37 protein-coding genes and 2 pseudogenes are annotated in these 43,666 nt (G+C 69.0%); 25 read left to right on the top strand and 14 right to left on the bottom strand.

The window, feature by feature from the left end:
* A pseudogene (locus HOV91_RS25680) lies at positions 1 to 639 on the bottom strand (hypothetical protein); the annotation flags it as partial.
* Between the two features lie 481 nt (positions 640 to 1,120).
* On the opposite strand from HOV91_RS25680, the gene infA reads away from it, so the two are divergent.
* From infA to truA, 8 genes are all read left to right on the top strand, one after another.
* On the top strand, positions 1,121 to 1,342 hold the full coding sequence (infA, locus tag HOV91_RS25675) for a translation initiation factor IF-1 (RefSeq protein WP_003418601.1): 222 nt from the start codon (positions 1,121 to 1,123) through the stop codon (positions 1,340 to 1,342).
* A gap of 150 nt (positions 1,343 to 1,492) precedes the next feature.
* Positions 1,493 to 1,606, top strand: coding sequence for a 50S ribosomal protein L36 (gene rpmJ / locus HOV91_RS25670; RefSeq protein WP_011207363.1), 114 nt, complete (start codon positions 1,493 to 1,495; stop codon positions 1,604 to 1,606).
* A 247-nt stretch (positions 1,607 to 1,853) separates the two neighbouring features.
* Complete coding sequence (gene rpsM / locus HOV91_RS25665) at positions 1,854 to 2,225, top strand: 30S ribosomal protein S13 (RefSeq protein ID WP_039795645.1); 372 nt, start codon at positions 1,854 to 1,856, stop codon at positions 2,223 to 2,225.
* A gap of 9 nt (positions 2,226 to 2,234) precedes the next feature.
* Positions 2,235 to 2,648 (top strand): 30S ribosomal protein S11, encoded by a 414-nt coding sequence (gene rpsK / locus HOV91_RS25660; protein WP_039795647.1) that lies wholly within the window; start codon positions 2,235 to 2,237, stop codon positions 2,646 to 2,648.
* A 20-nt stretch (positions 2,649 to 2,668) separates the two neighbouring features.
* Positions 2,669 to 3,274 carry a 30S ribosomal protein S4 gene (gene rpsD, locus HOV91_RS25655; protein WP_043719990.1) on the top strand — a complete coding sequence of 202 codons (606 nt, stop codon included), beginning with the start codon at positions 2,669 to 2,671 and terminating at the stop codon, positions 3,272 to 3,274.
* A 106-nt stretch (positions 3,275 to 3,380) separates the two neighbouring features.
* Positions 3,381 to 4,439 (top strand): DNA-directed RNA polymerase subunit alpha, encoded by a 1,059-nt coding sequence (locus HOV91_RS25650; protein ID WP_039796155.1) that lies wholly within the window; start codon positions 3,381 to 3,383, stop codon positions 4,437 to 4,439.
* Positions 4,440 to 4,567: 128 nt separating this feature from the next.
* The gene (rplQ, locus tag HOV91_RS25645; RefSeq protein WP_174187963.1) at positions 4,568 to 5,092 is read left to right on the top strand and encodes a 50S ribosomal protein L17; all 525 of its coding nucleotides are present in this window, start codon (positions 4,568 to 4,570) and stop codon (positions 5,090 to 5,092) included.
* Positions 5,093 to 5,189: 97 nt separating this feature from the next.
* A complete protein-coding gene (gene truA, locus HOV91_RS25640) occupies positions 5,190 to 6,059 on the top strand; it encodes a tRNA pseudouridine(38-40) synthase TruA (RefSeq protein WP_174187965.1) in 870 nt (289 codons plus the stop codon).
* A gap of 147 nt (positions 6,060 to 6,206) precedes the next feature.
* On the opposite strand, the pseudogene HOV91_RS40045 reads toward truA, so the two are convergent.
* Positions 6,207 to 6,638 (bottom strand): annotated as a pseudogene (locus HOV91_RS40045) (Hsp20/alpha crystallin family protein); the annotation flags it as partial.
* A 171-nt stretch (positions 6,639 to 6,809) separates the two neighbouring features.
* Here HOV91_RS40045 and HOV91_RS25630 point away from each other — a divergent pair.
* From HOV91_RS25630 to HOV91_RS25610, 5 genes are all read left to right on the top strand, one after another.
* Positions 6,810 to 7,643 carry an LLM class F420-dependent oxidoreductase gene (locus HOV91_RS25630; protein WP_174187962.1) on the top strand — a complete coding sequence of 278 codons (834 nt, stop codon included), beginning with the start codon at positions 6,810 to 6,812 and terminating at the stop codon, positions 7,641 to 7,643.
* Between the two features lie 165 nt (positions 7,644 to 7,808).
* Positions 7,809 to 9,203, top strand: coding sequence for an MFS transporter (locus tag HOV91_RS25625; protein WP_174187961.1), 1,395 nt, complete (start codon positions 7,809 to 7,811; stop codon positions 9,201 to 9,203).
* 46 nt (positions 9,204 to 9,249) lie between these two features.
* Positions 9,250 to 9,909 (top strand): response regulator transcription factor, encoded by a 660-nt coding sequence (locus tag HOV91_RS25620; RefSeq protein ID WP_174187964.1) that lies wholly within the window; start codon positions 9,250 to 9,252, stop codon positions 9,907 to 9,909.
* A gap of 28 nt (positions 9,910 to 9,937) precedes the next feature.
* Positions 9,938 to 11,359: a sensor histidine kinase gene (locus tag HOV91_RS25615; RefSeq protein WP_174187960.1), complete on the top strand. Its 1,422-nt coding sequence runs from the start codon at positions 9,938 to 9,940 to the stop codon at positions 11,357 to 11,359.
* Positions 11,356 to 12,291, top strand: a complete 936-nt coding sequence (locus tag HOV91_RS25610; protein WP_174187959.1) for a TAXI family TRAP transporter solute-binding subunit — start codon at positions 11,356 to 11,358, stop codon at positions 12,289 to 12,291. Before HOV91_RS25615 ends, HOV91_RS25610 begins: the two co-directional genes overlap by 4 nt.
* A 5-nt stretch (positions 12,292 to 12,296) precedes the next feature.
* Here the strand turns inward: HOV91_RS25610 and HOV91_RS25605 are convergent, their stop codons facing one another.
* On the bottom strand, positions 12,297 to 12,620 hold the full coding sequence (locus HOV91_RS25605) for a metal-sensitive transcriptional regulator (RefSeq protein ID WP_043720007.1): 324 nt from the start codon (positions 12,618 to 12,620) through the stop codon (positions 12,297 to 12,299).
* 199 nt (positions 12,621 to 12,819) lie between these two features.
* On the opposite strand from HOV91_RS25605, the gene HOV91_RS25600 reads away from it, so the two are divergent.
* Together HOV91_RS25600 and HOV91_RS40550 are read left to right on the top strand one after the other, a co-directional pair.
* The gene (locus tag HOV91_RS25600) at positions 12,820 to 13,629 is read left to right on the top strand and encodes an S-methyl-5'-thioadenosine phosphorylase (protein ID WP_174187958.1); all 810 of its coding nucleotides are present in this window, start codon (positions 12,820 to 12,822) and stop codon (positions 13,627 to 13,629) included.
* 5 nt (positions 13,630 to 13,634) lie between these two features.
* Positions 13,635 to 13,760 carry an NAD-dependent epimerase/dehydratase family protein gene (locus tag HOV91_RS40550; RefSeq protein WP_281370946.1) on the top strand — a complete coding sequence of 42 codons (126 nt, stop codon included), beginning with the start codon at positions 13,635 to 13,637 and terminating at the stop codon, positions 13,758 to 13,760.
* 4 nt (positions 13,761 to 13,764) lie between these two features.
* Here the strand turns inward: HOV91_RS40550 and HOV91_RS25595 are convergent, their stop codons facing one another.
* Positions 13,765 to 14,607 (bottom strand): NAD(P)H-binding protein, encoded by an 843-nt coding sequence (locus HOV91_RS25595; RefSeq protein WP_174187957.1) that lies wholly within the window; start codon positions 14,605 to 14,607, stop codon positions 13,765 to 13,767.
* Positions 14,608 to 15,325: 718 nt separating this feature from the next.
* Between HOV91_RS25595 and HOV91_RS25590 the strand changes: the two genes are divergently transcribed.
* A complete protein-coding gene (locus tag HOV91_RS25590) occupies positions 15,326 to 15,886 on the top strand; it encodes an NADPH-dependent FMN reductase (RefSeq protein WP_174187956.1) in 561 nt (186 codons plus the stop codon).
* A 3-nt stretch (positions 15,887 to 15,889) separates the two neighbouring features.
* Here the strand turns inward: HOV91_RS25590 and eccE are convergent, their stop codons facing one another.
* Positions 15,890 to 17,533 (bottom strand): type VII secretion protein EccE, encoded by a 1,644-nt coding sequence (eccE, locus tag HOV91_RS25585; protein ID WP_174187955.1) that lies wholly within the window; start codon positions 17,531 to 17,533, stop codon positions 15,890 to 15,892.
* A 349-nt stretch (positions 17,534 to 17,882) separates the two neighbouring features.
* On the opposite strand from eccE, the gene HOV91_RS25580 reads away from it, so the two are divergent.
* Positions 17,883 to 18,119 carry a hypothetical protein gene (locus tag HOV91_RS25580; RefSeq protein ID WP_174187954.1) on the top strand — a complete coding sequence of 79 codons (237 nt, stop codon included), beginning with the start codon at positions 17,883 to 17,885 and terminating at the stop codon, positions 18,117 to 18,119.
* Positions 18,120 to 18,187: 68 nt separating this feature from the next.
* Here HOV91_RS25580 and mycP read toward each other — a convergent pair whose 3' ends face one another.
* Positions 18,188 to 19,588: a type VII secretion-associated serine protease mycosin gene (gene mycP / locus HOV91_RS25575; RefSeq protein WP_246350809.1), complete on the bottom strand. Its 1,401-nt coding sequence runs from the start codon at positions 19,586 to 19,588 to the stop codon at positions 18,188 to 18,190.
* 88 nt (positions 19,589 to 19,676) lie between these two features.
* Complete coding sequence (gene eccD / locus HOV91_RS25570) at positions 19,677 to 21,143, bottom strand: type VII secretion integral membrane protein EccD (RefSeq protein WP_174187952.1); 1,467 nt, start codon at positions 21,141 to 21,143, stop codon at positions 19,677 to 19,679.
* A 170-nt stretch (positions 21,144 to 21,313) separates the two neighbouring features.
* On the opposite strand from eccD, the gene eccCa reads away from it, so the two are divergent.
* Both eccCa and HOV91_RS25560 read left to right on the top strand, forming a co-directional pair.
* Positions 21,314 to 25,348: a type VII secretion protein EccCa gene (gene eccCa, locus HOV91_RS25565; RefSeq protein ID WP_174187951.1), complete on the top strand. Its 4,035-nt coding sequence runs from the start codon at positions 21,314 to 21,316 to the stop codon at positions 25,346 to 25,348.
* Positions 25,348 to 26,787, top strand: coding sequence for a type VII secretion-associated protein (locus tag HOV91_RS25560; protein WP_174187950.1), 1,440 nt, complete (start codon positions 25,348 to 25,350; stop codon positions 26,785 to 26,787). The genes eccCa and HOV91_RS25560 overlap by 1 nt, the downstream gene beginning before the upstream one ends.
* Positions 26,788 to 26,897: 110 nt before the next feature.
* On the opposite strand, the gene HOV91_RS25555 is transcribed toward HOV91_RS25560, so the two are convergent.
* From HOV91_RS25555 to HOV91_RS25530, 6 genes are all read right to left on the bottom strand, one after another.
* Entirely contained in the window at positions 26,898 to 27,200 is a 303-nt protein-coding gene (locus tag HOV91_RS25555) for a WXG100 family type VII secretion target (protein ID WP_174187949.1), read from the bottom strand.
* A gap of 36 nt (positions 27,201 to 27,236) precedes the next feature.
* Positions 27,237 to 27,554 (bottom strand): WXG100 family type VII secretion target, encoded by a 318-nt coding sequence (locus tag HOV91_RS25550; protein WP_043720033.1) that lies wholly within the window; start codon positions 27,552 to 27,554, stop codon positions 27,237 to 27,239.
* Between the two features lie 420 nt (positions 27,555 to 27,974).
* On the bottom strand, positions 27,975 to 29,510 hold the full coding sequence (locus HOV91_RS25545) for a serine/threonine-protein kinase (RefSeq protein WP_174187948.1): 1,536 nt from the start codon (positions 29,508 to 29,510) through the stop codon (positions 27,975 to 27,977).
* A gap of 82 nt (positions 29,511 to 29,592) precedes the next feature.
* Positions 29,593 to 30,822, bottom strand: a complete 1,230-nt coding sequence (locus tag HOV91_RS25540; protein WP_174187947.1) for a DUF7373 family lipoprotein — start codon at positions 30,820 to 30,822, stop codon at positions 29,593 to 29,595.
* Complete coding sequence (locus HOV91_RS25535) at positions 30,819 to 32,018, bottom strand: DUF7373 family lipoprotein (protein WP_174187946.1); 1,200 nt, start codon at positions 32,016 to 32,018, stop codon at positions 30,819 to 30,821. Before HOV91_RS25535 ends, HOV91_RS25540 begins: the two co-directional genes overlap by 4 nt.
* Positions 32,019 to 32,127: 109 nt before the next feature.
* Positions 32,128 to 33,333: a DUF7373 family lipoprotein gene (locus tag HOV91_RS25530; RefSeq protein ID WP_174187945.1), complete on the bottom strand. Its 1,206-nt coding sequence runs from the start codon at positions 33,331 to 33,333 to the stop codon at positions 32,128 to 32,130.
* Between the two features lie 145 nt (positions 33,334 to 33,478).
* Between HOV91_RS25530 and HOV91_RS25525 the strand changes: the two genes are divergently transcribed.
* Positions 33,479 to 34,870 (top strand): FHA domain-containing protein, encoded by a 1,392-nt coding sequence (locus HOV91_RS25525; protein WP_174187944.1) that lies wholly within the window; start codon positions 33,479 to 33,481, stop codon positions 34,868 to 34,870.
* A 60-nt stretch (positions 34,871 to 34,930) separates the two neighbouring features.
* Here HOV91_RS25525 and HOV91_RS25520 read toward each other — a convergent pair whose 3' ends face one another.
* Positions 34,931 to 36,376 carry a neutral zinc metallopeptidase gene (locus tag HOV91_RS25520; protein ID WP_174187943.1) on the bottom strand — a complete coding sequence of 482 codons (1,446 nt, stop codon included), beginning with the start codon at positions 36,374 to 36,376 and terminating at the stop codon, positions 34,931 to 34,933.
* Between the two features lie 108 nt (positions 36,377 to 36,484).
* Here HOV91_RS25520 and HOV91_RS25515 point away from each other — a divergent pair, with 108 nt between their 5' ends.
* From HOV91_RS25515 to glmM, 5 genes are all read left to right on the top strand, one after another.
* Complete coding sequence (locus tag HOV91_RS25515) at positions 36,485 to 38,974, top strand: FHA domain-containing protein (protein ID WP_174187942.1); 2,490 nt, start codon at positions 36,485 to 36,487, stop codon at positions 38,972 to 38,974.
* Positions 38,975 to 39,080: 106 nt separating this feature from the next.
* The gene (locus HOV91_RS25510) at positions 39,081 to 40,751 is read left to right on the top strand and encodes a hypothetical protein (protein ID WP_438822693.1); all 1,671 of its coding nucleotides are present in this window, start codon (positions 39,081 to 39,083) and stop codon (positions 40,749 to 40,751) included.
* 175 nt (positions 40,752 to 40,926) lie between these two features.
* Positions 40,927 to 41,370 (top strand): 50S ribosomal protein L13, encoded by a 444-nt coding sequence (gene rplM, locus HOV91_RS25505; protein WP_040864934.1) that lies wholly within the window; start codon positions 40,927 to 40,929, stop codon positions 41,368 to 41,370.
* Positions 41,367 to 41,876: a 30S ribosomal protein S9 gene (gene rpsI, locus HOV91_RS25500; RefSeq protein WP_174187940.1), complete on the top strand. Its 510-nt coding sequence runs from the start codon at positions 41,367 to 41,369 to the stop codon at positions 41,874 to 41,876. Before rplM ends, rpsI begins: the two co-directional genes overlap by 4 nt.
* Before the next feature lie 215 nt (positions 41,877 to 42,091).
* On the top strand, positions 42,092 to 43,468 hold the full coding sequence (gene glmM, locus HOV91_RS25495) for a phosphoglucosamine mutase (protein ID WP_174187939.1): 1,377 nt from the start codon (positions 42,092 to 42,094) through the stop codon (positions 43,466 to 43,468).
* Positions 43,469 to 43,666: the final 198 nt, after the last annotated feature.

Genomic DNA, 43,666 nt, shown 5'->3' with positions numbered 1-43,666 from the left:
CTGCGGGAGGGCGTTGCGCTGGGGCGGCGTACCCCCCGAGCTGTCCTGCACCGGCGGGGTGCTGTCGGGCCGGGGTTGCTGCCCCCAGGAGTCCGACCGCTGACCAGACGCGGACTCGTTCGATCCGGACGGCTGCGCCCAGGGGTCGTGCGGTTGTTGACCTGGCGTGGGGTTGTTCGGCGCGGACGGCTGTCCCCATGGGTCGTGTGGTTGCTGACCGGGCACGGGGTTGTTCGTCCCCGACGGCTGCGCCCAGGGGTCGTGTGATTGTTGACCGGGCGTGGGGTTGTTCGGCGCGGACGGCTGTCCCCAGGAGCCGTGCGGCTGCTGACCGGGCATGGGCTCGCTCGGCCCGGACTGGGGCGAGGGGTTGGCCTCGCTCTGCCGCTGGACGTCGTCGGTGTGCCCCTCCTGCTTGTCGCGACGCCAGCCCTTGCGGCGCTTCTCGGGGCGCGCGGCTTCCGGGCGGTCCGCTTCGGGGGACCGGTTCTTGAACCGGCCGCGCCTGCGGCTGGGGGATTCGTCGATGAGATCGTCGTGCGGGAGGTTCTGTACCGGCGCCTCGTAACCGCTCTGACCGACTTCGCTCTCGGACAGCCAGGGCGGCAGCATCGGCAGACCGTCGTTACTACGACTCACGACGTCCCCTCGCTGCCGCTCGGCTCCGTCGTGTTCGCACTGCCGCTCGGCTCGGTCCTGGTCCTGGGCGCTCTGCCGGTGACTCGCTCGCTACGCTTACTCACGGCCTCGCCTCCCTGCCGCTCGCCGAGGTCGTGACCAAGGGCGCCGCGCCGGTGCCTCGCTCGCTTCGCCGGCTCACGCATCCCCCTCGATCTGTTCGACCCAAATACCTGGACAGCGGCCAGTTTACGCGACAACCGCCCGCGGTCGTGGCGCAGGACGGGACCCCCGCCACGGGTGGGAAGGCGGCTGCGAAACCGCTGGCGACGCGGGTATACAGGGAGGCATTTTTGCCCGATCCGGTACGGATCGGTAAGCTGGAGCGGCGGTGCACCTACGCGCCGCCTGTTCGTGTGCGAGCGGCCCGCTCCGGCGGCCGGTCAGCCGAGCAGACCAGGCAAACCCAACCAGGTTGAGCGTAACCGGGATCGCGGAGGACATGGCGAAGAAAGACGGGGCCATCGAGGTCGAGGGTCGAGTTGTCGAGCCGCTGCCCAATGCGATGTTCCGGATCGAGCTCGAGAACGGGCACAAGGTTCTCGCGCACATCAGCGGGAAGATGCGGCAGCACTACATTCGCATCCTCCCCGAGGACCGGGTGGTCGTCGAGCTCTCGCCCTACGACCTGTCGCGCGGCCGGATCGTATACCGCTACAAGTGATCGTGCCCCGCACGATCGGGTCGGTTACGGACCCGGCAGTCCCGGTGTGAGCCGGGGCCGAGTCGAAAGACTCACTACAGAGCTTCCCCAGTCGCCGACTGGGGAAAAACTGTGTTCACACCCTTGTGAACCACAACAGATTGGACGGACGTGAAGGTTCAGCCGAGCGTCAAGAAGATCTGCGAGAAGTGCAAGGTGATCCGCCGTCACGGCCGGGTCATGGTGATCTGCGACAACCTGCGCCACAAGCAGCGCCAGGGCTGAGCGGAGGCGAGGGAGACCTCGCTTCACCTGCCCGAGGCTTGCCGAAGGCGCCGCTCGACGCTTCACCAGCCAAGCACCGAACCGCAGTTCGGATTGGCAAGAAGAACTCCCAGCACCAGCCGCACGCTGCGGATATCAGGGTTCGCCCTGGGCGTGTGCGCCTACCACCGGTTCGGAGGCCGGTGCCCCACCAAGACGAGGGGACGGACAGGGAGCAGACCTCCGCAACGATTAAGGAAACTGCCAGATGGCACGTCTCATGGGCGTCGATCTCCCGCGCGAGAAGCGCATGGAGATCGCACTGACCTACATTTTCGGCATTGGCCGTACCCGCTCCAAGGAGATCCTCGAGGCCACCGGCGTCAGCCCGGACCTGCGTTCGAAGGATCTCAGCGACGACGATCTGACGAAGCTGCGTGACTACATCGAGGCTTCGGAGTTCAAGGTCGAGGGTGACCTGCGCCGCGAGGTGCAGGCCGATATTCGCCGCAAGATCGAGATCGGCTGCTACCAGGGCCTGCGCCACCGTCGTGGCCTGCCCGTCCGTGGCCAGCGCACCAAGACCAACGCGCGCACCCGCAAGGGCCCGAAGCGCACCGTCGCCGGCAAGAAGAAGTAGGGATAACCGATGCCTCCGAAGAGTCGGGCCGCGGGCCCGAAGAAGACCCAGAAGTCGCGGCGCAGGGACAAGAAGAACGTCCCGCACGGCAACGCGCACATCAAGAGCACGTTCAACAACACGATCGTGTCGATCACCGACCCGAACGGCAACGTCATCTCCTGGGCGTCGTCGGGCCACGTCGGCTTCAAGGGCTCGCGCAAGTCGACCCCGTTCGCCGCGCAGCTCGCCGCCGAGAACGCCGCCCGCAAGGCGCAGGAACACGGCGTCAAGAAGGTCGACGTGTTCGTGAAGGGCCCCGGTTCGGGCCGCGAGACCGCGATCCGCTCGCTGCAGGCCGCCGGCCTCGAGGTGGGCACGATCTCCGATGTCACCCCGCAGCCGCACAACGGCTGCCGTCCGCCCAAGCGGCGTCGCGTCTAGCGGGAAAGGAATAGCGAACAATGGCTCGTTACACAGGCCCTATCACCCGCAAGTCGCGTCGTCTGCGCGTCGACCTGGTCGGAGGCGACCAGGCGTTCGAGCGGCGCCCCTACCCGCCCGGCCAGCACGGCCGCGCGCGGATCAAGGAGAGCGAGTACCTGCTCCAGCTGCAGGAGAAGCAGAAGGCCCGCTTCTCCTACGGCGTCATGGAGAAGCAGTTCCGCCGGTACTACGAAGAGGCCAACCGCCTCAAGGGCAAGACCGGTGACAACCTGCTGCGTCTGCTCGAGACCCGCCTGGACAACGTGGTGTACCGCGCCGGTCTGGCGCGTACCCGTCGGCAGGCCCGCCAGCTGGTCAGCCACGGCCACTTCCTGGTGAACAACAAGAAGGTGGACGTTCCCAGCTTCCAGGTCACCCAGTACGACATCATCGATGTCAAGGAGAAGTCGCTGGGCACCCTGCCGTTCCAGGTGGCGCGCGAGACCGTCGGCGACCGTCCGGTTCCGGGCTGGCTGCAGGTGATCCCGGGCCGGCTGCGGATCCTGGTCCACCAGTTGCCCGAGCGCGCCCAGATCGATGTGCCGCTGCAGGAACAGCTGATCGTCGAGTACTACTCGAAGTAACACGGCACACGTGCTGCTGGTGCGTGGTCGCTCCGCAAGGGCGGCCACGCACAACCCCTGAGACGAGGCGTCAAATAGCGGGCGCCCAAAAAGGAGGATGATCCTAATGCTGATCTCACAGCGTCCGACGCTGACCGAAGAGGTCGTCGCGGAGAACCGCTCGAAGTTCACCATCGAACCGCTCGAGCCGGGCTTCGGTTACACCCTCGGCAACTCGCTGCGGCGTACCCTGCTGTCCTCGATTCCGGGGGCGGCGGTCACGAGCATCCGCATCGACGGCGTCCTGCACGAGTTCACCACCGTTCCCGGCGTGAAGGAGGATGTCACCGACATCATCCTGAACCTCAAGGGCCTGGTCGTGTCCTCGGAGGAGGACGAGCCGGTCACGATGTACGTGCGCAAGCAGGGCCCGGGCACCGTCACCGCCGGTGACATCGTCCCGCCGAGCGGCGTCGTGGTGCACAACCCGGACATGCACATCGCGACCCTGAACGACAAGGGCAAGCTGGAGATCGAGCTCGTCGTCGAGCGCGGTCGCGGCTACGTCCCCGCCGTGCAGAACAAGGCCTCCGGTGCGGAAATCGGCCGGATCCCGGTGGATTCGATCTACTCGCCGGTGCTCAAGGTGACCTACAAGGTCGAGGCGACCCGCGTCGAGCAGCGCACCGACTTCGACCGGCTCATCCTGGACGTGGAGACCAAGAACTCCATCAGCGCGCGGGACGCGCTCGCTTCGGCGGGCAAGACCCTGGTCGAGCTCTTCGGCCTGGCCCGTGAGCTGAACGTCGAAGCCGAGGGCATCGAGATCGGCCCCTCGCCGGCCGAGGCGGATCACATCGCCTCGTTCGGTCTGCCGATCGAGGACCTGGACCTCACCGTCCGGTCCTACAACTGCCTCAAGCGCGAGGGTGTGCACACCGTGGGCGAGCTGGTCGCCCGCACCGAGTCGGATCTGCTGGACATTCGCAACTTCGGCCAGAAGTCCATCGACGAGGTCAAGGTCAAGCTGCACGCGCTCGGCCTCTCGCTCAAGGACAGCCCGGCGTCGTTCGATCCGTCCAGCGTGGTCGGCTACGACGCGAGCACCGGCACGTGGAGCGACAGCGGCACGTTCAGTGACACCGATGGCGGCGAGCAGGACTACGCCGAGACCGAACAGCTCTAGGCCGCCGGGGTAGGCACCCCGGCGTCGGCCTCGCACCCGCGGCGTGAGCGACGCGCCCGGAGGCGGTAGCGGAGCGTAACCACGCAGGGCGCCGGGAGCGCCGCGAAAAGACACAGGAGAACACCACAATGCCCAAGCCCAAGAAGGGTGCCCGCTTCGGCGGGTCGGCGTCGCACCAGAAGGCGATCTTCGCCAATCTGGCCACGGCGCTCTTCGAGCACGGCCGGATCACCACCACCGAGGCCAAGGCCAAGGCCGTGCGTCCCTACGCGGAGAAGCTGATCACCAAGGCGAAGGCCGGCACTCTGGCCGACCGTCGCGAGGTGCTGAAGGTGATCCGCAACAAGGACATCGTGCACGAACTGTTCGCGCAGATCGGGCCGTCGTTCGAGGGGCGCGAGGGTGGCTACACCCGCATCACCAAGACGCTGCCGCGCAAGGGTGACAACGCGCCGATGGCGATCATCGAGCTGGTCCGGGAGAAGACCGTGACCAACGAGGCCGATCGCGCCCGTCGGGTCGCCGCGTCGAAGAAGGCGGAGGAGGCTCCGGCCGCCGAGGTCGTCGAGGACAAGGCCGAAGCGGCCGACGCCGAGACCGAGGCCGAGGCTCCGGCTGCCGACGAGGCCGCCGAGGACAAGAAGGACGCCTGACGCGCAGCGTCGGAGTTCGCGTACGAGCCCGCCACCCGCACTGGGTCGGCGGGCTCGTTCGTTTCGACCAGAGGATCATGTGACCGTGGAGGAATCGGTGGGATCGAGTGCCGACCGGCCGCGCGAGGACGCGTCGGGAACCGGCGTGTCGCGGGTGCGGCTGGACATCGCCTACGACGGCACGGATTTCCTCGGCTGGGCGCGTCAGCCGGGTCTGCGCACCGTGCAAGGAGTGCTGGAGGACGCGCTGAGCAAGGTGTTCCGCGAGCCGATCCAGCTGACCGTGGCGGGTCGGACGGACGCTGGTGTCCACGCCGAGGCGCAGGTCGCGCATTTCGACACCATCGGCGAACTGGATGCGGGAAAACTGGTGCACCGGATGGCGCGTTTCCTGCCGAAGGACGTGCGCGTCAAGGACGCGCGCTTGGCCGCGCCCGAGTTCGACGCCCGGTTCTCCGCTGTCCGCCGCCACTACGCCTATCGGTTGACCACCGCGCCGTACGGGGCGGAGCCGCTGCAAGCCCGCAGCGTGGTCGCCTGCCGATCCGGCGTCGACGTCGAGGCCATGCGCGCGGCGTCGCGAAGACTGCTGGGATTGCACGATTTCGCCGCCTTCTGCCGCCGCAGGGAGGGCGCTACCACGGTGCGCGAGTTGCAGCGCTTCGACTGGGTGCGCGACGGCGATCTGCTGGTCGCCTACGTCAGCGCCGACGCGTTCTGCTGGTCGATGGTCCGCAGCCTGGTCGGCGCGGTTCTCGCGGTCGGCGAGGGGCGGCGCACCGCGGAATGGGTCGGCGAGTTGTTGCGGGAGACGGAGCGCTCCAGTTCGGTCACCGTCGCGCCCGCACACGGTCTGAGCCTGATCGGCGTCGACTATCCGGCCGAGGGGGAACTGGCCGCGCGCAACGCGCAGACGCGGGAGATGCGGTCGGTACCGGTCTCCGGCGCGGGTTGCTGCGGCGACTGAGCAGACTCCCGGGCTACCCGCACCGGGTGCGGAGTGCGGGTAGCGCGGCCGTCACTTCGACGACTTCGGGTATTGCTGCTGCGACTGGCCGGGCTGCTGGGTTTGTTCCTGCTGCGTCGGCGACAACGGTTCCGACGACCTCGATTGCGCTTCGATCGTCCTCGGTTCCTGGGATGCCCCGGAGATCTGGATGCGGCGCGGCATCGCGCGCTCCGCGATCGGGATCGTCACCGACAGCACGCCGTTGTTATAGGTGGCGCTGATGTTGTCGACGTCGACGTTCTCACCGAGTGACAGTTGGCGCATGAAGGTGCCCGCGAAGCGTTCGGAGGCGATCCACTGGACGCCTTCCTCACTGGGCACGGTGCGCTGCGCGCGCAGGGTGAGCGTGCCGTTGTCGACACTCACGTCGATCGAGCCGGGGTCGACACCGGGCAGGTCCGCGTTCAGGACGTAGTGATCACCCGCTTTGAACAGATCCATCGGCATGAATCGGGGTGCGCGAGCGGTTCCGGCGCTTTCACCGAGCAGTTGGCGGGTGACGGTGTCGATGTCATGGAATGGATCGAATCTGAGCACAGCGATCACCTCCCTCTCGCCAGCGGCTACGCCCGCCACGGCGGCGGACGCCGATAGCTGTGCAATCGCCACGGTAGCGCTCCTGGACCGGGAGGACACCGACCTGGCGGGACGAAGAAGTCGAATATCCGCCATGGAATAGCCGCCGGTGGGGCTGTGTTGGCTCGGGACATGGCATTCGACAGTCTCGGACGGTTCGGAGTGTGGCGGGCGTACAACGGGTTCAGCCCGGACGACGCGCGGGAATTGGAGCAGCTGGGCTACGGCGCGCTGTGGTTGGGGGCCTCGCCCCCAGCCGACCTCGCGGTGGTCGAACCATTGCTCGCGGCCACCGAAACGATCACCGTGGCCACCAGCATCGTGAACATCTGGGCGGCGCCTGCGAAGGAGACGGCCGACTCGTTCCATCGGATCGAGGCGCGCTTCCCCGGCCGGTTCCTGCTGGGCATCGGCGCCGGACATCCCGAGCACACGGGCGAGTACCGCAAGCCCTACGACGCGCTGGTCGAGTATCTCGACGACCTCGACGCCGCAGGTGTGCCCGCCGAGCGCCGCGCGGTGGCCGCGCTCGGCCCGCGCGTGCTGAAGCTGGCCGCCGAGCGGTCCCTCGGCGCGCTGCCCTACTTCGTCCCCGCCGCGCACACCGCGAAGGCTCGCGAGATCGTCGGCCCGGGCGCGCTGCTGGCGACCGAGCACAAGGTGGTGCTGACCGACGACGCCCGGACGGCGCACGCCGTCGCCGACGAGACCGTCGGGTTCTACCTCGGCCTGACCAACTACGTGTCCAACCTGCGCCGTTTCGGTTTCACCGACGCCGACCTCGCCGTCCCGCCCACCGACCGGCTGCTCGACGCCGTCATCGCGTACGGCACACCGGAGCGGATCGCTGCCCGGCTGGCCGAACACTTGGACGCGGGCGCGGGCCATGTCGCGGTGCAAGTGCTCGGCGACAACTACGTTCCGGCGCTGCGCACCCTCGCTCCGCTGCTGACCACGCGCCCCTGACTCGAGCGGGTTTCCTCCGGCCCCCGGCTACCGCCGGGGGCCGGAGCTGTTCGCGGTGATCGTCCTAAGGGACTGTTAGGAAGCGGCGAGAGCCGTTCCGCGTGCTTGTGACTGCCGACACACTGATCTGCGACGACGTGATGAGGCGTCGGAGAAGGAGATCATGTGACTACGACACAGCCCGTGAGCGAACGCCGGGTGGTCGCGAACGTTCTGCGCGGATCCATCGGCAACCTGGTCGAGTGGTACGACTGGTACGTCTACGCCGCGTTCAGCGTCTACTTCGCGAAGACGTTCTTTCCGGAGAACGATCCGACGGCGCAGCTGCTGTCCACCGCCGCCGTGTTCGCGGTCGGCTTCCTGATGCGCCCGATCGGCGGCTGGGCGCTGGGCCGGTACGCCGATCGGTTCGGCCGGCGCTCGGCGCTGACCCTGTCGGTGACCGTGATGGCGGCCGGTTCGCTGATGATCGCGCTGACGCCCGGTTATCAGACCATCGGTCTGGCCGCCCCGGCGCTGCTGCTGGTGGCCCGGTTGCTCCAAGGTCTGTCGGTCGGCGGTGAGTACGCCACCAGCGCGACGTATCTGTCCGAGGTGGCCTCGGCGGGCAAACGCGGGTTCTATTCGAGCTTCCAATACGTGACCCTGGTGGCCGGTCAGCTCGTCGCGCTGGGCGTGCAGATCGTGCTGCAGCAGTTCCTCGACGCCGACCAGATGAACGCCTGGGGCTGGCGGATTCCGTTCGTGATCGGTGCCACCGGTGCCCTGATCGTGATGTGGCTGCGGCGCGGCATGGACGAATCCGAGCAGTTCCGCGCCGAGTCCGGGCGTGCGCAGGAGCGCGACGCGAAAGGCGCGGCCGCCGGTGCGCCGCAGTCGCGCGGATCGCTGCGGATCCTGCTGCAATACCCCCGGGAATGCCTGTTGGTCGTGGGGCTGACGCTGGGCGGCACCGTCGCGTTCTACACCTACACGACCTACATGCAGAAGTTCATGATCAATACCGCAGGCATCTCCAAGTCCACTGTCGCCTGGATCAATTTCATCGCGCTGCTGGTCTTCGTGGTGTTGCAGCCGCTGGCGGGCGCGCTGTCGGACCGGGTTGGCCGTCGCAAGCTGCTGATCTTCTTCGGCGTGGCGGGCACCTTGCTGACCGTGCCCATCATGACGGTGCTCGCGCGCACCACCGATCCGGTCGCCGCGTGGGCTCTGATGATGGCGGCACTGGTGATCATCACGGGCTACACCTCGATCAACGCGATCGTGAAGGCCGAGCTCTTCCCGACGAAGATCCGCGCGCTCGGCGTCGGGCTGCCCTACGCCCTGACCGTCGCCCTCTTCGGCGGCACCGCGGAGACGATCGCGCTGGCGCTGAAGAAGGCGGGCCACGAGTCGCTGTACTTCTGGTACGTCGCCGGATGCATCGCGGTCTCGCTGGTCACCTACTACTTCATGCGGGAGACCTCGGCCTCGTCGACGATCGACGCGGACGAGCTCGCCGCGGTCGCCGATACCGGGACAGCCGAGCCACGGCCGATGGTCACCGTGCGTGAGCACTGACCGCCCGGCGCCCGCGCCGGTCCGTCCCCTGTGGGAGGATCGGCGCGTGCGGCTTGCGGTGGTCGAGGACGACGACGGCGTGGGAGACGCGCTGGTCGAGGCGCTCATCGCCCGCGGTTACCGCGCCGAACGCATGCGCCGCGGCGCTGATCTGCTGATCGCGCACCGCGACTACGACGCGGTGATCCTCGACCTCGGACTGCCCGACGGCGACGGTCTGCAGGTGTTGCGCAGACTGCGCGAGGTGAGTTCGGTCGCGGTGCTGATCCTCACCGCGCGCAGCGACGAGCGCTCGATCGTGCGCGGTCTGCGCGGCGGCGCCGACGACTATCTGGTGAAGCCGCCGCGGATCGCGGAGCTGGTCGCGCGGCTGGAGACGGTGACGAGGCGGGCAGCGGCCGCGGCGCAGCACGCGCCGTCGGTGGTCGTCACCGGGGACGTGCGGGTCGACCTGGGCGCCCGCGTGGTCGAGGTCGCCGGTGCGCCGGTGTCGCTGACACAGAAGGAGTTCGAGCTGGTCGAGGCGCTGGTGGAACGGCCGGGCGCGGCGGTGAGCCGCCAGCAGCTGATGGATCGCATCTGGGGTGACGCCTTCGTCGCGGTGTCGCGTTCGCTGGACGTGCACATGGCCGGTCTGCGGGCGAAGCTGAATCGGCCCGGCCTGATCACCACCATCCGCGGGTACGGATATCGGTGGGGACAGTGAGCACGGCCCTGCGGGCCGGAGGTGTGTCATGCGGCGTCGCTTGCTCGTCGCGCTGACGCTGTTCGCGGCCATCGCGGTGCTGGCTTTCGCGGTGCCGCTGTCGCAGACCATCGCGACCAACCGCACCCAGCAGCTGGTGCTCGCGCGTTCCGGGGACGCCGACCGCTTCGCCACTCTCGCCGACGACGCGGTCAACGCGGGGGACAGCCGCGCGCTGGCCGACGAGGTGCTGCGCTATCACGAGCTGTACGGCGAGAACGTGCTGGTGGTCGACGCGAGGGGCGCGACGGCGGTGAACGCGGGGGCAAACGTGAGCGATCCCGGCATCGCCGCCGCGGTGGTGGCCGCGCGGCGCAATCAACGCCCGCACGCGGTGGACAAGCTGACGCCGTGGGGCGCGCCGACCGTGCTGGTGGCGCGGCCGGTCGGCACCGGTGTGCAGGTTCAGGGAGCCGTGGTGATCGAGGCGTCGACGGCCCGCGCCCGTGGTGACATCGCGCGGGCCTGGGCGGTGATCGTGCTCGGTGGGGTGGCCGCGATGGCGCTGTTCATGCTGCTGGCGGTGACGCTGAGCCGCTGGGTGCTACGGCCCCTTGCGGCGCTGTCGCACGGTGTGGCGGAGTTGACCGCGACGCTGCCGAAGCCGCGGGCCGACACTGTCGCCCCGGTCTCGATCGCGGGCCGGTACGGCGGGCCGCCGGAGATGCGGGCGCTGGCGGAGTCCTTCGACGCGATGGCCGTGGCCGTCGCCGATTCGGCGGACGCGCAGCGCCAGCTGGTCGCCGACGCCGCGCACGCCATGCGCAACCCGCTGGCCGCCTTGACCATCCGGCTCGATTCCCTGGAACCCGCGATCCCGGCGAGTGCGGCGGGCACCTTTCGCAGTGCGGGGGCCGAGGTCGAGCGCCTGACCGCACTGCTCGACGGCCTGCTGAGCCTCGCCGTGGCCGAGACGCCCGCGGCGTTCGACCTCGCGCACACCGCCGCCGACGACAACCGATGCGATGCCGTGCAGGTGGTGGCCGATCGATTCGACGCCTGGTGCACGGCGTTCGGAGCGGCGGGGCAGCGATTGCGGGTGGCGCCCGCCGCCGAGCGCGCCGACGTGGCGGTCCCGGCCGACGTGCTCGCTCAGATGCTCGACGTACCGCTGAGCAACGCCACGCGTTACGCCGGGACGGGCGCGCACACCGACTTGGTCGTCGAGACCGAGCCGGGCTGGGTCACGGTGACCGTCCGCGACGACGGAGCGGGTGTCCGTCCCGACGAGATCGACAAGCTCACCACGCGTTTCTTCCGCGGCTCCGGGGCCGGGACCGGTGGCTCCGGGCTCGGCCTGCCGATCGCCGCGGCGCTGGCGCAGGCGCGCGGCGGCGCTCTCACGGTGGCGGCGGTGCGTCCGCGCGGTCTCGCGGTGGCTGTGCGACTACCTGCGGCGGAGACGAGATGACGGGTCGAGAATCGATCGTCCGACGCGGCGTCGGCCGTCGTGACTTCCTCGCACTGGCCGTCGCCGCTGGGGTCGCGGGCTGCGCTCCCAGCGGCCGGGGTGTGACGGTGCGACTCGCTTCCGGCGAGGTCGGAGGCTTCTACCACGCCTTCGCCGGATTGCTCGGCCTCGCCGCCGCGAACATCGGCGACGTGCGGATCGAGCGGATCACCACCTCCGGCTCACAGGACAACCTGCGGTTGCTCGCCCGCGGCGAGGTCGACGCCGCGCTGGCGCTCGCGGATTCGCTGCCGCACAGCACCGGCCGGGTGTCGGCGCTGGGCCGGGTCTACGAGAACTACCTGCAGCTGGTCGTGCGCGCGGACAGTCCGATCGGCTCTGTCGCGGATCTGCGCGGAACGCGGGTGAGCCTGGGTGCGCAAGGGTCGGGCGCGGCGCTGACCGGCGCCCGGATCCTGCGCGTCGCGGGCCTGGATCCGGCCGTCGACGTGGCGATCGCGCATCGCCCACTGGCGGAGGCGGTGGCCGCCCTCACCGTGGGCGAGGCGGACGCGCTGCTGTGGGCGGGCGGTGTGCCGACCGCGCGGCTCGCGGTGCCGAGCCGGATGCGGCTGGTGGACTTGGGGGAGCTGGCCGCGCCGATGCGGGAGTGGTTCGGCCCGGTGTACGACCGGGTCGCGATCCCCGCGGACGCCTATCCGGGCGGTGTCTCGGTGCACACCATCGGGGTGGCGAACCTATTGCTCGCGGCCGAGACCATGCCCGACGACGTGGCCGCCTCGATCGTCGAACTGCTGGTGTGGCACGCCGACGCACTGGTGCCCACCGAGGCGGCGGGCACCCAGTTCCTCGACGGCCGCTCGCTGATCAGCACCGGTTCGATCCCGCTGCACCCGGGAGCGGCCGCGGTCTACCGCCGCTGGCACGGGTAGCGCCGTCAGGATCGGACCAGGCGGGCGATGGCGTCGGTGGCTTCCTTGATCTTGGCTTCGGCCTCCGGGCCGCCCGCGACGGCCGCGTCCACCACACAGTGGCTGATGTGGTCCTCCAGCAGGCCCATCGCCACCGCTTGCAAGGCCTTGGTCATGGCGGACACCTGGGTGAGGATGTCGATGCAGTACTTCTCCTCCTCGACCATCCGCTGCAGACCGCGCGCTTGGCCCTCGATGCGGCGCAGCCGCTTGAGGTAGTCGTCCTTGGCGGTGATGTAGCCGTGCGTCGCGTGGTCGGCCGCCGTGTGGTCGTGGGGGGAATCCGCCACCGATGTCTCCTCGCTGCCTGCCGGTCCGGGAATCCGGATCAATACCCCCCTAGGGTACAGTGTCCTGCTCGCCTTGTCAGGTCGGTCGGCCCCCGCCTGCCGGGCGGAGCGACCGGCGACCAGCCCGAGCCGTCGGGTGGAAGCAGAGTAACGCCGATCCCGCCGCGCGAGCGAAGCCGCGGGACGAGACAATCGACGTATGAGTGCGCACCCCCGGCCCGCGCTCGCCGTCATCGGCGGCAGCGGCTTCTACGATTTCTTCGACAACGAGGCGACCACCGTCGAGGTGGAGACGCCCTACGGCGCCCCGAGTGCGGGCATCGCGGTCGGAGAGGTGGAGGGCAGGCCGGTGGCGTTCCTGCCACGGCACGGCAAGAACCACGAATTCGCGCCGCACACCCTGCCCTACCGCGCCAATCTGTGGGCCTTGCGCTCGCTGGGCGTGCGCCGGATCTTCGCACCCTGCGCGGTCGGCAGCCTGCGTGCGGACTGGGGCCCCGGCACGGTCGCGGTGCCGGATCAGCTGGTCGACCGGACCTCCGGCCGACCGCAGACCTACTTCGACGGCGGCGGCATCCACGTGTCCTTCGCCGACCCGTACTGCGAAGAACTGCGCGCCGCCGCGATCAAGGCCGAGTCCGACGAGCTGCGCATGATGCACGCGGCCACCATGGTCGTGGTCGAGGGCCCGCGCTTCTCCACCCGTGCCGAGAGCCGGTGGTTCGCCGCGCAGGGCTGGGAACTGGTGAACATGACCGGCCATCCGGAGGCGGTGCTCGCCCGCGAACTCGAAATGTGCTACGCCGCGGTGGCTCTGGTCACCGATCTGGACGCGGGGCTGGAAGAAGGCGAGGGCGTGCACGCCGTCGACGTCTTCGCCGAGTTCAAACGCAACCTCGCCCCGTTCAAAGAGCTCGTCCGCCGGGCGGTGGCCGCGGTGGACAGCACCGAAACCTGCGACCGGTGCCGCGTCCACGCGGGCGTGTCGTTACCGTTCGAACTGCCCTGAGTCCGATGCGGGCGCTGGTCACCGGCGCGGCCGGATTCCTCGGCGGGCACCTGTCACGGGCGCCGGCCGCCGCGGGGCACCAAGTGGCCGGGGCGGACCTGCTGCTCCGTCATCAGGACGGCCGCGTCTGATCGGTCAGCTCGGCGTCGGCGCGAACGCCGCCGCGTGAGCGGTCGCCCACTGCTCGAAGGTGCGCGGCGCTCGCCCGGTCACCTGCTCGACGGTCGGATACAGCGTCGCCTCGTCCAGCTTCCCCTCGACGAAGAAGTCGAGGAACGCATCGACGTACTCGCGCGGCATGGCGGCGGCGAGTTCGGCTTCGGTCTCGGCGTCGCTCAGCTCGTGCGCCACCAGCGGCCGGTTCAGCACCGCGGCGAGCACCGCGACCTGCTCCGCCGGACGCAGCGCCTGCGGGCCGGTGAGTTCGAGCGCCTGCCCCGCCAGCTCGTCACCGGTGAGCGCGGCGGCCGCGACCGCCGCGATATCGGCGGGGTCGATCACGCCCGCCCGGATATCGGGGAACTGCACGCGGACCACGTCACCCGCGGCGAGCTGCGGCAGCCAGCGCAGCGCGTTCGACATGAACTGCCGCGGCCGCAGCAGCGTCCAGCTCGACTCGGAGGCGCGCACCGCGTCCTCGGACAGTGCCATGTAACGGGACACGGCGTTGCCCATGTCGCGCAGCGCGGCCGAACCACCGGAGAGCAGGACTACCCGGCGCACCCCGGCCTTGTGCGCACGGTCCAGCAGATCCGGCATGTCGTCGTAACCAGAGAGCAAGAACAGGCCGTCCACACCGTCGAGTGCGTCGACCAGCGTTTCCGGGCGGTTGAGATCGCCGGTCACGGCCTCAGCGCCGGTCGGGAGCGCGGCCTTGGCGGGGTCGCGCACCAACGCGCGCACCGGCTCGCCCGCCTCGCTCAGCGTCCGCACCAATTCCGCGCCGACATTCCCGGTGGCGCCGGTTACCAGAATCATTTCTACTCCGTGTTGGTTTTTCCAGCGCCTGCGGCGCTGGGTGTTCGCGGCCCCTGTATGGCTCGCGTTTGCGCGGCCGCCGCTTGCTCCTTCGTCGCTTGCGCGGCGGCCGCGCAAACGCGAGCCGGGCCGCGAACGGGCAATGCTCGGTCTCGCTTCGCTCGGAAGACGGGGTGGGGCTGGTGCTGGTTGCTTGTGGGAGGTACACGCGGCCTGTGGTGTTCACCCGTTCAGTTGGGGGGTTCCTGGGGCGTTTATGACGCTGGCTCGGGGGGTGTGGGGTGGTGGCGCGGTGTCGCGAACGGGTGGTGGTTTCTGTCGGCCATAGGGTATCCGGTGTCTTTGAGACCAGGTATTTGTCAGTGTCGGGAAGTGTTGCGCTGGAGTGGTTTCGAGTTTGTCGATGTCGGGCGGTGTGGAGCGTAGGTGTGGATTGCCCTCCCCTGCCGCTCTGCGTGGAAGCTGCCGAACACCCGGTCATGGGTCACCAGCCACACGACGCTGTCCGCCACCCGCCACCACGATCACCCTGGCGGGCCGCCAGCTCGACGTTGGTCACCCGATCCTCGTCGACTCGAACCATCGGGTGCTCATATCCACCGGCGGTGGGCGTCGGAGCGTGTCGACACATCGCGGTGCGGTGCGGTCGACCGGTATTCGCATGGCTCCGCGTGCGGCGGTGCCCGATTGGGGACAGGTCCCGAGTTAGGCTCTCGCGGTGGATACCCCGTTGCGGCTCGAGGTGATCGTGGCCAGTGTGCGGCCGGAGCGGTTCGCGCCGGTGGTCGCGGACTGGTTCCTGCGTACGGTGCGCGCTCGGCCCGAATTCGACACGGGGGTCATCGATCTCGCGCACACCCCGTTGCCGGTCGAGCTCACCGAGAACGAGCACACCGCGGCCTATCGTGCGCGATTGCGGGACGCCGACGCGTTCGTCGTCGTCACCTCCGAGTACAACCACGGCTATCCGGCGTCGCTGAAGACCGCGTTCGACACGGCGAAACACGAGTGGCGCGCGAAACCCATCGGTTTCGTCTCCTACGGGGGCCTGTCCGGGGGCTTGCGGGCGGTGGAGCAACTGCGCCAAGTCGTCGCCGAGATCCACATGGTGTCGGTCCGCGAGACGGTCAGCTTTCACCAGGCCAAGAAGCGTTTCGACGAGGCGGGTAACACCAGCGACGGCGCCGCCATCGATGCGACGGAACGAATGCTGCGCCAAGTCGACTGGTGGGGACGCACTTTGCGAGCCGCGCGGGCCGCGGAGCCGTACCCCGGCTAGTCGCTAGTGGGTCGCCACCGGGCGGCGGCCGCGCGGCTGGCCGATGTAGGTGGCCTCGCTGGGGATCGACACCAGCGTCAGATCGACCTGCGCCGTGCCGGTGCGCAGCACCACGTGGTTGCCGATCGCGCCCGGTTGATGGATGGCCAGATCGGGACGGCTGGCGGGCCAGCCCATCGGATCGCCCGTGACGTAGATCGTGGTGACGCCCGCGTGCGGAGCCGGTGCGAGCACCCCGTCCACCACCGTGGCAGTGAATCCGGCGTCGGACTGGTGGGTTTCGACCGCGATGGTCAGTCGCTCCGGATTTCCGATCGTGGTGACCAGGTTCTCCCATGCCCGCGCCCGGTCGGTGCGGATGAGGATCCGCTCGCCGACCGCGAGCGCGCGGAACACCAACTGCTGCGCCAGGTACAACTCGCCCGCGACGTACACCGTCGAGATGCCCGCACCGACGATGCGGACCGCGACGCCGTTGCCTTCGTCGTCCGATCCGATCAGCTGTCCGCAGCCGGATGAGGGCAGGTGCAGGTCGTCGACCACGTCGATCAGGTGCTCGATCATCGGGACCGTGTCGTCCACACCGGGCACCGCGATGGGCAGGTGAGCCAGCAGCCCGTCGCGGTGGCGGCCGTTCATCGAGATCATGCCCGGCAGCTCGGAGCGTTCCGGCAGTTCCCGCGCGGTCAGCCGCCACGCGGCGCCGATGCTCACCGAGTCGGCCGAACTGCCGGGGCGCAGGCGCACCGCTACGGTGGTGCCCCGGGACGGGGCGACCCACAGTTGGGCGAGCAGATCCGAGTCGAGCCGCTTGGGGTCCACGGCGCTGCCGACGTTCACGCTGTTGCCGATTTCGGCGTAGCGCCAGCGGTGTTCGAGAGCGCGGGGGTCGTAGCCGCTGGTGATCTGCAGGACCGCCTTGCGGATCTCGGGCGCCGTGAGGATGCGGGCGTTGCAGTCGGCGTCCTCGAGCGTGCGCATGATCCGCTGGGTGGCGATGGTGACCGCCCGTGACGCGCCTTCCGCTCCGCCGCCGCGGCGGGCGGTGGCCTCCGGGCAGGCCACCGCGTCGAAGCTGATCGCCAGCCACACCGTGCGGTGCGCGGTGGCGGGCAGCGGGCCGAGCAGCGATTCGTAGATCGCGCCCGCGGGCGTGCCGGAACGGCTGCGGTGCCCGTGGCTGATGATGTCGATGCCGCTGAGCAGGATGTCGTGCTGGTTGAGGCAGTTCGCCAGTTCCGCCAGCGGAAGCAGGTGCGAGGCGTGCACCGTGGTGCGAGCGATCCTGGTCAGTCCGCCGGGCGGGGGCAGCACCTCGACCACCGTCACCACACGGCTGCCGTCCCAGTACAGGCCGAGCGAACGTCCGTCCGTGCCGCGGAAGTCGACGGTGTCGCCGAGCTCGTAGTCCCGATGCGTGAAGTAGCGCCACCACGTGGCGACCCAGTCCAGGAGGGTGCGTTTGGCGACGGGAATCAGCGGGATCAGCGCGACGACCACCGCCACGCCGAACGCGGGAAGTCCGGGCAGACCTGCCACCAGCGCGACCACTGCGGCAATCAGCCCGATGATCTGCGCGACCAACAAGTTCTGCATCGAGATGCGCCCGAGCAGCGGTCGTGGTGCCGCGCCGACCGGTTCCGCCATCGTCGTCCCCCAAGTACCCGATATCGGCCGATTCCCTGCGGCCGAACTGAACAAGAGTCCCCGGGAACTGTACTGCGTTCGGCGATCGTGAGCACTGTTCGGGGGAGAAGCGCGTCGGGGCGCGCGGGAGGAAACCGACCTCCGGCACAGGACTCGCCACGTTGGCCGGGTGAATGGCTGCCGCTTTCCGCTCCGGCGGATCGAGCACGCCTGATGCGCCGGACGTGTGAATGCCGAAACAACCAGTTCGAACGGAAAGAGCGCGTCCCAAATTGGTCGGCGGTAATGCTTCCGGTACCGTCCGAGTCGGCGAGAGGGAGTCTCGCCGCAGATAGGGAGGGATTCGAAAATGAAGCGCACTGCGTACAACTTGGCGATCGGTATCACCGTCGCGATCGTGGCCGGTACTATTGCCGCCTCGACCGCCGCCGCCACTGCCCAACCGATGCGTACCAAGCACGGCATGACCTACAAGGAATGCATGACGACGGGCAAGGATAGCTTCCGGCGGATGTACAACAAGGAAGCGGTCTGCGTGGAAGACGGCTACGGGTACTACAAATTGCAGCCCGCGCACGGACAGTAGCCCGCGGTTCGACGCGTTCCATGGTCAACGGCGCACGGTGCCGTTGACCATGGTTCATCGATAGTCGTTCACGAATCTTCGGTGTGGACGCCGAATCTCCGCCGGATTGGGAATGAAGCGAGGAGCCCCAAGACGAGCAGTGAGGTAACCGCACCACTTCCGATCAGCGCGACATCGCGTGCGCGATTATTCGGCGGCGGTGTCGGCGCGGGTATCGGAAGCTGAATACTCTTGGCCGGAGAAGGTCGCTTGGGTGGCAATGTACCGCTTACCTCTGCGGTCAGCGCTTGCACTGGATCGACAGCGCCGTAACCGATAGCGGGATTCCACCCCTCCGCCGGGGCGTGGGCGGTGGCCTGAATGCGTTTGATGACTTCCAGCGCGCTCAACTCCGGGAAACGCGCTCGCACAAGGGCGGCTACACCGGAAACCAACGGGGTGGCAAAACTGGTGCCCTGGATCGGCCCGAGCTTTCCCTGTTGATTGACGCTGCCGACTTGGACCGCGGTTCCTTTGCTGTTCGCATCGTTGAACAGTGGATCGAGCGAGGTGATGTTCTCGCCGGGCGCCGCCACGCCCAGCCATGGTCCCGGCACGGTGAACGTCGACGGCTGCCCGTTCGCGTTGATGGAACCGACAGCCAGCACGTAATCGTCGTAGCGAGCAGGTGACACGTTCAGATCCACCTTGCTCCATGGGTCCGCGGCGGGGTCGAGAGGATCGATGACCGCGTTGCTGCCGTTACAGCCGTCGGTGCTGTTGGCGGCGTTGTTGCCCGCCGCCACCACGATGACGACATCCTTCTCGATCGCGGCGTATCGAACCGCCGCGCCCAGATCGGTGTCCTCGAAGGGCTCGGAACTCGACTTGCAGGCGACCTCGGAAATATTGATGACGGTGGCGCCCATGTCCGCCGCGCGACGGATCGCCGATGCCATCGTGCGAGTGGTGCCGTAGCCCTGGGGCAGCGCGTCGGGCCCCTTGTCCCGGTTCGCGCCCTCCTTCTGATACAGCCTGCTGGTCTGGCGGATGGTGAGTATCTGCGCCTCCGGCGCGACCCCCGAGAAGCCCTGACCGTCGACCTCCGTCGCCGCTATCAGCCCCGCGACCAACGTTCCGTGCGCATCGCAGTCCTCGGTTCCGTCGCTGTTGCTGACATAGTCACCGCCCGCGATCAGCCCCGGCAGTCGTGGGTGCCGGGCGACGCCGGTGTCGATCACGGCCACGAGTTGGCCCGCGCCACGGGAGAATCGCCAAGCGTGTTCCAGGTTGAGTGCGCGCTGCGCCTCCGGGGTGGTCGGCCCGTCGCCACCGGACCCGGTGCTGACGCACGGGGTGTTCGACGCACGCTCGGTCTTGTCCGGCGGAGCGGCCGGATCGCCGGGCGGCGGTGGCGTGTTCGGGTTCACGGTCGGTTTCTCCGCGTGCGCGTGCGGGATCGCGGCGGTGGCGCCGAACCCGACGGACATGCTGAGCGCGAGAACGCACGCGGCCGCTCCCGTTCGAACCACACGGAAACGCGCGCCGCCAACGGGATTCGGGTTCATCGAGCCCAGCTCACAAGCCGCGGACGAGCGAATAGAGATTCGCCACCCAGAAGACCAGTGGTAGGACGGCGGCGACGAACGTGTACTCGAGCAGTTCGACACCGCGGCGCATCGGTGGGGTGGCCGACTGGTTCGGGATGATGATGCCGAGGATCAGTGCCGCGACCAAGGCGACCATCGCCGCGCCGAACACGGCCAGCGGCTGGTGCATCGCGAAACCGGCGCCCACCAGCATGACCAGCACGATCGCCGCGCCACCCGCGATGAGCACGACGGCCTGCTCCGCACCGGCGTAGGTGCGGCTGCGGAACATCAGCACCGCGGCGCAGACCAGCGCGAGCGCGATGCCCGGCCAGTACGGGTCGGCGGCCTCCGGGTCGGTGGCCGCGAGCGCGCCGACGGCGGTGACCAGCGTGGTCGCCGCGACCAGACCGGCCAGGTACATGCGGGCGCGTTCGGACTTCACCCGCAGCACCTCCATGGTCGGCAGCGCGCGGTGATCGTCCGGATCGTCCTCGGTCGGGTCGATCGGGGTGCCCGGCGAGGGAACGGGCGGCAGGGGGAGTTTCGCCAGCAGCATGGATATCCGCGGGGCCAGGGAGAGCCCGGCGAGCCCGAGCGCCGCGGCGCCCGCGCCGATCGCGCGCTCCGGCTGGCCGGTGAGCAGGCCGACCAGCGCAGCGGGCACCGCGTACGCGGCGAGCGTGGCCACGCCGATGAACAGCGCGAGACCGACGCCGGTGACCCGCCAGGCCAGGACCGCCGTCGCACCCGCCAGGACCGACCCGAGCAGGACGTGCGCCCAGCCGTAATGGTCGGGAACGAAGAGCATGCCCGCGCTGAACGCGGCGGGCAGCGCGCAGCCGCCGAGCACCAGTGCGGTGCCGGTGTCGCCGTACATCCGGCTCAGCACCATCGCCGTGACGACGAGCAGGATCGCGACAACGAGCGCGATCGAACCGCCGACGCCGATCGGCAGCGACCCGGGGGACAGCAGCAGACCGAGGCAGCCGACGATCATAGTGATCGCCGCCAGCACCGAGCCGGTGATCCGCGCGACCCGCGGGGTCCAGCTGCGGTAGTGGTCGGTGTCGGCGATCGCGACGTTGTACATGATGTCGTCGAACAGCGGCGTCGGCGCGGTGTGCGAAGCGCTTTCCAGCATCAGCAGTTCACCGTCGCGGACGCCGTGCTCGCCGAGGCTGAGCGAGTTGGAGAACGGCGGATGGCCGATCCGGGCGAGCACCCATTCCGCGGGCTCGTAGCGCTCGCCCTCGTTGTCGAAGTCGTTGGTGCGACTGTGCTGGGCGACCATGTCGACCACGCTGGGAATGACCAGCGCGACCGGCACGTCGACCGGTATGGCCATGTCGACCTGGGTGTGCTTGGCCAGAATCGTCACCCGGGCGAGATCGGGAGCGCGGACGATCCCGCGCGAGGATTCTTCGTCGATGTGGTCAAGTCGCGCGTGCGTCAAGCTTCCCCCAACTCGGTCTTCTACCTCGTGATTCCGCAGCCTCGCCGACCGAGCGCGAGCTTGCGAACGCAGGGTCCGGGCACCAGAATGCAGGTCGAACTGTACGACATGTCGGCTGTGACCTCTACACTGAGGCCGGATCACAGCTGGCCGAAGGGGGATTCTCGTCGATGAGCACTGTCCGCTTCCAGCGCCGTGCGCGCCGCGAGATGCCCCGAACGCCCGGTGGCGAGGTGACGCTACAGCCCCCGCCCGAAATCCCCCGGGTCACACCGGGAAACCTGGTCATGAAGCTCATGCCGGTCGTGATGGTGATCGGCATGGTCGGCATGATGGCCCTGCTGTTCACCCAGGGCGGCGGCATCGCCTCCAATCCGATGACCATGATGTTCCCGCTCATGATGCTGTTCTCCATGGTGGGCATGTTTGCGGGCCAGGGTGGCGGCAAGGGACAGAAGGCCGCCGAGGCCAACGAGGACCGCAAAGACTACCTGCGTTACCTCGACCAGGTTCGCAAGGACGTCAACGAGACCGCGGCCCAGCAGCGCGCTTCCGTCGAGTGGAGCCATCCGGAGCCCGGCCTGGTCTGGATGCTCGCCGGCACCAGCCGCATGTGGGAACGCCGCGCGGGGGACAAGGACTTCTGCCACGCCCGCATCGGTCTGGGCGGCCAGCGCCTGGCCACCAGGCTGGTCGCCCCCGAGACCGGCCCGGTCGAGGAGCTCGAGCCGATCGCCGCGGTCTCGCTGCGCCGCTTCGTGCGCGCCCACTCGACCGTGCCCGACCTGCCGACCGCCGTCGCGGTCAAAGGCTTCGCCACCATCGCGCTGGACGGCGATCGCGCGCAAGCTCGGGACATGACCCGCGCGATGCTGGTGCAGCTGTGCATGTTCCAGGCGCCGGACCAGGTGCTCGTCGCGGTCGTCTGCGGCCCGGACACCGCCCCGGAATGGGAGTGGACCAAGTGGCTCCCGCACACCCAGCACCCCGACGCGCAGGACGGCATCGGCACCCAGCGCATGTTCTACGGCTCGATCCGCGAGGCCATGACCGGGCTGCACCCGTTGCTGGGCAACCGGGTCCGGTACTCGCGCAACCAGCCCGCCAACGCGAACATGGTGCACATCGTCTTCGTGGTGGACGGCGGCCTGCTCGAGGCCGAGGACGATCAACTGCGCGAATCCGGGTACGAGGGCGTCACCATCATCGATCTGTGCGGCTACGCGCCGCGCCTTGCGGTGTCCCGCGGTATCAAGATGATCGTCGAGAACGGCGAGTGCGTCGGCCGCGGCGCGACCGGCAATCAGGAGCGCTTCGCGCTCATCGACCGGATCAGCCCCGAGCAGGCGCAGCAGGTGGCGCGCAGGCTCGCGCCGTACCGCGCGGCCACCCAGCGCAGCAGCGACGTGGAAACCGATGACTCCGACGTGATCTCGTCCTGGGCCCAGTTGATGGGTCTGGGTGATATCGGCGCCTTCAACCCGGAGCACGCCTGGCGGCCGCGCTACGGACGGGAACGCCTGCGCGTCCCGTTCGGTGTCGGCGCCGACGGCCTTCCGGTGGAACTGGATATCAAAGAGGCCGCCGAGAACGGCATGGGCCCGCACGGTCTCTGCATCGGCGCCACCGGTTCCGGTAAGTCGGAGTTCCTGCGCACCTTGGTGCTCAGCCTGCTGGCCACCCACTCGCCCGACCAGCTGAACCTGGTGCTGGTCGACTTCAAGGGCGGCGCGACCTTTCTCGGCCTGGACGGGGTGCCGCACGTCGCGGCCGTCATCACGAACCTGGAGGAGGAGGCCGACCTCGTCGACCGCATGAAGGACGCGCTGGCCGGTGAGATGAACCGCCGCCAGGAAGTGCTGCGTGCCGCGGGCAACTTCGCCAACGTCTCGGAATACGAGAAGGCCAGGGCCGCGGGCGCCGACCTCGACCCGCTGCCCGCGCTGTTCGTGGTGCTCGACGAGTTCTCCGAACTGCTCACCCAGCACCCGGATTTCGCGGAGCTGTTCGTCATGATCGGCCGCCTCGGCCGCTCGCTGCACGTGCATCTGCTGCTCGCCTCGCAGCGGCTGGAGGAAGGCAAGCTCAAGGGCCTGGAGAGCCACCTGTCCTATCGGATCGGTCTGAAGACGTTCTCCGCCAACGAATCTCGCCAGGTGCTCGGTGTGCCGGACGCCTACAACCTGCCGAACAATCCCGGTGGCGGCTACCTGAAAGCGGATTCCGGCGAGATTCAGCGCTTCCAAGCTTCCTATGTCTCCGGTCCGTACGTCGGCGGGGGCTCGCAGCGCGACATCATCGTGGCCACGCAGTCCGGTGAGATCGACGTCAAGGCACGGCCGTTCACCGCGACCCACGTGGACTTCCGTGCCGCGGACCGGGTTCCGCTGCCACCCGAACCGAACCTGGAGCAGGAACACCAGGACGAGGACGGCGAGCAGCTGTCCAACCTGAACATGCTGGTCTCCCGGATCCGCGGCCACGGCCGCCCGGCGCACGAGATCTGGTTGCCGCCGCTGGACGAGGCGCCCACGCTCGACCAGCTCCTGCCGCGCTCCCTGCTCACCGGCGAGTACTCCGCGGTGTCCACGCTGCGTGCCCCGATCGGCATCGTCGACCGGCCCTACGACCAGCGTCGCGACCCGATGATCGTCGACCTGTCCGGCGCCAGGGGCAATGTCGCGATCGTCGGCGGCCCGCAGTCCGGCAAGTCGACCGCGCTGCGCACCCTCATCATGGCGATGTCGTTGACGCACACCGCCGAACAGGTGCAGTTCTACTGCCTCGATTTCGGTGGCGGCACGCTGGCCAGCCTCCAGGGCTTGCCGCACGTCGGCTCGGTCGCCAGCCGGTTGGACGAGGACCAGGTCCGCCGCACCATCGCCGAGATGACCACCATCGTCCGTCAGCGCGAGGCTCGCTTCCGCCAGCTCGGCATCGAATCGATGACGGATTTCCGCAGGTTGCGCGCGATGGACCCGGCCGCGAGCCCGGGTGCCGCCGGGGCGCACGAGGATCCGTTCGGTGACGTGTTCCTGGTGATCGACGGCTTCAGCTCGATCCGCCAGGACTTCGAGATGCTCGAGCAGACCATCATGAACCTCGCGGTGCAGGGCCTGTCCTACGGCGTGCACGTGGTCATCGCGCTGAATCGCTGGGCGGAGGCGCGGCCCGCGCTCAAGGATCAGATCGGCACCAGGATCGAACTGCGACTGGGTGATCCGATGGACTCCGATCTCGGTCGCAAGTTCGCCTCGCTGGTTCCGCAGGGACGGCCGGGGCGCGGCATGACGCCCGAGTGCCTGCACATGCTGACCGGCCTGCCCCGCATCGACGGCAGCTCCGACCCCACCGACCTCAGCCAGGCCGTCGCGGGCGCGGTCGCCACCATCGCGAGGCTGACGCCGGGCCGGCACGCGCCGCAGGTCCGCATGCTGCCCGAGCAGCTTTCCCGGGAGCAACTGCTGTACCTGGCCGGCGACTGGCCCGCACAGGTCGACCCGAACACGAAGTGCCTGCGCATCCCGTTCGGCATCAACGAGTCCGAACTGGCTCCCGTGCACATCGACTTCGCGGAGAGCCCGCACTTCATCATCATCGGCGACACCGAATCGGGAAAGACGACGCTGCTGCGATCGCTGATCGAGGGCATCGCCGCGTCCAACACCCCCGACCAGGCCCGCTTCATCCTCGGCGACTACCGGCGCAGCATGCTCGGCCTGGTCCCCGAGGGCTACCTCGCCGGCTACGGTTCCACGGCGCCCCAGTTCACCCAGAACATGAACGACCTGGCCGCCTACGTCAGCAAGCGCACCCCGGGGCCCGACGTCACCCCGCAGCAGTTGCGGGAACGTTCCTGGTGGAGCGGACCGGAACTGTACGTCATCATCGACGATTACGACCTGGTCGCCACCTCCGCGGGGAATCCGGTCCAAGCGCTGCTCGAACACTTGCCCCACGCCCGCGATCTCGGCTTCCACGTGATCATCGCCCGGCGTTCGGGTGGTGCGAGCAGGGCGATGTTCGAGGCGACGTTGGCCAGGATGCGGGATCTGGGTTCCGCGGGCCTGATCCTGAGCTGCAGTAAGGACGAAGGCGTCCTGATGGGCACCAAGCGACCGAGCCCGATGCCGCCGGGCCGCGGCACCTACGTCACCCGTAACACCGAGGGCCTGGTGCAGACGGCGTGGATGCCGTCGCCCTGATGTCCGAGGTCGAGCTCGTCGTCACCGAAGCGCGTATCTGGGCACGGGGCGCCGATACGCACTGGGACGTGCCGCCCTCGGTCGTCCTGGGCAGCAACGGCTTCGATCTCGTGGTGGGCCAGCCGCTGAATCCGCGGACGCAGGTCGGCTCGGTGGTCCAGTTCGCGCCCGCCGATGCCATTGCCTTGCCGCCTCGTACGCCCTCGGTGGTGGACGCGACGGCGGCGGTGTTCGCGAAGGTCCTGGAGAATCTTCGCGTCCCGGCCCCGTGCGCCCGGATCACCCTGATCTGCCCCAGCGAATGGGGTGGCGACCGTCGCGGGGTGCTGGAACAGGCTGCGCGCCGGTGCGCGTCGAAGGTCACGTTCGAGCACATCGCGGTGCGCTCGGTGGCGTCGGATGAGGGCACCAGCCACAGCCGACGCACGCTGGTGTTGGAGTTCGGCCTGCTGACCACCACGGCGTCCACCGTCATCCGGAGCCATCGCGGCGTGCATGTCGAATCCTGCGAACACGAGCCCACCCTCGCGCTCGACGAAATCAGCGCGGATACACCAGGCTTCGCGAGTCTGTGTGCGCTCGTGGCTCGACTGCTCGACGGCGGCCCGATCGACCTTGCCCAGGTGGTCGGCATCACCGACGCCGCGAAAGTCGACTTGCTCCATACCGCGATCGCGCAAGCGGCGGGCACTGCCGTCGAGCTGCGTCCCGTCGCAGGCGCCGATCTCGTCCGGGGCCGCAGGCTCGAACCGGGCGGTTCACCAGAGGCCGCGCCCGCGCCCACCGAATGGATGCGACCGCTCCGGGAACGCGCCGCGGCGCAGCGGAAGCCGCGCTATCGCACGGCCGGTTTCGCGGCCGCCGCGATCGCGGCAGTGGTGGCCGTCGCTCTGGTAGTCGTCGGCGTGGTGGTCTCGTCGGGGCGTCGAGACGATGGGGCGACCGCGACACCGAGCACCGAGGCGGCACCGACCGGTGTCGTTCCGCCGCCGGTCGGCACCTCGGCTGATGCGGCGCCGGAAACATTCGGCCGGATACGATTTCGGATCCCGCCGGGCTGGCGCGTTGCGCCGTCGCCGGAGAGCGGACGTGCCCGTGTCGATCTGGTGCCCGAAGCCGGTGCTCGGCAGCGGATCACGGTGATGCAGACGCCGGTGGCGGCGGGTTCTGGTTACGAGCAGGTCGCCGCGAAGCTGGAGGCACAGATGGCGCAGCGCCCGCCAGGAGTGCTGACCGACCTGGAACGTGACGTGGTGTTCGGCGGCCGTTCCGGCCTGGCCTACTCGGAGCGTCCCGGGGACGGATCAACCGTCCGGTGGCATGTTCTGCTCGAGTACGGCGTTCAGGTCAGCATCGGTTGTCAGTATGCGGGGGACGGGTGGGCCCAGTTGGAAACCCCGTGCGCGAATTTCGGAGATTCGGTCCGCGTCGTCCCGTGACCGGTCCTGCGGCGCGGGAGCAGAACAGGTGACGGCACGCGGTCGAGCGTTGGACGATTCGAGCCCCCGGCACCAAAGTACCGGGGGCTCGAATCAGCCGAGACGGGATCTCAGAAGAGGCCCGCCAGCGCGGTGTCGGTGCCCTGCAGGTCGGAGTTTCCGCTGCTGACCAGCCTGCCGGCGCTTTCCAGCGTGGTGTTCAGCTGCGTGACCTGCGTGTTCCACTGGGCCTGCAGCGAGGCGAACGCGTCGTTCGCGTCACCCTTCCAGTAGTTCGTCACGAAGTCGGTGACCTGCTTGTGGAAATCTTCGAGCATGGTCATGACGCTGCGCGCCTCGGCCACGATGGCCTGTGCGCCCGCCTCGACCTCGCCGAAGTTGGAGGCAATCCGACCGGGGTCGTTCGCTACCATGGGGAGCTCCTTGTTGTCTGTGGTACGGCTATCGGATCAGGGAAGGTCCAGGCTGGAGGACTGCGCGGCCACCTGCTGGGCGAACTGCTGGTCCTGGTCGGCGAACTTCCGGCCGGCGTGGGCGAGCTTGTCCGAGGTCTGATCCAACTGGTCGTTCAGCTTCCGCGCCTGGGCGAAGTAGCTGTCCATGAACGTGTCGAACGCCTGACGCGCCGCACCGCTCCAGGTGGCGGTGGTCTGATCCGACTTGCTGTTCAGTGCGGTGATCGCGGTCTGCAGATCCTGATGCCGCTGCCGGCAGTTGTCCACAAACTTCGAGATCGCCTCTTCGCTCGCTTCGAGCTGTCCTGCCATTTCGGCTCCTTTCGGTTCCCGTCTCGGCCAACGGCGGAAGCCTCAGTTGGCCTGTACATCTGATTGGACGCGGTGCGGGTCTGATCGGTTCCATCCGACTCGAGAAAGTTCGGCTTCGCCCCACGGGATCAGGGCACTGCGCCCCTCAGCCCGGCTCGTCCCTGGTTTCGGCGGCCACGTACGGGCCTGCTCGGAAGACCACGATGCGGTCCGGGTCTGCATGACTTTGTAACGCCAGCGCTCGGCTCCCCTCCTTCCCCCTGCTCGCTGCTGTAATGATCGGCGAGTGGGCTGGCTGCGGTACACCTTACCGAACGCCTAAGTCCGCCGCTACCAGCAGAATGCAGTTCGATCGAGGCGAAAGTCGTTGGTCCGGAACTCGAAAGCTCAGAAGTCTTCGATCCAGCGGACGCAAGCGAATTACTTCACCCGATTGCGCAGCACCGGCAGCAGGCGGTCTAGCAACGTTTGTTCGGAGGACTCGCTCCAATTGCGGACCGCGGCGACCGCGGCGGGATCGTCCAGCGGGATCACCGTGGCACGGGTGCCCGCCACTTGGTACGGAAGACCGAGCAGACCACCGCCACCAGCCTTTTCGTCGCTGCGCACGGCCAGTACATAGCCGTCTGCCGCGACCTCCAGCCGAGTGGAGGACGGCAGCTCCCTGGGCGATGCCTCGTCGCCCTGCCGCCCGTAGTTCAGGTTGTAGACGAACCCGAGATCCTCCAGGAACTTGGTCTGCGGAGTGCCGCCCAGGAAGATCGAGACCTGCGAGCCGCGCGGCACGTCCACCATCGTGATCGTTTTGCCCCGGAACACCGGATTGTCCGCCCGCGCCCGGTCCAGCGGTGACAGCGCGGTCGTGCTGGTCGGCGTGGCGGCGGCGGGCGCCGGAGCGGATCCGTCCCGGTTCAGTGCCCAGATGCCGATGCCCGCGGCGAGGGCGACCGTGACGATGCCCGCGGCCGCGGCGAGCAGCCAATTCCGCCGTGCGGGCGGCGTGCCCGCGCTGCTCTGCGCGGAGACGGCGACGCGCGGATCGGTCCGCGGCCGCGGATCGAAGACCTGGATCGGATAGGTCGGGGAAGTGTTGCTGGCCACGGGGTTGTAGCCGGGCGTGAGGGCGCTCGCGGCCGCGTCGGTGAACTCGCGGCAACTGGAAAAGCGCTCGGCCGGATTCTTCGCCAAAGCACGGGCGAAGACCTGGTCGATGGCGGGCGGCAGGCCGGGGTTGACCGCGGTGGCCAGCGGCGGGGGCTCGTGCAGATGCCCCATCATCACCAGCGCGGGCTGCGTTCCCGGAAAAGGATTGCGGCCGGTGAGCAATTTGAAGAACGAGCACGCGAGGCTGTAGACATCGGCGCGGTGGTCGAGCGTACCGCCGGTGAGCTGCTCGGGCGGGGCATAGGCGATGGTGGCGACGAAGCTGCCGGTCTGCGTGAGTTCGGTGGTGTCGTCATTGGCTTTGGCGACGCCGAAATCCGTGAGCAGGACGCGTTCTTCTTCACCGTCGGCGGGTTTGGACAGCAGGAAATTCGCCGGTTTCACGTCGCGGTGCAGCAGACCTTTGCGGTGTGCGTAATCGAGGCCCTTGCCCACCTCGGTCGTGATACGCAGCGCGCGCAACGGATTCATCGCATGCGGGTCGCGGGCCAGTTCGGCGGAGGCATCGGTGCCGTCCACGTACTGCATGGCGATCCACAGCTGGCCGTGTTCCTCACCCCGGTTGTACACCGAGACGATGTTCGGATGGTCGAGTCCGGCGGCGAGATTGGCCTCGCGCTCGAATCGGGTACGGAACTCGTAGTCGCGGCTGAGTTCGCCGCCGAGCACCTTCAGCGCGTCGGTCCTCGGCAGGCTGGGATGTTTGGCCAGATACACCGTGCCCATGCCGCCCGCGCCGAGCACCCGCAGGATGCGGTACCCGCCGACGATGGTCCCGGGGCTCATCGCCATATTCCACGATCTCCTGACTCGACGCGGGCCGCTGCGTTCGCCACGCAGCATAACGGACCCGGGGTGCGACGAATGTGCCGCATTATCGGCTGTTCGCGAAAATGGAATACTGTGCCGCAGCGCGCTGCTGAGCGTCCAGCAGTTGATTCGCGGCGACGAATCCGACGTATTCTTTGTACGCGACGACGCAGGTGAATCGCCGGTCGTCGAAAAGCCCGGACCGGTTCTCCACACAGGCCGAATCCGGCAGGTGCGGCGGAGGATCCGCCGGGCCTGCGACCACCGTGGGGGTGATGCGTTCCGCGGCGACCCGGCGCGCCGCTTCCGGGCTCGCGGTGCGAATGACCAGCGTTCCGCCGGAGACGGCGAATTTCTCGGCGCCCATCGCCGTGAAACGTTGTCTCGCGTAATCCCGGTCCTCGGCGTATTGGATGATTCCGCGCAGCCCGAAAAGGGCGTGCGAGTCGTCGTAGCTCGGGGATTGGACCTTCGCCGGATTCAGGGTCCGGCTCAGCAGATGGTCGGGGTCCCAGGGCAGCCGCAGCATCTCTTCCTCGGTCAGCGGGGGCAACCGGTCCAGCAGTGGCAGTTGGACGTCATAGGCCTTCTCCGTCAACGCGATCAGGGCGTTGCGGTCGGGTGCGTTGGCCGAGACGAGGAACGCCACCACGTAGGAACCGTGCGCGAGCACGGCGCGCAGGAACGGCGAGCCCGGCCGCCAGTGTGCTCGTGCCTGCGGCTGCCGCGGCAGCGTCACCGGCTCGTTCTGGTCGCGGTAGGCGCCGAGATCCGCGTCGTGGAACTCGGTGGCGGCCTGGCGGGCACGCTCCGGGTCGGGAAATTGCATGACGGTCGTGGCGACCGTCGTGGAATTGGGCCGGGGCTTGGTCGGCCATCCCGAGGCCAACAGGCTGACGTTCTGGTCGGACCCGTTGGTGTGGAACCCGTACATCAGCCGGTTGCGCTCCGCGATCGGCCGCATGTCCTCCGGACGTCCGAGTTCCCCTGGCAGCACCCCTTTGCTCACGCTCGCGGACGTCCAGCTGTACTTCATCCGAGGATCGATGTCGTAGGCGGAGGCGACGTGATCGGCCAGCCGCATCGCGGCGACCTTGTTCATGTCGATGAACAGCGGTTGGTAGTCGTCGTCGTGCGCGTTCGGCGGCTCGGTGGGGTAGTTGCCGGTGTCGAGACGGCGGATGTCGATCTCCCCGGGCTGCGCGGCGCCCGGCACGGTCGACCCACAGCCGGTGAGGATCGCGGCGGCCAGCGCGCAGGCGAGGGCCGCGGCGGCGGTGCGGAATGTCGTCATGCGGCATTCACCAACAGGGCGTACTGGGCGGAGATGCGTTGCTGCGCGTCGAGCAGCTGATGCGACCACGCGAACGCGGCGTACCGGTCGTGGGTCACCGAGCAGTAGTACCGGACGACGACCGTCTTGTTGCCGATGTACTCCTTGCAGCGTGCCGCGGGCAGGCCTTTCGGCGCCTGGGCCGCGCGGAACTTCTTCGTCAATCCGCCCCGCTCCTCGCGTAGCTGCACGGCGGCCGCCGCGTCCCGGGTGCGGAACAGATCGGTTCCGTCGGTGGCGTATCGATCCACTCCCGCCGCTTCGATGATCCTGCGGTCCTCCGCCGAATCGGTGGTGAAGTGCAGAGCGCCCTGGAGCGTGTACGCGCCGGGCACGTCGATCCAGGAATCTTCCCGGGGACGGGGGAGGGCTCGGTTGAGCATGCCGTCCATGTCGATCGGCAAGGTCATCAGCTGGTCGACCGGGGTGGGGGTGAACCGGCCGATCGCCGGAACGATGGTGTCGAGACTCTTTTCCACCAGGGTGAGCAACTGGGGTAGGTCGACCTTCTCCAGAAAGACCTTCACGTAGTCGTAGACCCAGGTGTAGATGACGAACTTGCCCGTGGCGAACCACGACCCGATCGACTGGTCGGTCGGCTGCCAGTGCGCGTGCGCGGCGGGGTACTTCGGGATCTGCACGGGCATGTTCCGGTTGTTGGCCTCGAAGTCGACACGTTCCAGGGCCGCCGCGGCGGCGGCCGCCTTCTGCTCGTCCGGGAAGATCAGGATGGCGTTGACCAGATCGGTGCCCCGGTTGTCCGGCGCGCTGCCCGCGCTGCTGAGGAACCCGGACACGAAATCCGGTGCGGCCTCGGCGAAGCGGGAGACGTCCATGATCCGCCCGAGCGAGCCTTTCGGGTCGAGGAACACCTTGGCGATGGACGGATTCGCGGAGACGAACGCGGGATCGATGTCCGACGGCAGGGGGACGAAGTTCGCCAGCCGCTCCGCCTCGATCATGCGAGCCTGCTCGGGATTCTTCGCCGTCCCCAGCGCGCGTGGCTGCGTCGCGTAGTTGCCCACGTCGAGCTGCGCCAAGTCGACGGGCGGCGCGGACTGCTCGGGCCTGGCCTCCGGGTCGCCACACGCACCTCCCGCGACGGCGACGACCCCGGCCAGCGCCAGGGCACAGGCGGTTCGAATAGATCTCGACATGGCGCCGTGCTGCACTTCCCTCCCCTAACTGCGGTAGTTGCGCCGGAATCCTACTTCGCCCACCAGCGGTCGAGGACCGCGAGAGCGTCGGCGCCTACCGGTTCCGAACTCAGAAACTGTTCGCCAGCAGCGCGTACTCCGCGGCGACCTTCTGTCGCACGTCGGGTTCCTTATCACTGGTGACGACTCCGACGTACCGCTTGTACGCGACATAGCACCGGTACTTGTACTCCCGGTCCGGGTCGCCCTTGCTGTTGAGCTGCAGGCACTTGGCTCCGGGGACGTCCTTGGGAGCGGTGATCGGGTCGTAGTGAGCGCCTTCGCTCTCCTGCAGGCCGGTGAGCAGCTTCTGGGCGGCGGCCGCGTCGCGGGTGCGGGCGACGTAACTGTCGTCGACGAGACCGATCTGATCCACACCCGCGTCCTCGATCAGGCGCAGGTGGACGGACTCGTCGTCGGCGCGGTGCACCGTGTGGTAGCCGCCGTAGACGGCGAAGGCCGCCGGGTCGGGGGCGCGGTCCTTGCGGTCGGCGACCGCGACGCGGGCCAGCAGATCGTCCGGGTCGACCTTCAGGGTGTCCAGCTTGTTCACCGGGGTCGCGGTGAACTTGTCCAGCTGCGCGACCTCGGCGCCGAGGGTTTTGTCGACCCACTTCACCAAGTCGTCGCCGTCCGCGGTGGGCCGCTGGATGAACAGGGAGATGACGAACTCCTTGTACGCCATGAAGGCGCCGACGTTGGCGACGCCCGGCCGCCAGTGGATGAAGGCGTCGGGATATTTCGTCGAGGTCAGTTTGCGGTTGTCCGGCGAGACGGCGATGTCGACGTCCTCGAGTTCGCGCGCGGCGAGCTTCGCGGTGGTGTCGTCGGGGAAGCGGAACACGACGTTCGTGACGGCGGTGGCCTCCGGCGACGGGTTGGTCTGACCCGCGGGATCGGGCCGGTCGGCGCCGCTGGCGGCGTATCCGACGACCAGCTTGCGGTTGTCGAAGACCGGCTTGGACACCTTGGCCACGAAGTCCAGCGCCTGCTCGGCGTCCACGACCACGGTGCTGCCGCGCCCGAATTTCAGCGCGGGGTCGACGCGCACGGTGGGGACCACCGCGTCGGACATCCGCATGCCTTCCAGCAGCGCGCCTTTGCCGCCGGACTCCTGGCTGTACTCGTGCTTGTCGACGGGATAGGTGCCGACTTCCAGCATGCGCACATCGATCTCACCCGCGGTCGGCGTCCCCTGCACGCCCGCGCAACCGGTCAGCATCCCTGCCAGTGCCAGGCAAGACGCGGTGAGTGCGATGCGTTGCGTCCGAACCATCTCAGGCCCCTCGTTCCTCCCGTTGCTGACACTGAAGTTACCCGACGGACGGCAGGGAGGGGGACCGATGGTGTTCGTATTGCAATACCCTTGTCGGTGTGGCGACGACCCCGCACTACACCCCCGGTGGAGGCCGATAGCGTTGATGGATCGGCAGGTCGAGGTCGTTGTAGGCAGCCACGCCGTGGCCGGGGTGGCGGGCGCGGTCGTCGTCGTCGCGCATCGCAGACCGGGTAGGCCGACCAGGGACTCGCCCGCGGCCGTCGCCCTCGAATCACTGTCCGAACTCGTGCGCGACGCGACCGGACGGGAGCCGGACGGGCCCGGTGCCCTGATAGCGCGGCAGGCGACCCGCTGGCTCATGAAAGAGGCCGAGCGGATCAGCCCGGGCGAACCGATCGACTTCGGCATCCTGTCCACCGCCGAGCACGGGGGCGTGGCGATCTTCTTGCACGGAGCGGTCACCGCCGTGCTGCTCGGTGACGGCGTCGTCGAGCGGTACCGCGGCAGTGACGCGGCGTTCACGGTGGATCGGGTCGCCGCGACCCCCGCCAGGGCGGCGGCGTTGTTCGTCGACGACGGGAAGGGCCGGATCCCGGATCTGCCACCGGAGCGCGGCATCGGCCGATTGGTCGAGGGCGTCGCGCAGGCGGGCGGTGCGATCGTGTGGTCGGAGGGCTCCGGCGCCGAGCCGGGGAGCGACGGCCGAGCGTCGCGTCCCGCAGGCGCGCATCGCCGCCCGGAGACGGCTCCGCCCACGACAGCGCGCATCGAGCCCGAGCAGCGAGCCGAATCCGAGCGACCGCAGCCGTCCCGGCCACAGCCCGCGCCGGAACCGCACTCGGCGCCGCAACCGCGGCACGCCGCCCGACAACCGCGGTATCCCACCGCCCCGTCCACCGCGATGCTCGACGCGGAGTCCGAACAGACGCCGATCGCCCCACAGCCGGTCGACCCCCATCACGCGCCCACCCAGGTGGGCGGCACCAACCCCGCGCCGCAGCCCGACCCGGAACTGCAGCGGCGGCTGGAGGCGACCGCCAAAGCCACCGCGCTGACCGTCAAGGTGATGGGATTCAAATGCGCCCGTGCGCATCCCAGCGATCCTCGATCGGCCTTCTGCACCGTCTGCGGGATGCCGGTGGACCAGACCCAGGCGCTGATCGAAGTGGTCCGCCCGCCGCTGGGCATGCTGATCCTCGACGACGGGATGACCTACATGCTCGCCGCGGACGCGGTGATCGGCCGCGATCCGGAGCGTTCCCCCGCCGCGGACAGCGGACTGGTCCCGTTGCGCGTCGACGACGCCTCCGGTGGCATGTCCCGGGCGCACGCCGAGATCCGCCTGGTGAACTGGGACGTGACGGTGGTGGACAGCGGTTCGACCAATGGCACCCGCACCCGGCTGCCGGGCTACCGCGACTGGGTGCGCCTGGCGCCGCACCAGTCCATGGTGCTCATCCCCGGCACCGAGATCATGCTCGGCAACCGGGTGCTGCGCTTCGAACTGGCCGCGCCGCCACCGTTCGGCCGCTGACCCGCGCGGGTGGGCTGCCCGCGTGAAGCATGACCGGAGCCATTTCGGCGGCGAAATCCCTTACGAATAGCGCGCCATACAGGTGCTTTCCCCGTTGAGGACTCCTGCGCGGAAGGCGTCGACACGGGAGAAGCCACTGGGAACGGTCTTGCCCTTGGCGTCGCTCGCGGCCAGGCCGTCGGTGAGCAGACCGGACACCGCCTCGTCCAGATCGCCTGCGGCGAGTTTGATGTCGCCCTGGTTGACCGGACGTCCCGATTCGGCCAGTTTGCCGGTGACCACGCCGGACAGACAGGCCGCGCGCAGTGCGGTTTTGGCGCCGACCAGGCTCTGGCCGCGGTTCTGCTGGACGGCCAGCGTGTATCGCGAGATGAACACGATGTAGCCGTTGTAGTCGCCGGTCACTTTGAGGGGCAGCGGGTCGTCCTCGTCGACGGCGAAGGCCCCCCGCTCCGCGAGCCCGGGTATGTCGGTGGCGATCGTGTTCGCGGCCGGGCAGTACGAGACCGGCGCGGTGACAACGCCGTTACGGCATTCGATCTTCGCGCGGGAATAGTCGTAGGTCGGCTCGTCCTCGACCGGCAGAATCGCTCGGAGCGCTTTGGTGAGCTCGATCAGGCTTTCTTTCGTGATCGGATGCTCGCCGTGCCCCGCGTCGTCGCTGAACGTCTGCGGCAGGTTGGCCCGGCGCTGGTTGATCTCGTCGATGTCGATGCCCTTGCAGGCGCGCGGACCGTCGGTGAAACCGATCTGCACGGCCGTGACCCGCTCGAAGGCCGAGCCGTGCACGCTCTCCGGGTCGTCGGGGTCGGCGTCGCGGATGGCGACGGTGGCGGCGAGCACCGAGTTCAAGCCGTCGGAGGTGTTGATGGTGAAGTGCGCGGCCTTGCCTTCGGCGACGTGCCGCATGAACGCCCCCGCGAAGCAGTCCGCCTGCTGCTCCTTGACGATCACCGGGTCCTTCGGCCCGACGAGCTTGGCCATGGTCTGCACGGCGTGCCCGTACTCGTGCGCGAGCACCATCACCACGGCCATTTTCCCGAAGGTCTCCTCCATGGTGGGAAGTAGGACCGACCGGTCCCAGCCGATGGAATTGTCCAGGCGGCAGTAGGCGGCGTTCACCAAGCGGTAGGTGGTCTCCTTGCAGAATTCGACCGCATCGCCGCGGGGGGACTTCGCATTCCACGACAGCAGCTTCTCGACCGGCTTGAACTCGCCCTGGAACTCCTTGCCGAAGGCGCCGCGCCAGTAGGTCTGGATGTCGTCGACGGCGTTGAGCGCCAGCGTGTCCACGGCACCGCCGTCGCCGTTGGTCGCGGTCAGGGCGCTGTCGGGGACGCCGGTGCGCGGGCCGCTCGGGCCGCTCGTGGTGGGCAGTCCGGCGACCTTGAACGGATCGTCGTAGATGGAGACGGCCCTGCCGTCCACCGAGCGGGTGCACCCGCAGGCCAGAACCAGAATCCCCAGCAGAACCGCGACAAGCGCGGTCGCGTCGACTCTCGGCAAGGCTCCCCCTCGGTCGGCCGGCACAGCGTTCACATCAGTCGCCGGATCGGGGCAATTGGCGCATCGGGGGCACCGCCGATGTCCGGGTGATGGAATAGTATCCGCTGCATGTCTTCACCGGGGGCGCAGACCATCACCGTGCGCCATGATGGAAACGAACGAGTATTCGATTCGAGCCAGCAGGTCACGATGGGCCGCGCGCCGGAGGTGACGCTGTTCGTCGACAGCCCGCTCGTTTCGCGTGTACACGCGACGCTGGCCTGGCAGGGCAGCGCCTGGGTGTTGACCGACAACAAGAGCACCAACGGGGTGTTCGTGGACGCGCGCAGGCTCACCCAGCCGGTGTCCATCGACCGCCCGACCCAGGTCCGGCTCGGTGACGCCATCAGCGGCCCGCTGTTGCACCTGCTGCCCGCGAACCCGCATCCCCCGCAACGGCCTTCGGTGCGCCCGCCGCAGCAGGCGCCGGCGCAGCCGGTGCCGCCGCCGTACGCGGTCCGGCCCGCGCCGCAGCAGTTCCAGCGTCCGCAGTACCCGGCGCCACCGGACGTGCCCGCGCCCGCGGTGAACGTCAACATGACCACCAGGGCCGATACCTCGAACATGCCCCCGGTCCGGGCCAGGGCAAGCACGGCGCCCATCGCCCGCGCCGACCGGATTCCCCAGAGCGGTCTCGGCATCGGCCGCACCACCGACAACCAGATCGTCGTCAACGATCCGCTGGCCTCCCGCAAGCACGCCCGACTGGTCGCCGCCTCGGAGGGGCTGGTCATCGAGGATCTCGGGTCGGCGAACGGCACCTTCGTCAACGGGCACCGCCAGCAACGGGCGGTGCTGCGCGAGCGGGACATCATCACCGTCGGCAATGTCGACTTCGTCGTCCAGCAGGGCACGCTGGTGCACCGGCAGAAGCCGGTCGCCGAGCAGGGGCTCGCGGTGCACGGGGTCGGCTTCACCGTCGAGGGCAACAAGCAACTGCTCGTCGACGTGAACATGTCGGCCAGCCGCGGCACGCTGACCGCGCTGATCGGCCCTTCCGGCGCGGGCAAGTCGACGCTGTCACGCCTGATCGCGGGTACCACCCGGCCTTCCGGCGGTGTGGTCACCTTCGAGGGGCGCAACTTGCACGCCGAGTACGAGGCGCTGCGCTCGCGCATCGGCATGGTGCCGCAGGACGACGTGCTGCACCGCCAGCTCACGGTGCGCCAAGCGCTCGGTTTCGCGGCCGAGTTGCGACTGCCGCGCGACAACAGCAAAGCCGACCGCCAGAAGGTCATCGACGGTGTGCTGCAAGAGCTCTCGCTCACCGAGCACGCCGACACCAGGGTCGACCGGCTCTCCGGCGGTCAGCGCAAGCGCGCCTCGGTGGCGCTGGAACTGTTGACCGGTCCTTCGCTGCTCATCCTGGACGAACCGACCTCGGGCCTGGACCCGGCATTGGACCGCCAGGTCATGGTGATGCTGCGGGAACTGGCCGACGCGGGCCGCGTGGTGATCGTGGTGACTCACTCGGTGGCGCACCTGGACATGTGCGATCAGGTGCTGCTGCTCGCGCCCGGCGGCAAGACCGCCTACTGCGGCAACCCGGCCGGTGTCGGGGCGGCGCTCGGCACCAGCGACTGGGCGGAGATCTTCGCCAACGTAGCGGCGAATCCGGATCAGGCGTTCGCGGCCTATCGTTCCCGGCAGGCGTTCGCACCGCCGCCCCCACCGCCGCAGCAGCCGTACGGGTCCGCGGGCAGTCCGCCGCAGTCCAGCCGTGGCAAGCAGTTCTCCACCCTGGCGCGCCGTCAGGTCCGGCTGATCCTGGCCGATCGCGGCTATCTGACGTTCCTGGTGATCCTGCCGTTCATTCTCGGCGCGCTGTCGCTGGTGGTACCGGGAAAGAACGGTTTCCAGCGCGGCGCGTTGAAAGCGCTGCCGGACGGCAGCTTCGTCCCGGAGGGCGGCAGCGAGACGCAGCAGCTGCTGGTGGTGCTGATCCTGGGCGCCTGCTTCATGGGCTCCACGCTCACGGTGCGCGACCTGGTCGGCGAACGGACGATCTTCCACCGCGAACGCGCCGTCGGACTGCTGCCCTCGGCCTACCTGATGGCCAAGATCGCCGTGTTCAGTCTGACCGCGCTGTTGCAGTCGGCGGTGCTGGTCGGCATCGTGCTCGCGGGCAAGAAGCGCCCCGGCGAGGGCGCGGTGCTGGCCTCCGGCAGCGCGGAGCTGTACATCGATATCGCGCTGACGGCGATCTGCTGCGTGGTCGTCGGCCTCTTGCTCTCGTCGCTGGCGAAATCGAACGAGCAGGTGATGCCGCTGCTGGTGGTGGCGATCATGTGCCAGTTGGTGATGGCGGGCGGCCTGATCCCGGTCACCGGCCGCGTCGTGCTCGAGCAGGTGTCCTGGCTGTTCCCGGCGCGCTGGGGCTACGCCTCGGGCGCGTCCACGGTGAACATCCGCGAGCTGTTCCTGAACGCGCAGCCCGACACGCTCTGGCAGCACAAGCCGGAGATCTGGGCGCTCAATGTGGGCGTGCTGCTGTTGATCACGTTGGTGCTTGCGTTGCTCACCTGGCGCCGGTTGCGACTGAAGAAGTCGGCGGCGTGACGCGGTCCGAGCGGTTCGCGGGCGCCCCGGTGCGCCGGAACGGCGCCGAGCGGCGCGGGAAGGCAACGACGAGCATCTCGGCCGCGGACCGGGCACACTTATGCCTGTGACGGTGCGAGTAGGGGCAGTGCATCTCGGCTGGGATGTGGTGTCCGTGGCCGCCGGCGGCGGTGGCATTCCCATCCGCCCGGTACAGGTGGAGGGCATGTGGACGCCGCCGGCCTATCTGCTGGCGGATTCGTCGGGCCGGTTGCACACCGCGGGCGTGGAACGCAACAGACCCGATCTCGGGATGGCGATCGCCGACGTGCGCGACATCCTGGGACATCCGCAGATCGTGGTGGCGGGCGCGACCTGGCCCGCCGAGCTGGTCTTCCGCGCGCGCATGTACAACCCGCTCGCGGCGATCGGCAAGCACTTGCGCGGCAAACCGGACCTGGTGGCGCTGCCCTTCCCGGACAACTGGCCGGACGAGAAGGTGGAGATGTACGCCGCGATGGTGGAACAGCTCGACGTCGTCGTCGAGCCGCTGCCGGAGAGCGTCGCGCTGTCCGGTTACGTCCGCGCGCTCGGCCTGGTGCAGCCGCCGGATCGGACGATGCCGCGCGGCATCGGCGCGACCGGCGTGTATTCCGACGGCCGCAGCATGCTGGTGGTCGCGGTGCACGGCGACGACGAGCAGCCCACCGAGTCGGTCGACGTCCCCGTCGACGCGGAGGCCATGCGCGACGCGCGGTCGGCGGACGACGTGGTGATCGAGGTGATGGCGGCGGCCCGTTCGATCGGCGCGGACACCTCGACGGTTCTGCTGTCGGGAAACGTGCGCTTCAACGACGCGCTGCGCCTGGCCTTCCAGAACCATCTCGGGCATCGGCTGCAAGTGGCCGACCATCCGATGCACGCGCTCGTGCTCGGCGCGGCGCACCTGCTGGTCAGCGACACCGAAGCAGAGGAACCGGAGCCCGCGGGCAGGCACGCCGAACCGGCGCCCGCCCCGCAGCGCCCGGTGGACGCCCGTCCGCAGGCCGAGCACGCGCCGCCGCAACAGGCGCAGACAGGGCCGTACCAGCAGCAGCCGCCGGTCCGGCCGGTGCCCGGTGTCCAGTACGGGCCGGGATACCCCACCCAGCCGGACGAGGCGACCACCAGGATCGGGCGTGACGAGGTGCCGCGCGGTCTCCCGCCGAACCTCGCCGAGCTGGGCAGCCGCTTCACCCGGCCGCCGAGCGCGCCCGACGAGCGACCGGGCGGCGACGTCGCGGGCCCGCCGTCGGGGCCGCCCGGAGGGCCGGTGCCGCCGCTCGGCCCGCAGCCGTCCTATCCGGGAGCGGGGGAGCAGCAGCCCTATCCCGGGCAACAGCACCAGGGCGGGTGGCAGGCCCCGGCCGCCGCATCCGAGGACGAGGACCAGCAGCGCAAAGGCAAGCTCTGGAACAAGATGAAAGGCAATCTGTTCGGAGCCAACACCGTCATCGGAGCGGTGGCGCTGGCCGTCGTCGCCCTGCCGTCCGGGGGTGACCGGGTGGAATCGACCGCGCAGCCGGTCTTCCTCGACGCGCGATCGGTCGTCTCGGACGAACTCGCCGATTCCGCCGCGTGTCCGGCCGTTCCGTACGCCCTCACCCAGCCCGATCAGGGGGTGATCACCGCACGGGGACACCATCGGGAAGTCCGGGAAAGCCTTGCGGAGTGCGCGCGGCCCGAGGTGGACACGCTGCGCTACCTGGTCCCCGGCCCGCCCGGCGCCATCGACCTCGGCCCCCCGATCGAGATCTGACGCGATTTCTTCCCCCGATACCCCACTGGTATCGTGGCTCGTTGGCGTGTGGAACGTCCGGTCGAATCCTGGTGAATCGCCGAGCGTCCACCGAGTCCCGGGTCTCCACCGGCCGCCGGGAAACAACTCGACCACACGCTCGGCTGGCAACACCGACGACAGACAGGGAAGCACTGTGCCTACGTACAGCCCCAAGGCGGGTGACGTGACCCGTAAGTGGTACGTCATCGACGCCACTGACGTAGTGCTCGGCCGTCTCGCCGTCCAGGCAGCGAATCTGCTGCGTGGCAAGACGAAGCCGACCTACGCCCCGCACGTCGATGGTGGCGATTTCGTCATCATCATCAACGCCGACAAGGTCGCCATCAGCGGCAACAAGCGGCAGGACAAGCTCATCCACCACCACTCCGGGCACCCGGGCGGCCTCAAGTCGCGGACCGTCGGTCAGGTGTTGGAGACCCGTCCCGATCGGCTCGTGGAGAAGGCCGTCAAGGGCATGATCCCGAAGAACAAGCTCGGTAACGCGATCGCGGGCAAGCTGAAGGTCTACGCGGGCCCGACGCACCCGCACGCCGCCCAGCAGCCCATTCCGTTCGAGATCAAGCAGGTGGCCCAGTGACCGCTCCCGAGGAATTCACCGAGGACTTCGTCGAGGAATTCGACGCCGCCGAGGCCGTCGAGGACGGCGCGGGCTACGAGGACTCCGAGGCATCGGAGTCCTACGCCCCGGTCTTGATCGACCGTCCGGTGCAGACCGTCGGCCGCCGCAAGGAGGCCGTCGTGCGCGTGCGCCTGCTGCCCGGTTCCGGCAACTTCGTGCTCAACGGCCGCACCATCGAGGACTACTTCCCGAACAAGGTGCACCAGCAGCTGGTGAAGTCGCCGCTGGTGACCGTCGAGCGCACCGAGTCCTTCGACGTGCACGCCCGCCTGGTCGGCGGCGGCCCGTCCGGCCAGGCAGGCGCCCTGCGGCTGGCCATCGCCCGCGCGCTGATCGAGGTCACCCCGGACGACCGTCCCGCTTTGAAGCGGGCCGGCTTCCTGACCCGTGACCCGCGTGCCACCGAGCGCAAGAAGTACGGTCTGAAGAAGGCGCGTAAGGCGCCGCAGTACTCGAAGCGCTGATTTCGGCATCGTCGACCTTCCGCGTCCGGCATTCTCGCAGTGCCGGACGCGGTACGGTCGTCGCGGCAGCTGTACGAGAGCAGGCTCCCAGCGAACAGCTGGTCGCCTGCTCTCGCGCTGTATGAAGACGCGGCGTTCGCCGGGCCTACGTGGTGCACAGGCCGGTGCCTCCCGGGCCGGCGCGCACGCCACAGATCACCAATGAGGGGCGAGGTATGGGACGGTTGTTCGGCACCGACGGAGTCCGCGGGCTTGCCAACGAGTCGCTGAGTCCGGAGCTCGCGTTGCGCGTCTCCGGCGCGGCCGCGCAGATCCTGAGCCGGGGCAAGAGGCGTGCGCTCGCGGTGGTCGGCCGCGACCCACGGGCCAGCGGGGAGATGCTCGAGGCCGCCGTGACCGCGGGGCTGACCGCGGCGGGCGTGGACGTGCTCTCGGTGGGGGTGCTGCCGACACCGGCCGTCGCCTACCTCACCGGCCTGTACGACGCGTGCCTCGGCGTGATGATCTCCGCCTCGCACAACCCCATGCCCGACAACGGGATCAAGATCTTCGCCGCGGGCGGGCACAAACTCGACGACGCGATCGAGGACCGGATCGAGGCGCTCGTCGCCGCGGAGACGCCGTTCCGCCCCACCGGCGCGGGCATCGGACGGGTGCGCAGCGCCGCGGGCGCGCGGGATCACGGGCTGGCCGTCCCCGACCAGTACAGCCTGGCGGGCACCCATGAGCGCTACGTGGAACACCTGGTGGAGGCCACCGGGCACGACCTGTCCGGGCTGACCGTCGTGGTCGACTGCGCGCACGGCGCCGCCTCGGAGGTGGGGCCTGCCGCGTACCGCGAGGCGGGCGCGACGGTGATCGCGATCAATGCCGAGCCGGACGGGCTGAACATCAACGACGGTTGCGGCTCGACCCACCTCGACCAGGTGCGGGCCGCGGTGCTGGAGCACGGCGCCGATCTCGGCCTCGCGCACGACGGCGACGCCGACCGCTGCCTGGCCGTCGACGCCTACGGCAATGTCGTGGACGGCGACGCGATCCTCGCGATCCTCGCCCTCGCCATGCACGAGACGGGCGAACTCACCGCGGACACCTTGGTCGCCACGGTGATGAGCAACCTGGGTCTGCACATCGCGATGCGGGCGGCCGGAATCACTCTGCGCACCACCGCCGTCGGCGACCGGTACGTGCTCGAGGAATTGCGGCGCGGCGGCTTCACGCTGGGCGGCGAGCAATCCGGGCACGTGGTATTCCCGCGCTACGGCACCACCGGCGACGGCATCCTCACCGGTCTGCGCCTGATGGCGCGAATGGCCAAGACCGGGCGCACCCTCGCCGCTCTGGCGAGCGTCTTGCAGCCCGTGCCGCAAATCCTGGTGAACGTGCCGGTCAGCGACAAAGCCGTGGTCGCGCGCGCACCCGAGATCCGAGACGCGGTGCTGGAGGCCGAGCGGGCGCTCGGCGACTCCGGACGCGTGCTGCTGCGCCCGAGCGGCACCGAGCAACTGGTGCGGGTGATGGTGGAGGCCACCGACCCGGCCCAGGCGCGCCAACTGGCAGACGACCTGGCCAAGCGGGTCGCGGCTGTGTGATTTGGCCGCGACTTCGTCGCGGCGGGTTCGCGGCCCCTTTGTGGCTCGCGTCCGAGCGGCCGCCGCTTGCTCCTTTGTCGCGGACGCGGCGGCCGCTCGGACGCGAGCCGGGCCGCGAACGGCGCATGCTCGCTCTCGCTTCGCTCGAAAGTCGTGGTGGGGGTTGAGCTGGGCGCGTTGGACGGCAAACCGCACCAC

The sequence above is a fragment of the Nocardia barduliensis genome (assembly GCF_013315795.1).
In the GTDB taxonomy this organism is placed as follows: Bacteria; Actinomycetota; Actinomycetes; order Mycobacteriales; family Mycobacteriaceae; genus Nocardia; species Nocardia barduliensis.
Note: the sequence above shows the minus strand (reverse complement) of the source record. Positions and strands in the feature narration are given on the sequence as shown.

Excerpts from the sequence above, each read along its gene's own strand:
- rpsK (WP_039795647.1), top strand. The coding sequence starts at position 2,235 with ATGCCTCCGAAGAGTCGGGCCGCGGGCCCGAAGAAGACCCAGAAGTCG.
- rpsM (WP_039795645.1), top strand. The coding sequence starts at position 1,854 with ATGGCACGTCTCATGGGCGTCGATCTCCCGCGCGAGAAGCGCATGGAG.
- HOV91_RS25550 (WP_043720033.1), bottom strand. The coding sequence starts at position 27,554 with ATGGCAGGACAGCTCGAAGCGAGCGAAGAGGCGATCTCGAAGTTTGTG.
- rplQ (WP_174187963.1), top strand. The coding sequence starts at position 4,568 with ATGCCCAAGCCCAAGAAGGGTGCCCGCTTCGGCGGGTCGGCGTCGCAC.
- HOV91_RS25535 (WP_174187946.1), bottom strand. The coding sequence starts at position 32,018 with ATGTCGAGATCTATTCGAACCGCCTGTGCCCTGGCGCTGGCCGGGGTC.
- HOV91_RS25525 (WP_174187944.1), top strand. The coding sequence starts at position 33,479 with ATGGATCGGCAGGTCGAGGTCGTTGTAGGCAGCCACGCCGTGGCCGGG.
- eccCa (WP_174187951.1), top strand. The coding sequence starts at position 21,314 with ATGAGCACTGTCCGCTTCCAGCGCCGTGCGCGCCGCGAGATGCCCCGA.
- HOV91_RS25630 (WP_174187962.1), top strand. The coding sequence starts at position 6,810 with ATGGCATTCGACAGTCTCGGACGGTTCGGAGTGTGGCGGGCGTACAAC.
- glmM (WP_174187939.1), top strand. The coding sequence starts at position 42,092 with ATGGGACGGTTGTTCGGCACCGACGGAGTCCGCGGGCTTGCCAACGAG.
- HOV91_RS25530 (WP_174187945.1), bottom strand. The coding sequence starts at position 33,333 with ATGGTTCGGACGCAACGCATCGCACTCACCGCGTCTTGCCTGGCACTG.
- eccE (WP_174187955.1), bottom strand. The coding sequence starts at position 17,533 with ATGGCGGAACCGGTCGGCGCGGCACCACGACCGCTGCTCGGGCGCATC.
- HOV91_RS25610 (WP_174187959.1), top strand. The coding sequence starts at position 11,356 with ATGACGGGTCGAGAATCGATCGTCCGACGCGGCGTCGGCCGTCGTGAC.
- HOV91_RS25600 (WP_174187958.1), top strand. The coding sequence starts at position 12,820 with ATGAGTGCGCACCCCCGGCCCGCGCTCGCCGTCATCGGCGGCAGCGGC.
- infA (WP_003418601.1), top strand. The coding sequence starts at position 1,121 with ATGGCGAAGAAAGACGGGGCCATCGAGGTCGAGGGTCGAGTTGTCGAG.
- HOV91_RS25545 (WP_174187948.1), bottom strand. The coding sequence starts at position 29,510 with ATGGCGATGAGCCCCGGGACCATCGTCGGCGGGTACCGCATCCTGCGG.
- rpsD (WP_043719990.1), top strand. The coding sequence starts at position 2,669 with ATGGCTCGTTACACAGGCCCTATCACCCGCAAGTCGCGTCGTCTGCGC.
- HOV91_RS25580 (WP_174187954.1), top strand. The coding sequence starts at position 17,883 with ATGAAGCGCACTGCGTACAACTTGGCGATCGGTATCACCGTCGCGATC.
- mycP (WP_246350809.1), bottom strand. The coding sequence starts at position 19,588 with ATGTCCGTCGGGTTCGGCGCCACCGCCGCGATCCCGCACGCGCACGCG.
- HOV91_RS25615 (WP_174187960.1), top strand. The coding sequence starts at position 9,938 with ATGCGGCGTCGCTTGCTCGTCGCGCTGACGCTGTTCGCGGCCATCGCG.
- HOV91_RS25650 (WP_039796155.1), top strand. The coding sequence starts at position 3,381 with ATGCTGATCTCACAGCGTCCGACGCTGACCGAAGAGGTCGTCGCGGAG.
- HOV91_RS25555 (WP_174187949.1), bottom strand. The coding sequence starts at position 27,200 with ATGGTAGCGAACGACCCCGGTCGGATTGCCTCCAACTTCGGCGAGGTC.
- HOV91_RS40550 (WP_281370946.1), top strand. The coding sequence starts at position 13,635 with ATGCGGGCGCTGGTCACCGGCGCGGCCGGATTCCTCGGCGGGCACCTG.
- HOV91_RS25540 (WP_174187947.1), bottom strand. The coding sequence starts at position 30,822 with ATGACGACATTCCGCACCGCCGCCGCGGCCCTCGCCTGCGCGCTGGCC.
- HOV91_RS25595 (WP_174187957.1), bottom strand. The coding sequence starts at position 14,607 with ATGATTCTGGTAACCGGCGCCACCGGGAATGTCGGCGCGGAATTGGTG.
- HOV91_RS25560 (WP_174187950.1), top strand. The coding sequence starts at position 25,348 with ATGTCCGAGGTCGAGCTCGTCGTCACCGAAGCGCGTATCTGGGCACGG.
- HOV91_RS25515 (WP_174187942.1), top strand. The coding sequence starts at position 36,485 with ATGTCTTCACCGGGGGCGCAGACCATCACCGTGCGCCATGATGGAAAC.